The organism is Streptomyces sp. NPDC088817 (genome assembly GCF_044750345.1).
In the GTDB taxonomy this organism is placed as follows: Bacteria; Actinomycetota; Actinomycetes; order Streptomycetales; family Streptomycetaceae; genus Streptomyces.
In genome coordinates this window covers 1-56,156 of the sequence record NZ_JBIVJN010000014.1, presented here as the reverse complement: position 1 = coordinate 56,156, position 56,156 = coordinate 1, and the positions used below count along the sequence as shown (strand labels likewise).

52 protein-coding genes (1 of these 52 running past the window's edge) are annotated in these 56,156 nt (G+C 72.2%); 31 read left to right on the top strand and 21 right to left on the bottom strand.

All coding sequences use genetic code 11. The features are described 5' to 3' along the window. The 6 genes in view from pcaB to ACIP4X_RS24575 are tightly spaced (at most 19 nt apart) and all read right to left on the bottom strand, a layout consistent with a single transcriptional unit that may run on beyond the window. Positions 1-1,019 carry the 5' portion of a 3-carboxy-cis,cis-muconate cycloisomerase gene (gene pcaB / locus ACIP4X_RS24600; protein ID WP_358731776.1) on the bottom strand. Its footprint begins 340 nt before the window's first position, so 1,019 of the gene's 1,359 nt are visible here — the first part of the coding sequence; it begins with the start codon at positions 1,017-1,019; its stop codon lies off the left edge, out of view. Beyond that, on the bottom strand, positions 1,016-1,621 hold the full coding sequence (gene pcaG, locus ACIP4X_RS24595) for a protocatechuate 3,4-dioxygenase subunit alpha (RefSeq protein WP_358731777.1): 606 nt from the start codon (positions 1,619-1,621) through the stop codon (positions 1,016-1,018). Before pcaG ends, pcaB begins: the two co-directional genes overlap by 4 nt. 6 nt (positions 1,622-1,627) lie before the next feature. Continuing rightward, positions 1,628-2,401 carry a protocatechuate 3,4-dioxygenase subunit beta gene (gene pcaH / locus ACIP4X_RS24590; protein WP_391458449.1) on the bottom strand — a complete coding sequence of 258 codons (774 nt, stop codon included), beginning with the start codon at positions 2,399-2,401 and terminating at the stop codon, positions 1,628-1,630. A gap of 19 nt (positions 2,402-2,420) precedes the next feature. Next, the gene (locus ACIP4X_RS24585) at positions 2,421-3,659 is read right to left on the bottom strand and encodes a thiolase family protein (RefSeq protein WP_401350611.1); all 1,239 of its coding nucleotides are present in this window, start codon (positions 3,657-3,659) and stop codon (positions 2,421-2,423) included. Next, positions 3,656-4,300, bottom strand: a complete 645-nt coding sequence (locus ACIP4X_RS24580; RefSeq protein WP_358731782.1) for a CoA transferase subunit B — start codon at positions 4,298-4,300, stop codon at positions 3,656-3,658. Before ACIP4X_RS24580 ends, ACIP4X_RS24585 begins: the two co-directional genes overlap by 4 nt. After that, the gene (locus tag ACIP4X_RS24575; protein WP_358731883.1) at positions 4,300-5,055 is read right to left on the bottom strand and encodes a CoA transferase subunit A; all 756 of its coding nucleotides are present in this window, start codon (positions 5,053-5,055) and stop codon (positions 4,300-4,302) included. Before ACIP4X_RS24575 ends, ACIP4X_RS24580 begins: the two co-directional genes overlap by 1 nt. Before the next feature lie 250 nt (positions 5,056-5,305). On the opposite strand from ACIP4X_RS24575, the gene ACIP4X_RS24570 reads away from it, so the two are divergent. Then, positions 5,306-5,770, top strand: coding sequence for a MarR family transcriptional regulator (locus tag ACIP4X_RS24570; protein ID WP_358731783.1), 465 nt, complete (start codon positions 5,306-5,308; stop codon positions 5,768-5,770). A 41-nt stretch (positions 5,771-5,811) separates the two neighbouring features. On the opposite strand, the gene ACIP4X_RS24565 is transcribed toward ACIP4X_RS24570, so the two are convergent. After that, positions 5,812-6,801: a DUF3048 domain-containing protein gene (locus ACIP4X_RS24565; protein ID WP_358731784.1), complete on the bottom strand. Its 990-nt coding sequence runs from the start codon at positions 6,799-6,801 to the stop codon at positions 5,812-5,814. Between the two features lie 235 nt (positions 6,802-7,036). Between ACIP4X_RS24565 and ACIP4X_RS24560 the strand changes: the two genes are divergently transcribed. Beyond that, positions 7,037-8,227, top strand: a complete 1,191-nt coding sequence (locus tag ACIP4X_RS24560; protein ID WP_401350607.1) for a zinc-dependent alcohol dehydrogenase — start codon at positions 7,037-7,039, stop codon at positions 8,225-8,227. A gap of 49 nt (positions 8,228-8,276) precedes the next feature. Here ACIP4X_RS24560 and ACIP4X_RS24555 read toward each other — a convergent pair whose 3' ends face one another. After that, a complete protein-coding gene (locus ACIP4X_RS24555; RefSeq protein WP_358731788.1) occupies positions 8,277-9,347 on the bottom strand; it encodes an ATP-dependent DNA ligase in 1,071 nt (356 codons plus the stop codon). 74 nt (positions 9,348-9,421) lie between these two features. Between ACIP4X_RS24555 and ligD the strand changes: the two genes are divergently transcribed. Next, complete coding sequence (ligD, locus tag ACIP4X_RS24550; protein WP_358731790.1) at positions 9,422-10,447, top strand: non-homologous end-joining DNA ligase; 1,026 nt, start codon at positions 9,422-9,424, stop codon at positions 10,445-10,447. 108 nt (positions 10,448-10,555) lie between these two features. Next, the gene (locus ACIP4X_RS24545) at positions 10,556-11,632 is read left to right on the top strand and encodes a LacI family DNA-binding transcriptional regulator (RefSeq protein ID WP_401350603.1); all 1,077 of its coding nucleotides are present in this window, start codon (positions 10,556-10,558) and stop codon (positions 11,630-11,632) included. Between the two features lie 28 nt (positions 11,633-11,660). Here ACIP4X_RS24545 and ACIP4X_RS24540 read toward each other — a convergent pair whose 3' ends face one another. Beyond that, complete coding sequence (locus ACIP4X_RS24540; protein ID WP_391458441.1) at positions 11,661-12,452, bottom strand: VOC family protein; 792 nt, start codon at positions 12,450-12,452, stop codon at positions 11,661-11,663. 213 nt (positions 12,453-12,665) lie between these two features. Between ACIP4X_RS24540 and ACIP4X_RS24535 the strand changes: the two genes are divergently transcribed. Continuing rightward, entirely contained in the window at positions 12,666-12,932 is a 267-nt protein-coding gene (locus tag ACIP4X_RS24535) for a WhiB family transcriptional regulator (protein WP_358731796.1), read from the top strand. Here the strand turns inward: ACIP4X_RS24535 and ACIP4X_RS24530 are convergent, their stop codons facing one another. From ACIP4X_RS24530 to ACIP4X_RS24520, 3 genes are all read right to left on the bottom strand, one after another. Next, on the bottom strand, positions 12,933-13,907 hold the full coding sequence (locus ACIP4X_RS24530) for an acyl-ACP desaturase (protein ID WP_358731798.1): 975 nt from the start codon (positions 13,905-13,907) through the stop codon (positions 12,933-12,935). Positions 13,908-14,146: 239 nt separating this feature from the next. After that, entirely contained in the window at positions 14,147-14,932 is a 786-nt protein-coding gene (ddaH, locus tag ACIP4X_RS24525; protein WP_358731799.1) for a dimethylargininase, read from the bottom strand. A 105-nt stretch (positions 14,933-15,037) separates the two neighbouring features. Further along, complete coding sequence (locus tag ACIP4X_RS24520; RefSeq protein ID WP_401350598.1) at positions 15,038-16,663, bottom strand: ABC-F family ATP-binding cassette domain-containing protein; 1,626 nt, start codon at positions 16,661-16,663, stop codon at positions 15,038-15,040. A gap of 311 nt (positions 16,664-16,974) precedes the next feature. Here ACIP4X_RS24520 and ACIP4X_RS24515 point away from each other — a divergent pair, with 311 nt between their 5' ends. After that, positions 16,975-17,643 carry a GPP34 family phosphoprotein gene (locus ACIP4X_RS24515; RefSeq protein WP_358731803.1) on the top strand — a complete coding sequence of 223 codons (669 nt, stop codon included), beginning with the start codon at positions 16,975-16,977 and terminating at the stop codon, positions 17,641-17,643. Positions 17,644-17,660: 17 nt separating this feature from the next. Here ACIP4X_RS24515 and ACIP4X_RS24510 read toward each other — a convergent pair whose 3' ends face one another. Continuing rightward, positions 17,661-18,077, bottom strand: coding sequence for an SsgA family sporulation/cell division regulator (locus ACIP4X_RS24510; protein ID WP_358731805.1), 417 nt, complete (start codon positions 18,075-18,077; stop codon positions 17,661-17,663). Between the two features lie 241 nt (positions 18,078-18,318). On the opposite strand from ACIP4X_RS24510, the gene ACIP4X_RS24505 reads away from it, so the two are divergent. Both ACIP4X_RS24505 and ACIP4X_RS24500 read left to right on the top strand, forming a co-directional pair. Continuing rightward, positions 18,319-18,645: a plasmid stabilization protein gene (locus tag ACIP4X_RS24505; protein ID WP_358731807.1), complete on the top strand. Its 327-nt coding sequence runs from the start codon at positions 18,319-18,321 to the stop codon at positions 18,643-18,645. A gap of 91 nt (positions 18,646-18,736) precedes the next feature. Next, positions 18,737-19,462: an endonuclease V gene (locus tag ACIP4X_RS24500; RefSeq protein WP_358731808.1), complete on the top strand. Its 726-nt coding sequence runs from the start codon at positions 18,737-18,739 to the stop codon at positions 19,460-19,462. On the opposite strand, the gene ACIP4X_RS24495 is transcribed toward ACIP4X_RS24500, so the two are convergent. Further along, entirely contained in the window at positions 19,434-20,612 is a 1,179-nt protein-coding gene (locus ACIP4X_RS24495) for a saccharopine dehydrogenase NADP-binding domain-containing protein (RefSeq protein WP_358731810.1), read from the bottom strand. The genes ACIP4X_RS24500 and ACIP4X_RS24495 overlap by 29 nt on opposite strands. Before the next feature lie 199 nt (positions 20,613-20,811). Here ACIP4X_RS24495 and ACIP4X_RS24490 point away from each other — a divergent pair, with 199 nt between their 5' ends. From ACIP4X_RS24490 to ACIP4X_RS24480, 3 genes are all read left to right on the top strand, one after another. Beyond that, entirely contained in the window at positions 20,812-21,984 is a 1,173-nt protein-coding gene (locus ACIP4X_RS24490; RefSeq protein WP_391458434.1) for a CoA transferase, read from the top strand. A gap of 77 nt (positions 21,985-22,061) precedes the next feature. Next, a complete protein-coding gene (locus tag ACIP4X_RS24485; protein ID WP_358731813.1) occupies positions 22,062-23,276 on the top strand; it encodes an acetyl-CoA C-acetyltransferase in 1,215 nt (404 codons plus the stop codon). Positions 23,277-23,326: 50 nt separating this feature from the next. Continuing rightward, positions 23,327-25,504 carry a 3-hydroxyacyl-CoA dehydrogenase NAD-binding domain-containing protein gene (locus tag ACIP4X_RS24480; RefSeq protein ID WP_401350591.1) on the top strand — a complete coding sequence of 726 codons (2,178 nt, stop codon included), beginning with the start codon at positions 23,327-23,329 and terminating at the stop codon, positions 25,502-25,504. Positions 25,505-25,512: 8 nt separating this feature from the next. Here the strand turns inward: ACIP4X_RS24480 and ACIP4X_RS24475 are convergent, their stop codons facing one another. After that, entirely contained in the window at positions 25,513-26,265 is a 753-nt protein-coding gene (locus tag ACIP4X_RS24475) for a MerR family transcriptional regulator (RefSeq protein WP_358731817.1), read from the bottom strand. A 241-nt stretch (positions 26,266-26,506) separates the two neighbouring features. Here ACIP4X_RS24475 and ACIP4X_RS24470 point away from each other — a divergent pair, with 241 nt between their 5' ends. Beyond that, a complete protein-coding gene (locus tag ACIP4X_RS24470) occupies positions 26,507-27,973 on the top strand; it encodes an amino acid permease (protein ID WP_358731818.1) in 1,467 nt (488 codons plus the stop codon). A gap of 75 nt (positions 27,974-28,048) precedes the next feature. Here ACIP4X_RS24470 and ACIP4X_RS24465 read toward each other — a convergent pair whose 3' ends face one another. After that, positions 28,049-29,542 carry a M1 family metallopeptidase gene (locus ACIP4X_RS24465; RefSeq protein WP_358731820.1) on the bottom strand — a complete coding sequence of 498 codons (1,494 nt, stop codon included), beginning with the start codon at positions 29,540-29,542 and terminating at the stop codon, positions 28,049-28,051. Between the two features lie 190 nt (positions 29,543-29,732). Beyond that, the gene (locus ACIP4X_RS24460; RefSeq protein WP_358731822.1) at positions 29,733-30,692 is read right to left on the bottom strand and encodes an FAD-dependent oxidoreductase; all 960 of its coding nucleotides are present in this window, start codon (positions 30,690-30,692) and stop codon (positions 29,733-29,735) included. A 396-nt stretch (positions 30,693-31,088) separates the two neighbouring features. On the opposite strand from ACIP4X_RS24460, the gene ACIP4X_RS24455 reads away from it, so the two are divergent. Then, complete coding sequence (locus ACIP4X_RS24455) at positions 31,089-32,729, top strand: ATP-binding cassette domain-containing protein (RefSeq protein WP_391458428.1); 1,641 nt, start codon at positions 31,089-31,091, stop codon at positions 32,727-32,729. Between the two features lie 420 nt (positions 32,730-33,149). Here the strand turns inward: ACIP4X_RS24455 and ACIP4X_RS24450 are convergent, their stop codons facing one another. Together ACIP4X_RS24450 and ACIP4X_RS24445 are read right to left on the bottom strand one after the other, a co-directional pair. Beyond that, positions 33,150-35,522 (bottom strand): Tex family protein, encoded by a 2,373-nt coding sequence (locus ACIP4X_RS24450; RefSeq protein WP_401350586.1) that lies wholly within the window; start codon positions 35,520-35,522, stop codon positions 33,150-33,152. Positions 35,523-35,644: 122 nt separating this feature from the next. After that, positions 35,645-36,391 (bottom strand): enoyl-CoA hydratase/isomerase family protein, encoded by a 747-nt coding sequence (locus ACIP4X_RS24445; RefSeq protein WP_401350584.1) that lies wholly within the window; start codon positions 36,389-36,391, stop codon positions 35,645-35,647. A 122-nt stretch (positions 36,392-36,513) separates the two neighbouring features. On the opposite strand from ACIP4X_RS24445, the gene ACIP4X_RS24440 reads away from it, so the two are divergent. Both ACIP4X_RS24440 and ACIP4X_RS24435 read left to right on the top strand, forming a co-directional pair. Then, positions 36,514-37,092, top strand: coding sequence for an HdeD family acid-resistance protein (locus ACIP4X_RS24440; protein WP_401350581.1), 579 nt, complete (start codon positions 36,514-36,516; stop codon positions 37,090-37,092). Between the two features lie 232 nt (positions 37,093-37,324). Further along, the gene (locus ACIP4X_RS24435; RefSeq protein ID WP_401350738.1) at positions 37,325-37,834 is read left to right on the top strand and encodes an ATP-binding protein; all 510 of its coding nucleotides are present in this window, start codon (positions 37,325-37,327) and stop codon (positions 37,832-37,834) included. A 15-nt stretch (positions 37,835-37,849) separates the two neighbouring features. Here the strand turns inward: ACIP4X_RS24435 and idi are convergent, their stop codons facing one another. Together idi and ACIP4X_RS24425 are read right to left on the bottom strand one after the other, a co-directional pair. After that, positions 37,850-38,440 carry an isopentenyl-diphosphate Delta-isomerase gene (gene idi, locus ACIP4X_RS24430; protein WP_358731831.1) on the bottom strand — a complete coding sequence of 197 codons (591 nt, stop codon included), beginning with the start codon at positions 38,438-38,440 and terminating at the stop codon, positions 37,850-37,852. A 277-nt stretch (positions 38,441-38,717) separates the two neighbouring features. Further along, positions 38,718-39,644: a cation diffusion facilitator family transporter gene (locus tag ACIP4X_RS24425; RefSeq protein WP_358731833.1), complete on the bottom strand. Its 927-nt coding sequence runs from the start codon at positions 39,642-39,644 to the stop codon at positions 38,718-38,720. Between the two features lie 459 nt (positions 39,645-40,103). Between ACIP4X_RS24425 and ACIP4X_RS24420 the strand changes: the two genes are divergently transcribed. From ACIP4X_RS24420 to ACIP4X_RS24345, 16 genes are all read left to right on the top strand, one after another. Continuing rightward, positions 40,104-41,921 (top strand): DUF5941 domain-containing protein, encoded by a 1,818-nt coding sequence (locus tag ACIP4X_RS24420; protein WP_358731835.1) that lies wholly within the window; start codon positions 40,104-40,106, stop codon positions 41,919-41,921. Then, complete coding sequence (locus ACIP4X_RS24415; protein WP_358731837.1) at positions 41,918-42,667, top strand: phosphocholine cytidylyltransferase family protein; 750 nt, start codon at positions 41,918-41,920, stop codon at positions 42,665-42,667. Before ACIP4X_RS24420 ends, ACIP4X_RS24415 begins: the two co-directional genes overlap by 4 nt. Continuing rightward, positions 42,655-43,716, top strand: a complete 1,062-nt coding sequence (locus ACIP4X_RS24410; protein ID WP_358731839.1) for an iron-containing alcohol dehydrogenase family protein — start codon at positions 42,655-42,657, stop codon at positions 43,714-43,716. Before ACIP4X_RS24415 ends, ACIP4X_RS24410 begins: the two co-directional genes overlap by 13 nt. Then, positions 43,694-44,473 carry a CDP-alcohol phosphatidyltransferase family protein gene (locus ACIP4X_RS24405; RefSeq protein WP_358731841.1) on the top strand — a complete coding sequence of 260 codons (780 nt, stop codon included), beginning with the start codon at positions 43,694-43,696 and terminating at the stop codon, positions 44,471-44,473. The genes ACIP4X_RS24410 and ACIP4X_RS24405 overlap by 23 nt, the downstream gene beginning before the upstream one ends. A gap of 53 nt (positions 44,474-44,526) precedes the next feature. Then, positions 44,527-45,372, top strand: a complete 846-nt coding sequence (locus tag ACIP4X_RS24400) for a glycosyltransferase (protein WP_391458613.1) — start codon at positions 44,527-44,529, stop codon at positions 45,370-45,372. Between the two features lie 102 nt (positions 45,373-45,474). Further along, a complete protein-coding gene (locus ACIP4X_RS24395) occupies positions 45,475-46,404 on the top strand; it encodes an ABC transporter permease (protein WP_358731844.1) in 930 nt (309 codons plus the stop codon). Positions 46,405-46,423: 19 nt separating this feature from the next. Further along, the gene (locus ACIP4X_RS24390) at positions 46,424-47,206 is read left to right on the top strand and encodes an ABC transporter ATP-binding protein (RefSeq protein WP_358731887.1); all 783 of its coding nucleotides are present in this window, start codon (positions 46,424-46,426) and stop codon (positions 47,204-47,206) included. A 374-nt stretch (positions 47,207-47,580) separates the two neighbouring features. Further along, on the top strand, positions 47,581-48,477 hold the full coding sequence (gene hpnC, locus ACIP4X_RS24385; RefSeq protein ID WP_401350576.1) for a squalene synthase HpnC: 897 nt from the start codon (positions 47,581-47,583) through the stop codon (positions 48,475-48,477). Continuing rightward, positions 48,474-49,421: a presqualene diphosphate synthase HpnD gene (gene hpnD, locus ACIP4X_RS24380; protein ID WP_401350573.1), complete on the top strand. Its 948-nt coding sequence runs from the start codon at positions 48,474-48,476 to the stop codon at positions 49,419-49,421. The genes hpnC and hpnD overlap by 4 nt, the downstream gene beginning before the upstream one ends. Further along, on the top strand, positions 49,421-49,561 hold the full coding sequence (locus tag ACIP4X_RS24375; protein WP_358731850.1) for a DUF6380 family protein: 141 nt from the start codon (positions 49,421-49,423) through the stop codon (positions 49,559-49,561). The genes hpnD and ACIP4X_RS24375 overlap by 1 nt, the downstream gene beginning before the upstream one ends. Next, on the top strand, positions 49,558-50,988 hold the full coding sequence (gene hpnE / locus ACIP4X_RS24370; RefSeq protein ID WP_401350571.1) for a hydroxysqualene dehydroxylase HpnE: 1,431 nt from the start codon (positions 49,558-49,560) through the stop codon (positions 50,986-50,988). The genes ACIP4X_RS24375 and hpnE overlap by 4 nt, the downstream gene beginning before the upstream one ends. A 71-nt stretch (positions 50,989-51,059) precedes the next feature. Continuing rightward, complete coding sequence (locus ACIP4X_RS24365; RefSeq protein WP_358731889.1) at positions 51,060-52,124, top strand: polyprenyl synthetase family protein; 1,065 nt, start codon at positions 51,060-51,062, stop codon at positions 52,122-52,124. 119 nt (positions 52,125-52,243) lie between these two features. After that, on the top strand, positions 52,244-54,283 hold the full coding sequence (shc, locus tag ACIP4X_RS24360; RefSeq protein ID WP_358731854.1) for a squalene--hopene cyclase: 2,040 nt from the start codon (positions 52,244-52,246) through the stop codon (positions 54,281-54,283). After that, positions 54,283-54,924, top strand: a complete 642-nt coding sequence (locus tag ACIP4X_RS24355; RefSeq protein WP_358731856.1) for a 1-hydroxy-2-methyl-2-butenyl 4-diphosphate reductase — start codon at positions 54,283-54,285, stop codon at positions 54,922-54,924. The genes shc and ACIP4X_RS24355 overlap by 1 nt, the downstream gene beginning before the upstream one ends. Before the next feature lie 5 nt (positions 54,925-54,929). Continuing rightward, positions 54,930-55,952 carry an adenosyl-hopene transferase HpnH gene (gene hpnH, locus ACIP4X_RS24350; RefSeq protein ID WP_358731858.1) on the top strand — a complete coding sequence of 341 codons (1,023 nt, stop codon included), beginning with the start codon at positions 54,930-54,932 and terminating at the stop codon, positions 55,950-55,952. Between the two features lie 4 nt (positions 55,953-55,956). Continuing rightward, positions 55,957-56,156, top strand: a 200-nt coding sequence (locus ACIP4X_RS24345; protein ID WP_358731860.1) for a flavodoxin-dependent (E)-4-hydroxy-3-methylbut-2-enyl-diphosphate synthase, incomplete at its 3' end; no start/stop codon positions are given.

Sequence of the window (56,156 nt, the reverse complement as noted above, 5' to 3'; positions counted from 1 at the left end):
AGCAGCTCCCGCAGCGGCTCCCACTCCGCGTGCCAGGCGCCGGGCGGCCGTTCGTCCGGCGCCACCAGCGAACCGTGGAGGCCGGCCGCGAGGTGCGGCGCGCGCTGGGCGGCGGCCGCGATCAGCGTGGACCGCACGGGGTTCGCCTTGTGCGGCATGGCGGAGGAACCGCCGCCGCTGCCCTCGGCGAGTTCCGCGGTCTCCGTACGGGTCAGCAGCAGCACGTCCGCGGCGATCTTGCCCAGCGCCCCGGCGGCGAAGGCGAGGCATCCGGCGAGGTCGGCGACCGGGGTGCGCAGCGTGTGCCAGGGCAACAGTGGCTCGCACAGGCCCAGTTCACGGGCGTACGCGGCGACGAGCGCGGTCGGGTCCCCGGCGCCGTAGGCGGAGAAGGCCGCCAATGTCCCCGCCGCGCCGCCGAGTTGGACGGGCAGGGAGTCCCGCACCCGGATGATCCGGTCCCGGGCGTCCAGCACCAGCGACCGCCAGCCCGCCGCCTTCAGGCCGAACGTCGTCGGCACGGCGTGCTGGGTCAGCGTCCGGCCCGGCATCGCCGTGTCGCGGTGCGCGGCGGCCGTCCGGGCCAGCGCCCGCTCGGTGCGGGCCAGATCGGCGAGGACCAGGTCCAGCGTGCGCACGGCGACCAGCATCGACGCCGTGTCCATGATGTCCTGGCTGGTCGCGCCCCGGTGCACGTAGGAGCTGTACTCCTCGCCCACGGCCTCGGTGAGGTCGGCGACCAGCGGGATGACCGGGTTGCCGCCGCCGCGGGCGCGCTCGGCGAGCGAGCGCAGGTCGAAGCGGCCCGGCTCGGCCGCCCGGGTCACCGCCTCGGCCGCCCCGGCCGGGGCGAGGCCGAGCGCGGACTGGGCGCGGGTGAGCGCCGCCTCCGCGTCGAGCAGGGCCCCCAGCCAGGCCGAGTCGCTCGTCGCGGACGCGGCGGGGGAGCCGGCCCAGCCCGGACCGAGCAGGCCGACGTCGATGCTCACGGCGGCGGGACGGGCGGCGGACGGAGTCACCGGAACTCCAGGAAGACCGTCTCGCCCTCGCCCTGAAGGCGGATGTCGAAACGGTGGGCCCCGCTGTCCTCCCGCGCGGCGATCAGCGTGGCGCGCCGCTCCTCGTCCAGCCGGGCGAGCAGCGGGTCGGCGGCCAGCGCGGCCTCGTCACCGGGGAGGTAGATCCGGGTGAACAGGTGTACGAGCAGCCCGCGCGCGAACACGCACACGCTGAGGTAGGGGGCGTTGTGCCCGCGCGCGCCGGGCCGCAGCGTCCGCGCGTACCAGTGGCCGTCGGCGTCGGTCTGGATGCGGCCGAAGCCGGTGAACTCCACGCCGTTGCGGCCGAGGTGGTCGCCGGAGGCGGGATCGCGCCGCATCGAGCCGTCGACGGCGGGCAGATTGCCGTCGGGGTCGGGCCCCCACACCTCCACCAGGGCGTCCGGCAGGGGCCGCCCCTCGCCGTCGTACACGTAGCCGTGCACGGTGACGGTGTCCGGGTGTCCCAGGGGCGCGATGTCCTCGCCGCCCCGGAAGGGGAGCGCGTACCCGTAGAAGGGGCCCACCGTGTGCGACGGAGTGGGCAGCACGTTCTCGGGGCTGCTCGTGTCGATCTTCGTCATGGCAGGTCAGCGCCCTTCTTCGAGCCAGGTGGCGTGCGGGCCGTCCAGCACGATGTCCCACTGGTAGCCGAGCGAGAACTCCGGCACCGACAGGCTGTGGTCGTAGGTGGCGACCAGCCGCTGCCGGGCCGCGTCGTCCGTCACGGACTGGAGGATCGGGTCGTACGGGAACAGCGGGTCGTTCGGGAAGTACATCTGCGTCACCAGCCGCTGCGTGAACGCCGTGCCGAAGACCGAGAAGTGGATGTGCGCCGGACGCCAGGCGTTGACGTGGTTGCGCCACGGGTACGGGCCCGGCTGGATCGTGGTGAACCGGTAGAAGCCGTCCGCGTCGGTCAGCGTACGGCCGACGCCGGTGAAGTTGGGGTCGAGCGGCGCGTCGTGCTGCTCGCGCTGGTGGGCGTAGCGGCCCGCGGAGTTGGCCTGCCAGATCTCGACGAGCTGGCCGCGCACGGGCCGCCCGTCGCGGTCGAGCAGCCGCCCGGAGACGGTGATCCGCTCACCGACCGGCTCACCCGTGTGCTGCCGGGTGAGGTCGTTGTCGATCATGGTGAGGTCACGCTCGCCGAACGCGGGCGAGGCCAGCTCGACCAGTTCCGGGTCCTTGCTGACGTCGATGGCGACCAGCGGCTGCCGGGGGTGGCGCAGCACCGAGGAGCGGTACGGCGCGTAGTCGCGGCGTGGATGGTGCTCGACCGGGGCGCCTTCGGCGACACGCTTCTCGTACGCGGCGTGCTCGGCCGCGATCTCCTGGTCGATGTCGTGCTGGGTGAGAGCCATGGGGTTTCCTAACCCTTCCTTAGCGTTCGAGGACGAGGGCGAGGCCCTGGCCGACGCCGATGCAGAGGGCGGCGACGCCGACTCCTCCGCCCTTGCGGGCGAGTTGGTGGGCGACGGTGCCGGCGAGCCGGGCGCCGGAGGCGCCGAGCGGGTGACCGAGGGCGATGGCACCGCCCTGGGGGTTGAGGACGGCGGGGTCGAACTCGGGCCACTCCGCGACGCATCCGAGGACCTGGGCGGCGAACGCCTCGTTGAGTTCCAGGGTGTCGAGGTCGGCGAAGGTCCTGCCGGCCTTCGCCAGCGCCCGGTTGACGGCTTCGACGGGGGCCAGACCGAACCAGTGCGGGTCCACGGCGGCCAGCCCGCTGGCGGAGATCCGGGCCAACGGCTCGCGGCCGGTGGCCTTCAGGCCCTCCTCGTCGGTGAGGAGCAGAGCGGCGGCGCCGTCGTTCAGCGGGGAGGCGTTCCCGGCGGTCACCGTGCCTCCCCCAGCCTCCGGCCGGGACCCCCATCTCGCTTCGCTCGCGCTGCGGAACGACGGCTTGAGCTTGGCCATGGCTTCCAGGGACGTGTCCGGGCGTACGGACTCGTCGGCGGCGAACAGTACCGGGTCGCCCTTGCGCCGCGGCACGGCGACCGGCGCCAACTCGGCGTCGAACAGGCCCGCTTCCTGAGCGGCCGCGGCCTTCCGGTGGGAGGCGAGCGCGAACTCGTCCTGCTGCTCGCGGCTGATCCCGTGCTTCTCGGCGATCAACTCCGCGCTCTCGCCCAGCGGGACGGTCCACTGCGGGTCCATCCCCGGGTTGACCATGCGCCAACCGAGGGTGGTCGAGTACAGCTCGGTGTGCCCGGCCGGGAAGGGCCGGTCGCTCTTGGGCAGCACGTAGGGGGCGCGGGTCATGGACTCCACACCGCCGGCGAGGGCGATGGACGCGTCGCCGACGGCGATGGCGCGGGCGGCCTGGATCACCGCCTCCAGGCCCGAGGCGCACAGCCGGTTCACCGTCACGCCCGGCACCGAGGTCGGCAGGCCCGCCAGCAGCGCGGCCATGCGGGCGACGTTGCGGTTCTCCTCCCCGGCGCCGTTGGCGTTGCCGAAGTGGACGTCCTCGATCCGGGCCGGGTCCAGGCCGGGGGTGCGGGCGAGGAGTTCGCGGATCGCGTGGGCGGCGAGGTCGTCCGGGCGGACGCTCGCCAGGGCGCCGTTGTAGCGGCCGATCGGGGTGCGGACCGCGTCGACGAGGTAGACGGTCTTCACAGCAGGTCCTTTGCGACGGTCAGCTCGGCGTGGGTCTTGGCGGTGATCTCCTCGACGCCGACGCCGGGCGCGGTCTCCACGAGGACGAGTCCGTCACCGGTGACGTCGAGGACGCCGAGGTCGGTGATGATCCGGTCCACGCACGCCCTGCCGGTCAGCGGCAGCACGCACTCTTCGACGATCTTGGGGCTGCCGTCCTTGGCGGTGTGGGTCATCACCACGATCACCGTGCGGGCGCCGTGGACCAGGTCCATCGCCCCGCCGATCCCCGTGACCATCCTGCCCGGGACCGCCCAGTTCGCCAGGTCACCGCCCGCGGACACCTGCATCGCGCCGAGCACGGCGACGTCGATGTGCCCGCCGCGGATCATCGAGAACGACAGTGCCGAGTCGAAGAAGGAGGCACCGGGCAGGACCGTCACCGTCTCCTTGCCCGCGTTGATCAGGTCCGGGTCGACGGCGTCCTCGGTGGGGTAGGGACCGGTGCCCAGGATGCCGTTCTCGGACTCCAGGACCACCTCCACGCCCTCCGGCAGATGGTTCGGAATCAGGGTGGGCAGACCGATGCCCAGGTTGACGTACTGGCCGTCCCGGAGTTCCCGCGCGGCACGGGCGGCCATCTCCTCACGTGTCCAGGCCATCAGCTGCTCACCGTCCGCTGCTCGATCTTCTTGTCCGCCGCCTGCTCCGGGGTGAGGGCCACCACGCGCTGGACGAAGATGCCCGGCAGGTGCACCGCGTCCGGGTCGATCTCTCCCGGCTCGACCAGTTCCTCCACCTCCGCGACGGTGACCTTGCCGGCCATCGCGGCGAGCGGGTTGAAGTTGCGGGTGGACTTGTTGAAGACCAGGTTGCCGTGCCGGTCGCCCTTCGCCGCGCGCACCAGCGCGAAATCGGTCCGGATCCCGCGTTCCAGCACGTATTCGGTGCCGTCGAACTCCCGCACCTCCTTCGGCGGGGACGCCAGCGCCACTCCGCCCTGCCCGTCGTACCGCCACGGCAGCCCGCCCTCGGCCACCTGCGTACCCACACCCGCAGGCGTGTAGAAGGCGGGAATCCCCGCCCCGCCCGCGCGCAGCCGCTCAGCCAGCGTGCCCTGCGGAATCAGCTCGACCTCCAGCTCACCGGCCAGGTACTGCCGCGCGAACTCCTTGTTGGCCCCGATGTAGGAGCCCGTCACCCGCCCGATCCGGCCCGCGGCCAGCAGCACCGCCAGACCCGACTCCATCGCACCGCAGTTGTTGGAGACGACCGACAGCCCGCCCACCCCGCGGTCGTACAACGCGCCGATCAGCACGTTCGGCACCCCGCTCAGCCCGAAGCCACCGACCGCGAGCGACGCGCCGTCCGGCACATCGGCCACGGCCGCGGCGGCTGTGGCGACCACCTTGTCCATCGAATCAAGCCTCATCTCTGACGAGCGTCCAGCAACCGCAGATAGTCAGCGCACTGACTATTTTGGCGGTTCCCTCACGCTGCCACTTGGCGCGCGCCCCGTCAATACCCCACTTGACCAGGACGAGCAGGGCTTTCGCAGGGCCGGGGAATCCATGGTGGAGAGATGACTCATCGGCGGTATCGTTCAGTGCACCTACAAAAGTCACGACTGATACGACTGATACGACGGATCGACGCGAGGAGCGCACATGGGCGCGGTGGACCTCTCGACCCACCCCGGGCATCTGGCCCGGCGGTTGCAGCAGGCGCACTACCTGCTCTGGAACACGATGGTCTCCGAGGAGATCACCTCGCCGCAGTTCGCGGTCCTGAACGTGCTCGTCGCCGAGCCGGGCCTCGACCAGCGCACGGTGGGGGAGCGGGTGGGCCTCGACCGGTCCACCATCGCCGAGGTGATCAGCCGCCTCGGCCGTCGCGGACTGCTCGACAAGGTGCGCGACCCGCAGGACGGCCGCCGCTTCCTGCTGCGGCTGACCGGCGAGGGGGAGCGCACCCACCGGAAGCTCACCGTGCGCACGGCCCGGATGAACCAGGTCTTCCTGGGGCCGCTCAGCGCCGACGAGCAGGCCCTCTTCTTCGATCTCATCCGGCGGGTCGCGGACGCGGCCGAGGGGCTGCGCCATCCGGCCGAACCCCTCGCGGCGCAGCCCTGATCGCGCCCGTCACCGTCATCGTCCTCGGTCACGTCCGCGGATCACGGTTCCGGGGTGAGGACCACCCATACCTGGCCCCGGGCGAAGTTCACGTCCGTGCCGTCGGCGGCCGTGAACCGTGTGCCGTCCGCCGCGCTCGGGCGCTTCCATACGGCGTCGTACACCCGTCCGCCGCGTAGCACCTCCGCCTTCCCGGAACCGACGGTCTCGGTGTACGGGGTGTAGTTGCCGAGCACGTCATGCAGGTCCGATTTGCGCACCTTCACGTGCTGCACCACCACCGTCGCGGGCACGACCCTGCGGCCGTCGGTCGTGACGGTCTGCTGTCCGTCCATCGCCACCTGCCAGCCGTGCCGCCGCGCCGACCAGGTGAAGGTGAACCGGGCCGCCGGGTAGTCGACCGTGCGCGAGGTCTCGGCGCGGCCGCCCGCGGGCGCAGGACCGTAGCGGAAGCCGGTGGTCAGCGCGTTCGCTCCCGGGGCCGAGCCGAGGAGCTTGCCGGGGCGCAGGTACAGGTTGTGCGGTGACGGCTTGGCGGTGCCCCGGAAGTACGCGTCGGGCTTGTCGTCGGGTGTCCTGGGGGTCAGCGGCGCGGCGTTGATCAGCGGCAGCAGTTTGTGCTGGGCGCCGGAGAAGGCGAGCGTGGGGTGGTCGAACTGGCGCAGTAGTTCGAGGTCGGACTCGCGTGCGCTGCGCACCGGCCCGACGACCGGGGGCAGACGGGTGGCGTAGACCGCCATCAGCCGGCTCAGCCCGCCCTCGACCGGTTCCGCGTACACGATGTCGGCGGCGTCGACGCCGGTCTGCGGGCGTGCCGCCCGCACGTTGTCGATCTTGACGGCGAGGACGGGTCCGGCGTGCTCCGGACTCGGTGCCGGGGTCCGCGGCAGTTCCCGCACGGGCGCGGGAGTGCCCCCCTTTCCGTCCTGTTGGTCCCCGGCGGTGCCGTGCCGCGCCGTGCAGCCCGTCGTCACAGCGGCCAGCAGTGCCACCGCCGAGGCGGCGCACCGCATGCGCGTACTTCCTCCCATGCCCACAGTTCAACCCCCGTCTCCGCGCCTTGTCCCTTGACTGTCTGTTTATCCGTTCATCGGTGGCCATACCCGCTCGTTTCTGATCGAGCGTGACCCGTCGGGGCGACCGGCCCATCGAGCGCGGCCCGGTGGGCCGAACGGCCCAATGAGGCGACCGGCGATTCGGCGGGTCGGGCCCCGGGTACCCGGGCGCGGCACGGGAGGCGCAGCACGACGGAGGGAGCGCGCCGCGATGAAGGCAGTGACGTGGCAGGGCAAACGCGACGTTCGGGTGGACGAGGTCCCCGACCCGAAGATCCAGAAGCCGACGGACGCCGTCATCCGGATCACCTCGACCGGCCTGTGCGGCTCCGACCTGCACCTCTACGAGGTGCTCACGCCGTTCATGACACCGGGCGACATCCTCGGCCACGAGCCCATGGGCATCGTGGAGGAGGTCGGCGCCGAGGTGACGCACCTCAGGCCCGGCGACCGGGTGGTCGTACCCTTCCAGATCTCCTGCGGGCACTGCTTCATGTGCCACGCGGGTCTGACGACTCAGTGCGAGACCACCCAGGTCACCAGCGAGGGCATGGGCGCCGCCCTGTTCGGCTACACCCGCCTGTACGGCGCCGTGCCGGGTGCCCAGGCCGAGTACCTGCGTGTCCCGCAGGCGCAGTTCGGCCAGATCAAGCTTCCCGAGGGCCCGCCCGACGACCGGTTCCTCTACCTCTCGGACGTGCTGCCGACCGCCTGGCAGGCGGTCGCCTACGCCGATGTGCCGCGCGGCGGCAGCGTGGCCGTGCTCGGCCTCGGCCCCATCGGCGACATGGCGTGCCGGATCGCCAAGGCGCGCGGCGCCGAGCGGGTGTTCGGCGTGGACCTGGTCCCCGAGCGGCTGGCCCGGGCGCGCAGGCGGGGCGTGGAGACGTACGACCTGCGGGGCTTCGACAACGAGAAGGAACTGGTCGCGGCGATCCGCGACGAGACACAGGGACGCGGGCCCGACGCCGTGATCGACGCGGTCGGCACCGAGGCGCACGGCAGCGCGGCCGCCCGGCTCGTCCAGCAGGCCGCGTCGGCGCTGCCGCACGCGCTGAGCGCACCGCTCGCCGAACGCTTCAGCGTGGACCGGCTCGCCGCCCTGCACACCGCCATCGAACTGGTGCGCCGCGGCGGCACGCTCTCCCTCAGCGGCGTCTACGGCGGCACGGCCGACCCCATGCCGATGCTCACGATGTTCGACAAGCAGATCCAGATGCGCATGGGCCAGGCCAACGTCCGCCGCTGGACCGACGAGATCATGCCCTACCTCAAGGATGAGGACCCGCTGGGCGTCGACGACTTCGCCACGCACCGGCTGCCGCTGTCCGACGCCCCCCACGCGTACGAGATGTTCCAGCGCAAGCAGGAGGGCGCCGTCAAGGTCGTCATGCGGCCGTGAGGCCCGCGAGCCGCGCCCCGACCGCCGCCGCCCCCGTACGCGCACCGGCTCAGGTGCGGGAGCCGAGGACCTCCGCCAGGTCGTAGCGGACCGGCTCCTCCAACTGGGCGTAGGTGCAGCTCTCCGGCGTGCGGTCCGGGCGCCAGCGGCGGAAGCGGGCCGTGTGCCGGAACCGGGCCCCGTTCTCCATGTGGTCGTAGGCCACCTCGGCCACCCGCTCCGGGCGCAGCGGCACCCAGGACAGGTCCTTCTTCCCCGACCAGCGGCTGGGCGCGCCCGGCAGCCGGGCCGCCTCGTGGGCAGCCTCGTCCGACCAGGCCGCCCACGGGTGCCCGGCCACGTCGTCCATCCGCAGCGGCTCCAGCTCCTCGATCAGCTCGGCGCGCCGCTTCATCGGGAACGCGGCGCACACGCCCACGTGCTGGAGGGTGCCCCGGTCGTCGTAGAGGCCGAGCAGCAGCGAGCCGACGACCGGGCCGCTCTTGTGGTGACGGAACCCGGCGACCACCACGTCCGCCGTGCGCTCGTGCTTGACCTTGAACATGGCCCGCTGGTCCTGGAGATAGCGCAGCCCCAGCGGCTTGGCGACGACACCGTCCAGGCCCGCGCCCTCGTACTGCTCGAACCAGCGCCGGGCCACCTCGACGTCGGTCGTCGCGGGTGCCACGTGCACCGGGGCGGTCACCTCCGCCAGCGCCCGGACCAGCAGCGCACGCCGGTCGGACAGCGGCACGTCCAGCAGGGACTCGCCGTCCAGGGCCAGCAGGTCGAAGGCCACGAAGGAGGACGGGGTCCGTTCCGCCAGCATGCGTACCCGGGAGTCCGCCGGGTGGATCCGTTCGGTCAGCGCGTCGAAGTCCAGCCGGCCCTCCCGCGCGATCACGATCTCCCCGTCCAGCACGCACCGCTCGGGCAGCCGCTCCCTGAGCGCCTCGACCAGCTCGGGAAAGTACCTGGTCAGCGGCTTTCCGGTGCGGCTGCCGAGCTCGACCTCGGCGCCGTCGCGGAACACGATCGCCCGGAACCCGTCCCACTTCGCCTCGTACTGCATGTCCGGCGGGATCCTCGCCACCGACTTGGCGAGCATCGGCTTCACGGGCGGCATCACCGGCAGGTCCATGCCTAGATTCTGCGCGCCCGCGCGCGGGCCCGCCCGGTGTGCGAGGCGCGCGCGCTGCCCCTACCGTGGCTCGCATGGGCGATGCGGTGGAACTGGAGGTCGGCGGCCGGACCGTACGGCTGTCCAGCCCGGACAAGGTGTTCTTTCCCGAGCCCGGATTCACCAAGCTGGACGTCGCCCGGTACTACCAGTCCGTCGCCCCCGGCATCCTGCGCGCCCTGCGCGACCGCCCCACCACCCTGGAGCGCTACCCGGACGGCATCACCGGCGAGTGGTTCTTCCAGAAGCGGGCGCCCAAGGGGATGCCCTCATGGATTCCCACCGCCCACATCACCTTCCCCAGCGGACGCAGCGCCGACGAGATGTGCCCCACGGAGGAGGCCGCCGTGGTGTGGGCCGCCCAGTACGGCACGCTCACCTTCCACCCCTGGCCGGTGCGCCGCGACGACGTCGACCACCCCGACGAACTGCGCATCGACCTCGACCCGCAGCCCGGCACCGACTTCACCGACGCCGTGCGCGCCGCCCACGAACTGCGGTCCCTGCTGGAGGAGTTCGGGGGACTGCGCGGCTGGCCCAAGACCTCCGGCGGGCGCGGTCTGCACGTGTTCGTGCCGATCCAGCCGCGCTGGACCTTCACCCAGGTACGGCGCGCCGCGATCGCCGTGGGCCGGGAGATGGAGCGCCGGATGCCCGAGCAGGTGACGATCAAGTGGTGGAAGGAGGAGCGCGGCGCCCGGATCTTCCTGGACTACAACCAGACGGCCCGCGACCGCACCATCGCCTCCGCCTACTCCGTGCGCCCCCGCCCCCACGCCCCCGTCTCGGCGCCCCTGCGCTGGGAGGAGGTCGGCGCTGCCCGGCCCGAGGACTTCGACGTTGCCACCATGCCGGCCCGGTTCGCCGAAGTCGGCGACGTGCACGCCGACATGGACGACCACGCCTACTCCCTGGAGGCCCTGCTGGAGCTGGCCGCCCAGGACGAACGCGACCACGGCCTCGGCGATCTGCCCTACCCGCCCGAGTATCCGAAGATGCCCGGCGAGCCGAAACGGGTCCAGCCGAGCCGGGCGAGGAAGCAGGGCCCGGACGCCGGCTGAGTCCGCCCGGCACCCTCGGTGGAAGGCGCGTTGCGGGACGAGAGCGCTCTCACGACGGGGCCCGTGCGCGGTTATCCTGATCCACAACCGCCGGTGAGGAGCCCAGAAGTGACCGAGACAGCGTCGCGTCCCACGTTGGAGGCCGTGGCCGCGCGTGCGGGGGTGTCGCGGGCCACCGTGTCCCGGGTCGTGAACGGCGGGGACGGGGTGCGGGAGCCGCTGGCCGAGCGGGTGCGCCGGGCCGTGGAGGAACTCGGGTACGTGCCGAACCAGGCCGCCCGCAGCCTGGTGACCAAGCGGCACGACGCCGTCGCCGTCGTCATCGCCGAACCGGAGACCCGGGTCTTCGCCGACCCCTTCTTCGCCCTGCAACTGAGGGGCATCAGCAAGGAGCTGACGGCCCACGACTCGCAGCTCGTGCTGCTGCTGACGGAGGGGCGCGACGACCACGCCAGGGTCGGGCGCTATCTCGCCGGCGGCCATGTGGACGGCGCGCTCGTGTTCTCGCTGCACCTGGACGACCCGCTGCCGGGGCTGATCCGGCGCGCCGGGGTGCCGACCGTGTTCGGCGGGCGGCCCGGCTGGAGCGACGACTCCGCCCCCGGCGCCGCGGACTCCGCGCGGACGGCCGGGAGCTCCGCGGTCGTCTACGTCGACTGCGACAACCGGGGCGGGGCGCGGGAGGCCGTACGGCATCTGGTCGGCCTCGGCCGGACCAGGATCGGGCACATCACCGGTGCCCTCGACCAGACCTCGGCGGCGGACCGGCTCGACGGCTTCCGGGACGTGATGGTCGACGCCGACCCGCGGCTGATCGTGGAGAGCGACTTCACCCCGGCCGGCGGCGAACGCGCCATGCGCGAACTCCTCGACCGCTGCCCGGACCTGGACGCGGTGTTCGCCGCCAACGACCTCACCGCCTCCGGAGCCCTGCGCGTGCTGCGCGAGCGCGGACTGCGGGTCCCCGAAGACGTCGCCGTGGTCGGCTTCGACGACATGCTGCCCGTGGCCGAGCAGACCGAGCCGCCGCTGACGACCGTGCGTCAGGACATAGAGGGGATGGGCCGGCTGATGGCGCGCCTCCTGCTGCGCGGCCTCGACGGGCACGGCGCCGAGGCCGGGGTGGGCGGCGCGCCGCGCGGTGTCGTCCTGCCGACCACACTCGTACGGCGCGCCTCCGCGTAAAGCCCCTCTGCGGGGCGCCGGGGTGGCCTCACGCCGCCGACGGGGTGCTCCTGATCACCGCGAAGCGGGCGCCGTAGGGGTCGGCGAGCCGGGCGATGCGGCCGACTCCCGTGACGTCGGTGGCCGGCACCCGGATCGTGCCGCCCAGTTCCTCGGCCCTGGCCACCGTCGCGTCCGTGTCCCGGACCTCGAAGTACGGCAGCCAGTACGCGCCCGTCTTCGCCTCGGTCGGGTCGTCGGAGAGGGCCACGATGCCGCCGAACATGGCGTCCTCGCCGCCCTCGGCGGGATTCACGCACGTGTAGGTGCCGCCCGGGAAGGGCACGCCGGAGGTCTCCAGGCCCAGCACCTTGTGGTAGAACGCGGCCGCTGCGGCGATGTCCGCCGTGTACAGCTCGACCCAGCACAGCGAGCCCGCCTCGCCGGCCACGTCCACGCCCTTGATCCGCCCCGGCTGCCAGAGGCCGAACGGCACGCCCGCCTTGTCGGCGAGGACCGCCATGTGGCCCTCGCCCATGACGTCCATGGGCTGGACCAGCACGGTGCCGTGCGCCTCCTCGGCGGCCTTGGCGGTGGCCGCCGCGTCGGCGCTCTGGAAGTACACGGTCCAGGAGGGCGGCCCCTGCTCCGGCGAGGTCTGCATCCCGCCGGCCACCGTCCTGCCGCCGAGCTGGAAGAAGCCGTACCCACCGGCCTGCGGGCCGGCCGACTGGAACTCCCAGCCGAAGAGAGCGCCGTAGAAGGAGCGGGCGCCGTCGATGTCGGGGGTGCCGACATCGATCCAGTTCGGAGCGCCGTTGACGAAACGGGTGGTGAGCATCCTTGCCCTCCTTCGAGGTGCCCGAATCCATGCACTGCCGAGTCTGTCACCCCCCACTGACAACCGCCGCCGCAACACGACCGGGGCGTCCCCGCGCGCCGTCGTGCGTCCGCGGTGGGTCTGCGGCCATCATCGGGGCGGTGCGCGGGCACGGGTGTCCGCGTTGATCCGGCGTTGAGCGGATGTTTCGCGGCGGTCGGCACGATGGCGTGCATGCACTTCGAGACCACCGCCCCGGACGACATCGCCTGGCAGGAACGGGCCCTGTGCGCGCAGACCGGGGCCGACTTCTTCTTTCCCGAGCCGGGCAGTTCCGTGCGTGAGGCCAAGCGCATCTGCGGGATGTGCGAGATGCGCCCGGCCTGCCTGGAGTACGCCCTCGCCAACGACGAGCGCTTCGGCGTCTGGGGCGGGCTGTCCGAGAAGGAACGCCAGGCCCTCGGGCGGACCGGACGGTCCGCCTCGTGCGCCGGTGGCTGATCAGGCGCCGGCGCGCGCCGCCATCCGGGCCCGCCGCGCGGCGAGCCGCTCGTCGAACTTCGCCGCCTCCGCGTCCAGGCCGCCCATGAACAGGCCCAGCTCCTCCTGCGCCTGAAGACCCTCGGGGCCGAGCCCGTCGATCTCCAGGACCTTCAGGAAGCGCAGCACCGGCTGGAGTACGTCATCGTGGTGGATGCGCAGGTTGTAGACGCCGCCGATGGCCATCTGCGCCGCCGCCCGCTCGAAGCCGGGGATGCCGTGGCCGGGCATGCGGAAGTCGACGACCACGTCCCGCACCGCCTGCATGGTCAGGTCGGGCGCGAGTTCGAACGCCGACTTGAGCAGGTTGCGGTAGAAGACCATGTGCAGGTTCTCGTCCGTCGCGATGCGCGACAGCATGCGGTCGCAGACCGGATCGCCGGACTGGTGACCGGTGTTGCGGTGCGAGATGCGGGTGGCGAGCTCCTGGAAGGCGACGTACGCGACCGAGTGCAGCATCGAGTGCCGGTTGTCGGACTCGAAGCCCTCGCTCATGTGCGCCATCCGGAACTGCTCCAGCTTGTCCGGGTCCACCGCGCGCGAGGCGAGCAGGTAGTCGCGCATCACGATGCCGTGCCGGCCCTCCTCGGCCGTCCAGCGGTGCACCCAGGTGCCCCAGGCGCCGTCCCGGCCGAACAGGGTGGCGATCTCGTGGTGGTAGCTGGGGAGGTTGTCCTCGGTGAGCAGGTTGACCACCAGGGCGATCCGGCCGACCTCCGTGACCTTGGACTGCTCCTTGTCCCAGGCCTCGCCGTCCTCGAAGAGCCCGGGGAAGTTGCGGCCGTCGCTCCAGGGCACGTACTCGTGCGGCATCCAGTCCTTGGTGACCTTCAGATGCCGGTTCAGCTCCTGCTCGACCACTTCCTCCAGCGCGTACAGCAGTCGCGCGTCGGTCCATGCGGACGGGCTGCCGAGGTGAGGAGAGGTAAGGGTCACGGAAACTCCAGGGGGACGCGTGAAGAAGCGGGAGCGGGCAAGGGCGGAACGCAACGGGCCCGGCGAGCGGTGCACGGGAACCTACGGGATCGTAGGCTACGAATCCGTAGGTTACGAATCCGTAGGTTAAGTTCGCTGTAAAGGTGGCTGATCAGATGGGTGCGCGCCGGAGTTGACGGGTCCCCAGAACCAGCCCAGCATCGCAGGTCCGGGGGCCGGCACAGGCACCGCCCAGCTCGTCAGGCGTGCAACTCCCGCAGCCGCACCGAGAGGCACGTCACACAGCCTTCGAGTTTCTCGAACTCGCCGATGTCCACCACGACCGGCTCGAAGCCGAGACCGCCGAAGAGTTCCGCCGTCCGCGGCGCGCTCGCCGCCATCAGCAGCCGGTCGCCGCCGAGCAGCACCACATGCCCGCCGGACTTCTCCGGCACCGGCAGGAAACGCGGGAAGAACGAGAAAAGCGACGGCGTGTCCACCTTCGGGACGTACCCCACGACCGTCCCGTCGGGCAGCGCCGTCACCGCCGACTTCAGGTGCAGCACCTTGCTCACCGGTACGGTCACGACCCGCGCCCCCAGCGGCTCGAACACCGCCCGCAACTGCCGCACACCGGCCGCGTTGGTGCGCCCGCCACGGCCGGCGTAGACCGTGTCGCCGACCTTCAGCACGTCCCCGCCGTCCAGAGTGCCCGGCTCCCGGACCCGGTTCACCGAGCAGCCCAGACGCGCCACGGCCTGCTCCACCGCGGCGGTCTCGGCGCGCCGGGTCCCGGCGCCCGGACGGGTGATCAGGGCGACGTTCCGGTACGTGACCACGGTGTCCTCCACGAACACCGCGTCGGGGCAGTCGTCGGCCGGCTCGACCTCGACCGTCTCCCAGCCGTGGTCGCGCAGCGCCTCGACGTACGCCTCCCACTGCCGCACCGCCAGCCCCACGTCGACCGCCTCCCGTTCGACATGGGTCACCAGACCTTCGGCGAGACGCGGGCCGGGACGGCGGACGAGGGCCTTCTTGCTGGGCACGAGGCGCCTTTCGTAGCTGCGCGTGATGGCGGCCCGGTGCGGCCGGGACCGCACCGGGCCGCCATCATGCGCCAAGCGCCCGCCCGGACAAAAGCCCGCTGGACGCTAATCGGGATCCGTGGCGGACTCCCGGGTGGTTTCCCGCAGTTCTCCCTCCTCCAGCAGCAGCCAGCGGGTGATGCCGATCGAGTCCAGGAACGGCAGGTCGTGACTGGCCACGACCAGGGCGCCCTCGTAGGACTCCAGGGCGGTCGTCAGCCGGCGCACGCTCGCCATGTCCAGGTTGTTGGTCGGCTCGTCCAGCAGGAGCAACTGCGGCGCGGGCTCCGCCAGCAGCAGCGCCGCCAGCGCGGCCCGGAAGCGTTCGCCGCCGGACAGCGTCGCCGCCTCCTGGTCGGCGCGGGCGCCCCGGAACAGGAAGCGGGCGAGCTGGGCCCGGATCCGGTTGTTGGTGGCGCCCGGCGCGAGACGGGCCACGTTCCCGGCGACGCTCAGCCCGTCGTCGAGGAGGTCCAGCCGCTGCGGCAGGAACCGCACCGGCACGTGCGCGGCCACCTCGCCCGACACCGGCGGCAACTCCCCGGCGACGGTACGCAGCAGCGTCGTCTTGCCCGCCCCGTTGCGCCCGATCAGCGCGACCCGCTCCGGACCGCGCAGGTCGATGCCCCCGTCCACGCGTGCGCCGTACGCCAGTTCCAGATCGCGCAGGGTGAGCACGGTCCGGCCCGGCGGTACGGCCGTGTACGGCAGGTCGACGCGGATCTCGTCCTCGTCCCGTACCGCCTCCACCGCCTCGTCCAGCCGCTCCCTGGCCTCGGCGAGCCGCTCCTCGTGCATGATGCGGTGCTTGCCCGCGGACTCCTGTGCCGCGCGCTTGCGGCCCCCCATGACGATCTTCGGCTCGCGCTTCTGGGCCCACATCTTCTGGCCGTACCGCTTGCGCCGGGCCAGTTTGACCTGCGCGTCGGCCAGTTCGCGTCGCTGCCTGCGCACATCGGCCTCGGCGACGCGCACCATGCGCTCGGCCGCCTCCTGCTCCAGGGCGAGGGCCTCCTCGTACGCCGAGAAGTTCCCGCCGTACCAGGTGACCTGGCCGGAGCTGAGGTCGGCGATCTGGTCGACCAGCTCCAGGAGTTCGCGGTCGTGGCTGACCACGACCATCACGCCCGGCCAGGACTCGACGGCCGCGTACAGCCGGCGGCGCGCGTACAGGTCGAGGTTGTTGGTCGGTTCGTCGAGCAGCAGCACGTCAGGCCGGCGCAGCAGCAGCGCGGCCAGCCGCAGCAGCACCGACTCGCCGCCCGAGACCTCGCCGACGGTGCGGTCCAGGCCGATGCGGCCGAGCCCGAGCTCGCCGAGGGTGGCCAGGGCGCGTTCCTCCACGTCCCAGTCGTCGCCGACCGTCTCGAAGTGCTCCTCGGCGACGTCACCGGCCTCGATGGCGTGCAGCGCGGCCCGCTGCGCGGCGATGCCGAGCGCCTCGTCGACCCGGAGCGCGGTGTCGAGCGTGACGTTCTGCGGGAGGTGGCCGACCTCGCCGGTGACGCGGACGGAACCGCCGGTCGGCCCGAGTTCGCCGGCGATCAGTTTCAGCAATGTCGATTTTCCTGAGCCGTTGACCCCGACCAGGCCGGTCCGGCCGGGACCGAAGGCGAGGTCGAGGCCGGGGAGGACGGAGCTGCCGTCGGGCCAGGTGAAGGAAAGGGAGGTACAGGTGATGGATGCGGACATGGGCGCCTCGCGGTGGCTGGGTGCGGTCAGTGTCGGACGCGTGTGAGACACCGCGGGGCGAGGCCACCGTGTAGGAGGGGAGCCGAGGGGCAGGAGAAGAGCCCTGGGCCGGAATTCCTTCGGGACGGCTCGGACGCCGAGGTCGCACGCCACGCACACACCTGACCGGTGTGACGCGGTGCCTCAGGACCTCAGACGAGCAACGTCCCTCTCCAATCGACGGCAACAGGACCGCTGCAAACGGTAGGAGGAGCCGGGACACCTGTCAAAGAAATAATGGGCGGCCCGAGCCCCCTCGGAAGGAGGCACCCGTGTCCGACGGTTCGCTCTCGCTGCCCGCCCGGCTCTACCTGCTGGCCTGGGACACCGGGCGGATGAGGATCACCGGCACCGCTCAGCCGCACCATCCGGTCCGGGCCGGCGCCCTCACCGAGCTGGCCCAGCGCGGGCTGCTCGTCGACGACGACGGCATCGCCGTACCCGCCGGACTGGACGCGAGCACCGGTGACCCCGTGCTCGACGGACTGCTCGAACTCGTCCAGGAGTCCCGTCCCCGCCGCTGGAGGACCTGGGTGACGCTGCACGCACGGACCACCCTCGACGCCGTGCGGGAGCAGCTGGCCGCCGAGGGGTACCTGCGCGCCGAGCGGCGCCGGGTCCTCGGTGTCCTCCCGTCCGTGGACTACGCCCTGGAGCGCGTCGCCGCCGTGGACGCGCTGCGGGAGGAGGCGCGCCGGGTGCTGGAGGGCCCGCTGCCGGCCGCGGAGGTCCCCGAACGCGACGCGGCCGTCGTCGCCCTCGCGGCCGCTGCCGGGCTGCGCACCCTGCTGTCCGCCGAGGACCGCGGGCGCCGCATGGCACGCGTCGAGGAGCTGACCGACCGCGCCGGAGCCGCGGCTCCGGCGCTGCGCCGGGTGGTGCGCGAGGTGAACGCGGCGGTGATCGTCGCGGCCGCGGCGGCCGCCACGGCGGCCGACTGAACGCGACCGCCCGCCTGTCAGCAGGCGTCGCGCATCAGTTCCGCCAGGTCGTGGTCCAGGTCGAGCTGGAGGTGCTCCAGGCCCAGCGGCACCAGCTCGCTCGTGGACTCCAGGAAGCGCCGTATCTCACCGCTGCGGATGTGCACCACGGCCGTGCCCTCGGGGGCGTGGAACTCCAGGACCGTACGGTCGTAGCCGTACGGGCGCACCCGTACGTCGCCGTCGCCCTGGGGCTCCCGCAGACCGGCCGTCAGCAGCTCACGGGCGAAGATCCAGCAGACCTCCACGCCTTCGAGGGTGGCCGGGGCCGGGAAGGTCATACGGACGGCGAACGGGTCGCGCCGGTCGTAGTGCAGCGTGGCGGGAATGCTGTGCATCCGTGGCGTGGCGGAGACCAGGCGCGCCTCCACGAACTGCTCGATGTCGGTGGACAAGGCCTTGCTCCCTTGTGACGGCTGGACGAACCTCCGGTCGGATGAGGCCGGGCACTGGAAGAGACGACGGAAGCCGCCGATCCGTGCACACGAGGAGCGAGTGACCTCCGTCACCGCCTTCATGCACGCAAGTGACGCGACTCCCGTGTCGCTCGACTGGAGGACTGGAGATCGCCCGATATGGCGAATCGATCCAGAATTGCGGGTATCCGTTCCTTGCACCAGAGAGGAAGTGAACGGCATGCCACGCGGTTCCAGTTCCAAGCGCGAGCGCCAGTACGAGCACATCAAGGAGAGCGCGCAGGACCGGGGGGAGAGCACCGAACGCGCGAAGGAGATCGCCGCGCGCACGGTGAACAAGGAGCGTGCCCGCAGCGGCGAGTCGAAGACCGCGAGCCGCACCTCCACCCAGGACATGTCCTCCGGCAGGCGGGGCGGTCAGCGCTCGGGCCGTGGCTCCGAGGGGCCCACCTACGACCAGCTCTACGAGGAGGCCAAGCGGCGCAACATCCACGGCCGCTCGGACATGAACAAGCAGCAGTTGCGGCAGGCCCTCGACAAAGGCTGACCCCCCGCAACGAGCCCGGCGGGCCCGCCTCCGGTCAGGACGCGGGCCCGCCCGGCCGTGCGGTGCCCGCGTGGCCGTACGCTCGGCCGTCATGACGACGACCGTACGCATTCCGGCGGGCTGGCCCGCCACCGAGGAGCAGGCCCGCGCCGTCCAGGACGAGTTGCGCGGACGGGTGGTGCGCGACGAGCCGGGACCGCCGCCCGGGACGGGCCATGTCACGGGGGTCGACGTCGCCTACGACGACGAGCGGGACCTCGTCGCGGCGGCGGCCGTCGTCCTGGACGCGGCCACCCTGAGCGTCGTCGCCGAGGCGACTGCCGTCGGGCGCGTCTCCTTCCCGTACGTGCCCGGGCTGCTGGCGTTCCGCGAGATCCCCACCGTGCTCGCCGCGCTGGACGCCCTGCCCTGCCCGCCCGGCCTGGTCGTCTGCGACGGCTACGGCCTCGCCCACCCCCGGCGCTTCGGTCTGGCGAGCCACCTCGGCGTGCTGACCGGACTGCCGGCCATCGGCGTCGCCAAGAACCCGTTCACCTTCACCCACGAGGATCCGGACACCCCACGCGGCAGCGCCTCCCCGCTGCTCGCCGGCCCGGACGAGGTCGGCCGGGCCCTGCGCACCAGGGACGGCGTCAAACCGGTCTACGTCTCCGTCGGCCACCGGGTGGACCTGGACAACGCCTGCGCGCACACCCTCGCCCTCACCCCGCACTACCGTCTCCCGGAGACGACCCGCCGCGCCGACGCCCTGTGCCGCCGCGCCCTGCGCGAGGCCGGGGCGGCCGGGCTCAGCGGCTCGCCGCGATCCGGAAGGTGAGGCCCGCGCGGCGCAGTCGGTCGATGAGGGCGTCGCCCATGGCCGTCGCGGTGGTGACCTGGCCCGCCGTCGGCGGGAGGTCGTCCAGGGCCAGGGCGAGCGCCGACTCGGCGAACATCTTCGCCGTCTCGCCGTACCCCGGGTCGCCGCCCGCGACCTCGGTGTACACCTGCCGTCCGCCGCCCTCGCCCACGAATCGCAGCGAGAACCAGCTCCTGGCCCGCCGCTCCTCGCTCGGCCCGGCACCGGGCTGCAGCCGCCCGGACAACCAGCGCCGGGCGGGCGGCAGTTGCGCGGCGGCCATGACCGCGCCCAGGGCGGCGGCACCGCCCACGGCGACCGGCAGACGCCGTACGGCGGCGTAGTGGCGGTAGCGGAAGTCCGGGCCGTAACGTTCCAGCACGCGCGCCGAGCGCCGCACGATCTGCGGGTCGATGGTCGGCAGCGGCACCGCCCAGGCGCCCACCTCCCCGGCGAACCGCGGCGCGCCCGCCGGTGTGACCGCCCGCCGCCCCAGCAGCCGCGGCTCGTGCCGCGCCCGGTCCCGCGCGGCGGCCCGCACCCGCAGGGGACGCGCGAACTGGCTGAGCGCCGACGCGAGGGTCCCACCCGAGAAGGCGGCGTCCACCCGGACGAATCCGTCCACGGTCAGCGGTACGCCCTCCGGCAGCTGCCGGACGGTGAAGTACACCCCCAGGTCGGCCGGGACGGAGTCGAAGCCGCAGGCGTGCACCAGGCGCGCCCCGGTCTCGCGCGCGCGTGCGTCGTGCCGCACGTACACCAGGTCCACGAACTCGGGCTCGCCGCACAGGTCCAGGTAGTCCGTGCCGCTGTCGGCGCAGGCGGCGACGAGTTCCTCGCCCGCGGCCGTGTACGGGCCCACGGCGGTGGCCAGCACGCGCGCGTGCCGGGCGAGGTCGCGCAGGGAGTCCGGGTCGGCCACGTCCGCGCGCAGCACTCCGACGGACGCACCCGAGGGCAGCCGCTCGCGCAGCTCCTCCAGCCGTTCCCCGCTGCGCCCGGCGATCGCCCAGCGCAGCCCCTCGGGGGCGTGTGCGGCGAGGTACTCCGCGGTGAGCGTCCCCACGAAGCCGGTGGCCCCGAAGAGGACGACGTCGTACGGACGGTCGGAGTTCTTCAGCCTGCTCATGACACTCCTCGCTCTCGCAGCCCGCGCCGCTGTCGGTGGCCGAGGCTAGCGTGAGGAGTGCGGTGTACGGCGGCGAGGGCCCGCCGAGCACGTCTTCGGTACCTTGGCTAAGCGCTTGCTCGCCGAGGGCTTGTATCCACTGGAACCCGTTCCTAGCATCGTTGGTGTTACATCGGTTGTGTCACAGTGAGGGGACCTGATGGCAACGGCAGAGCCGACGGGGCGGCACGGCCCGCTGACCGGCGTGCGCGTGGTCGAGCTGGCCGGCATCGGCCCCGGCCCGTTCGCCGCGATGCTGCTGGCCGACCTCGGCGCCGACGTCGTACGGGTGGACCGCCCCGACGGCGCCGGACTCGGCATCGACCCCGCCCACGACCTCACCAACCGCAACAAGCGCTCGGTGGTCGTCGACCTGAAGTCGCCGGACGGCCCCGCCCGCGTCCTCGGTCTCGCCGCCCGCGCCGACGTCCTCGTCGAGGGCTACCGCCCCGGCGTCGCCGAGCGCCTGGGCGTCGGCCCCGAGGCCTGCCACGCCCGCAACCCGCGGCTGGTCTACGCCCGGATGACCGGCTGGGGCCAGGACGGACCGCTCGCCCCGCGCGCGGGACACGACATCGCCTACATCGCCGTGACCGGCACCCTCGGCATGATCGGCGAACCGGACACGCCCCCGGCCGTCCCCGCCAACCTCCTCGGCGACTACGCCGGCGGCTCCCTCTACCTCGTGGTCGGCGTCCTCGCCGCCCTGCACCACGCGCGCGCGACCGGCACCGGCCAGGTCGTGGACGCCGCGATCGTCGACGGCACCGCCCACCTCTCCGCGATGATCCACGGCATGCTCGCCGCCGGCGCCTGGCAGGACCGCCGCGGAGCCAACCTCCTGGACGGCGGCTGCCCGTACTACGGCACCTACGAGACCGCGGACGGCCGGTACATGGCGGTCGGAGCCCTGGAGCAGCGGTTCTACGACGAGTTCGCCGGACTGCTCGGCCTGGACGAGCCGGCCGGGGCCCGTACCGACCACACCCGCTGGGGGGAACTGCGCGAGGCGGTCGCCGCCCGCTTCAAGTCCCGCACCCGGCAGGAGTGGACCGAGGTCTTCGAGGGCTCCGACGCCTGCGTGGCCCCCGTGCTGTCGCTGCGCGAGGCCCCGCACCACCCGCACCTCGCCGCCCGCGGCACCTTCACGGAGCACGCCGGCGTCACCCAGCCCGCCCCCGCGCCCCGCTTCTCCGCCACCCCCACCGCCGTGCGCACCGCCCCCGCCCGGCCCGGCGACGGCGCGGCGGCCGTGGCCCGCGACTGGGACCTGCCCGCCCTCCTGGAGAACAGGAACGAGGGGGACAACGAAACCGTGGAGGCCGGCTCCTGACGGACCCACGACCGTGCCCCGCTCCCCGGCCCCTGCCACCCGCTCCCCGGACACCACCCTCGTCGAAAGGCTTGTCAGTGAGCACCGAAGCGTACGTGTACGACGCGATCCGCACCCCGCGCGGGCGCGGCAAGGCCAACGGCGCCCTGCACGGCACGAAGCCCATCGACCTGGTCGTCGGCCTCATCCACGAGATCCGCGACCGCTTCCCCGGCCTCGACCCTGCCGCCGTCGACGACATCGTGCTCGGCGTCGTCGGCCCGATCGGCGACCAGGGCTCCGACATCGCCCGGATCGCCGCCATCGCCGCGGGACTGCCGGACACGGTGGCCGGTGTGCAGGAGAACCGCTTCTGCGCCTCCGGCCTCGAAGCCGTCAACCTGGCCGCCGCCAAGGTGCGCTCCGGCTGGGAGGACCTGGTCCTCGCGGGCGGCGTCGAGTCGATGTCCCGGGTGCCGATGGCCTCCGACGGGGGCGCCTGGTTCAACGACCCGATGACCAACCTCGCCGTCAACTTCGTGCCCCAGGGCATCGGCGCCGACCTGATCGCCACCATCGAGGGCTTCTCCCGGCGGGACGTCGACGAGTACGCCGCCCTGTCCCAGGAGCGCGCGGTCACCGCCTGGAAGGAGGGCCGCTTCGACCGCTCCGTCGTCCCGGTGAAGGACCGCAACGGGCTCGTCGTCCTCGACCACGACGAGCACCCGCGCCCCGGCACCACCGCCGACTCGCTGGCGGCGCTCAAGCCGTCCTTCGCGGACATCGGCGACCTGGGCGGCTTCGACGCCGTCGCCCTGCAGAAGTACCACTGGGTGGAGAAGATCGACCACGTCCACCACGCGGGCAACTCCTCGGGCATCGTCGACGGGGCCTCACTCGTCGCCATCGGCTCCCGCGAGACCGGCGAGCGGTACGGACTCACCCCCCGCGCCCGGATCGTCTCCGCCGCCGTCTCCGGCTCCGAGCCCACCATCATGCTCACCGGGCCCGCTCCCGCCACCCGCAAGGCGCTCGCCAGGGCCGGCCTGACCATCGACGACATCGACCTCGTCGAGATCAACGAGGCGTTCGCGGCGGTCGTGCTGCGCTTCGTGAAGGACATGGGCCTGTCCCTGGACAAGGTCAACGTCAACGGCGGCGCCATCGCGCTGGGCCACCCGCTCGGCGCCACCGGCGCGATGATCCTCGGCACCCTCGTGGACGAACTGGAGCGCCAGGACAAGCGCTACGGCCTCGCGACCCTCTGCGTCGGCGGCGGCATGGGCGTCGCCACCATCGTCGAGCGCGTCTGACCCGCCCCCGGCGGCGCCCCCAGAACCCGGACCTCAACGGAGACCACGACATGACCGAGAGCACCACCATCCGCTGGGAGCAGGACGACACCGGCGTCGTCACCCTCGTGCTCGACGACCCGAACCAGTCGGCGAACACCATGAACCAGGCGTTCCGCGACTCCCTCGCCGCCGTCGCCGACCGGCTGGAGGCGGAGCGGGACTCCGTCCGCGGCGTCATCCTCACCTCCGCGAAGAAGACCTTCTTCGCGGGCGGCGACCTGCGCGACCTGATCCGGGTCACCCCGGACACCGCACAGGACCTCTTCGACGGCGGCCTCGCGCTCAAGCGGAACCTGCGCCGCATCGAGACCCTGGGCAAGCCGGTCGTCGCCGCCATCAACGGCGCTGCCCTGGGCGGCGGCTACGAACTCGCCCTGGCCTGCCACCACCGGATCGCGCTCGACACCCCCGGCATGAAGATCGGTTGCCCCGAGGTGACCCTCGGCCTGCTCCCCGGCGGCGGCGGAGTCGTCCGCAGCGTACGGATGCTGGGCATCACCGACGCCCTGCTCAAGGTGCTGCTCCAGGGCACCCAGTACAACGCGCGGCGCGCCCAGGAGAACGGGCTCGTCGACGAAGTGGCCACCTCCCAGGAGGAGTTGCTCGTCAAGGCGCGGGCCTTCATCGACGCCAACCCCGAGTCCGCGCAGCCCTGGGACAAGCCCGGCCACCGCATCCCGGGCGGCACCCCGGCGAACCCCAAGTTCGCCGCCAACCTGCCCGCCTTCCCGGCCAGTCTGCGCAAGCAGACGAACGGCGCCCCCTACCCGGCCCCGTGCAACATCCTGGCCGCCGCCGTCGAGGGCGCCCAGGTCGACTTCGAGACCGCCCAGGTCATCGAGGCACGTTACTTCGTGGAACTGGCCGCGGGGCAGACCTCGAAGAACATGATCCAGGCGTTCTTCTTCGACCTCCAGGCCGTCAACTCCGGTGCCAGCCGCCCCCGGGGCGTCGAACCCCGCCAGGTGCGCAAGGTGGCCGTCCTCGGCGCCGGGATGATGGGCGCGGGCATCGCCTACGCCTGCGCCCGCGCCGGTATCGAGGTCGTCCTGAAGGACGTGTCCGCGGAGGCCGCCGCCAAGGGCAGGGGCTACTCCGAGAAGCTGTGCGCCAAGGCCGTCGCCAAGGGCCGTACCAGCCAGGAGAAGGCGGACGCGGTGCTCGCCCGGATCACGCCCACCGCGGAGGCGGCCGACCTCGCGGGCTGCGACGCGGTGATCGAGGCCGTCTTCGAGGACCCGGCGCTCAAGCACAAGGTGTTCCAGGAGATCGAGCAGGTCGTCGCGCCGGACGCGCTGCTGTGCTCCAACACCTCCACCCTGCCGATCACCCTGCTCGCCGAGGGCGTCGAGCGCCAGGCCGACTTCATCGGGCTGCACTTCTTCTCACCCGTGGACAAGATGCCCCTGGTCGAGATCATCAAGGGCGAGCGCACCGGCGACGAGGCCCTGGCCCGCGCCTTCGACCTGGTCCGGCAGATCAACAAGACCCCGATCGTCGTCAACGACTCGCGCGGCTTCTTCACCTCCCGGGTCATCGGCCAGTTCATCAACGAGGGCGTGGCCATGGTCGGCGAGGGCATCGACCCCGCGTCGGTCGAACAGGCGGCGGCCCAGGCGGGCTACCCGGCCAAGGTGCTGTCCCTGATGGACGAGCTGACCCTCACCCTGCCCCGGAAGATCCGGGCCGAGTCGCGGCGGGCGGTGGAGGAGGCGGGCGGCACCTGGACCCCGCACCCCGCGGACGCGGTCGTCGACCGCATGGTCGACGAGTTCGGCCGCACGGGCCGCAGCGGCGGCGCCGGCTTCTACGACTACGGCGAGGACGGCTCCCGCACCGGCATCTGGCCCGGCCTGCGCGAACACTTCACGAAGCCCGGACACGAGATCCCGTTCCGGGACATGCAGGAGCGCATGCTCTTCGCCGAGGCGCTCGACACGGTCAGGCTCCTGGAGGAGGGCGTCCTGACCTCCGTCGCCGACGCCAACATCGGCTCGGTCCTCGGCATCGGCTTCCCGGGCTGGACCGGCGGGGTGCTGCAGTACATCAACGGCTACGACGGCGGTGTGCCCGGCTTCGTGGAACGCGCGCGGGAACTCGCCGGGCGCTACGGCGAGCGGTTCGCCCCGCCGGCGCTGCTGGTGGCGAAGGCGGAGAAGGGGGAGACCTTCACCGACGCGCGCTGAGAATCCGTTCAGCCGGACGACGGCTCCTGCGGCCCCCGGGCATCCGCTCCCCGGGGGCCCTCCCGCCCGGCCGTGTCCAGCCACTCCCGCAGCTCCTCCTTCAGCGAGCGCTGGAAGGTGGTGAGCAGGGCCTGCACCACCAGGGGGTGCATCAGGGCCGACAGGGACCTCACGTCCCGGGTGTCGCGTTCGGCGACGGCGTCGCGCAGCAGCTCCGACAGCTCGTGGGCGGCCGTACGCGCGTGCTCGGTCAGCACCGTGCGGGCGGCGAGGATCGTCTCCTGGGACAGCGGTACGCCGAGGAGCTCCACGCCGAGCCGCAGCAGACCGGAGTCGACGCGGAAGGAGTCCCCGTCGGCCTCGACGACGTTCATCGCGGCCAGCCGCCGCAGGTCCTCCTCGCCGAGCGGCCGGCCGGCCCGGCGCTCCAGCTCCCGCCGGGACAGCGACTCCACGGTGTCCGGAGCCCAGGACGCGACCACGGCGCGGTGGATGGCGAGGTCGTGCGGGGTGAGGTCCGGCGGAAGCTGCCGCAGATGACGCTCGATCGCGGCGAGCGTCATGCCCCGCCGCTGCATCTCCTCGATCAGCGCCAGCCGCGCCAGGTGCTCCTCGCCGTAGCGGCCCACCCGGCGCGGGCCGAGCACCGGCGGCGGGAGCAGGCCCCGGCCGCTGTAGAAACGGACCGTGCGCACCGTGACGCCGGCCCGCGCGGCCAGCTCGTCGATCGTGAGGGTCGGCTCGTCGGAGTCGGTCGTCATCGCAGCAGTATCGCTGTCCCACCAGTACTGTGAAACCCCTGACCTGCCGGTGTGCGGACGGTGACCGATAAGCGAAGGTCGTGTGAGAAGTCCCGCTCTGTGACGTCGGCCATCGCTCGGCGGTCCACCTGCCTGGGAAGCTGCTGTTCTGGTCTGTACCGCGATCATGGGTGGTGCGGGCCGCAACACGTACGGACACCCGGGCGCGTGCCGCCCGGGGCACCAGAGAGTGGAACCACCCGTGAGCAAGGAATCCGCGCACACGGCCGAGGTCGCCCCCCACACCCAGGCGACCGGGACGCCCGCAGACGCGGGCGACGCCGGATACAGCAAGGACCTCAAGCACCGCCACGTCAATATGATCGCCATCGGCGGGGCGATCGGCACCGGACTCTTTCTAGGAGCGGGCGGTCGCCTGCACAACGCGGGCCCCGCCCTGGCGCTGGCCTACCTCGTGTGCGGCGTCTTCGCGTTCTTCGTCGTCCGGGCCCTCGGCGAGCTGGTCCTGTACCGGCCCTCGTCCGGCTCCTTCGTGTCGTACGCGCGCGAGTTCCTCGGTGAGAAGGGCGCCTACGTCGCCGGCTGGATGTACTTCCTGAACTGGTCGACGACCGGTATCGCCGACATCACGGCGATAGCGCTCTACACGCACTACTGGAGCATGTTCACGCCCGTACCGCAGTGGGTGCTCGCGCTGATCGCCCTCGCCGTGGTCCTCACCGTCAACCTGATCTCGGTGAAGATCTTCGGCGAGATGGAGTTCTGGTTCGCGATCGTCAAGGTCGCCACCCTGGTCGGCTTCATGCTGATCGGCATCTTCCTGCTGGCCACCCAGCACCCCGTCGGCGGGCACACCCCCGGCCTGAACATGATCACCGACCACGGCGGCCTGCTCCCGCACGGAGCCATGCCGGTCGTCCTGGTGATGCAGGGCGTGATCTTCGCCTACGCCGCCCTGGAACTGGTCGGCGTCGCCGCGGGCGAGACCGCCGAACCGGAGAAGGTCGTCCCGCGCGCGGTGAACTCCATCATGTGGCGTGTGGGCCTCTTCTACGTCGGATCGGTGGTCCTGCTGGCCCTGCTGCTGCCCGGCTCGGTCTACGCGGCCGGGGAGAGCCCGTTCGTCACGGTCCTGTCGAAGATCGGCGTACCGGCGGCCGGCGACATCATGAACCTCGTGGTCCTCACGGCCGCCATGTCGTCCCTGAACTCCGGCCTGTACTCCACCGGCCGCATCCTGCGCTCCATGGCCATGGCGGGCTCCGCGCCCCGCTTCACCCGCGTGATGAGCCGCAGCCAGGTCCCCTACGGCGGCATCCTGCTGACCTGCGCGGTCTGCGTGCTCGGCGTCGGCCTGAACTACCTCGTGCCCAGCCAGGCCTTCGAGATCGTGCTGAACGTCGCCTCCCTGGGCATCGTCAGCACCTGGGTGATCATCATGATCTGCCACCTGGTCTTCGTCCGCCGCGCCCGGGAGGGCCGGGTCACCCGCCCGCACTTCCGCCTCCCCGGCAGCCCGGTCACCGAGATCGCCACGATCGCCTTCCTGCTGGCCTGCCTGGGCCTCATGTGGAACGACCCGGACGTGGGCCGCAAGACTCTCCTGCTGATCCCGCTGATCGCGATCCTGCTGGTCGCCGGCTGGTTCGCCGTCCGCCGCCGTGTCGGCCGCACCGCCGATCAGGAACTCTCCGACCTCACGAACTGACACTCCACGCCTCTGCCGGTGAGACCCCGGCCGAGGGGTGGGGCCGGGCGGCCGACTCGGCCGCCCGGCTCGGGGTCACCTGGTGTGCACGTCGTTCGTCGCTTCGATCTTCTTCCACGACCTCGGCCGAGCGGTCGGACCCTGCGTCTTCGTCAGGGACGCCGCGCGTGCCGCCGGGGCGGCCGGCTTGGCCGGCTGGAACAGCCAGGTGTCGAAGAGGACCGCGAGCGGCTTGCCGGAGACCTGTTCGGCGTACTTCTGGAAGTCGGCCACGGAGGCGTTGCCGTAGGCGTGCTTCTGCGGCCAGCCCTTCAGCAGGGCGAAGAACGCCTTGTCGCCGATCTCGTTGCGCAGCGCCTGCACCGCGAGCGCGCCCCGGTCGTAGACCGCGATGTCGAACTGGTCGTCCGGACCCGGATCGCCCGGCGCGACCGTCCAGAAGGGGTCGCCGGCGGGGTGCGAGGCGTACACCCAGTCCGCCAGCTCCTGCGTGGTGCCCTCGCCCTCGTGCTCGGACCACAGCCACTGGGCGTAGCGCGCGAAGCCCTCGTTGATCCAGATGTCCTTCCAGCCCTTCAGCGACACGCTGTCGCCGTACCACTGGTGGGCCAGTTCGTGCACCACGACGGACGTGTTGGAGCCGTTGGCGAACTGCTTCGGGCTGTAGTACACCCGGGTCTGCGTCTCCAGCGCGTATCCGGTCGTCGTGTTCGGCACGTAGCCGCCCGCCGAGGCGAACGGATACGGCCCGAAATAGCCGCTCAGCCAGTCGACGATCTCACCGGTGCGCTCCACGCTCGCCCGGGCCGCCCCGGCGTTGTCGCCGAGGTCCCTGCTGTAGGCGTTGAGGACGGGGACGCCGTCCTCCGAGGTGCCCTTCGTGATGTCGAACTTCCCGATCGCGAGCGTCGCCAGATACGTGGCCTGCGGCTTGTTCTGGCGCCAGTTGTACCGGGTCCAGCCGAGCTGCGAGCTGGTCGACTGCAGGGCGCCGTTGGAGATTGCCTGCGTGCCGTCCGGCACGGAGACCGACACGTCGTAGGTGGCCTTGTCGCTCGGGTGGTCGTTGCTCGGGAACCACCACCAGGCCGCCTCCGGCTCGTCCGCCGCGATCCCGCCGTCCGGGGTGCGGTGCCAGGTGGTGAAGCCGTACGCGCTCTTCGTGGACGGCACACCGCTGTAGCGGACCACCACCGTGATCGGCGTGTCCTTGTCCAGCGGCTTCTTCGGGGTGATCACCAGCTCGTGCTGACCGGAGAACGCGTGGGCGGCGGTGGCGCCGTTGACCCGCACCTCGCTGACGTCCAGCAGGAAGTCCAGGTCGAAGCTGGACAGGTCCTGCGTGGTCCGTGCCTCGATCGTCGCCGTGCCCTCCAGCTCGTCCGTGGCCGGCTGGTACTTCAGCCGGAGGTCGTAGTGGGAGACGTCGTATCCGCCGTTGCCGTAGTACGGGTAGTAGGGGTCGCCGATGCCCGGTGCGCCGGGGGAGTGGCTCGCGGCCGATGCCGGGATCGCCAGCAGCAGGGTGGCCGCCGCCAGTGCGCCCGGCGCGATCATTCTGCGGTGCACGTCAGCTCCAAGTCGTAGGGGCACGAGGTTGGTTCGGAGCCTATTGAGTCCCGGTGGCCACAGACGTGTCCATGCCCACTCCCGTCACACGATCGCCATTCGGCCGTCATGAGCGAAACACGCTCAGGGACCTTTCGAGCCACGCCCATGGACGCGCGTGGACTGAGCGGACCGACCGGAGCGCACCCGCTCAGGCGGCCGGGGACGCCAGTCGGGCCGCCCGGTGCGCACAGCCCCAGGCCACGGTGACCCCGGCCCCTCCGTGCCCGTAGTTGTGCACCAGTGCCCGCCCGCCCGGCAGCTCCTCGCGTTCCAGCCGCACCGCGTGCCGGACCGGCCGCAGCCCCACCCGGTGCCCCAGCACCCGCGCCCCGGCGATCTCCGGCCTGAGGACCGCGCACCGTTCGACGATCAGCTCGGCCATCGCCGGATCGGGCGTCTGCGACCAGTCGTCCTCCTCGGCCGTGCCGCCGAGGACGAGCCCGCCCGGCTGCGGGAAGACGTAGGTGGAGGACTCCGAGACGGGGTCGACCGCCGTCAGCCACGTCGTGATCCCCGGGTTCTCCACGACGACGAGCTGACCGCGCACGGGACGCACCGCGGGATCGGGGACGAGCTCACGGGCGCCGAGGCCGGTGCAGTTCACGACGACCGGCGCGTCGACCGCCGCCAGATCCGTCACCGCCCGCTCCTCCACGACCCCGCCCGCTTCGACCAACCGCTCGCGCAGCCACGGCAGATGAGCCGACATGTCGATCAGCGGAAGCCGCGCCCACAGCGCCGTTCCCGCCGCCCACTCCCCGGCGCGCGCCGGGCGCAGGGAGGGCACCCGCGCCGCCCACGGCCCCAGCGATTCCAGCCGCGTCCCGGCGTGCACCCCCTCGACCAGGCGTACGCCTGTCTCGTCGGGACGCGCCGCCAACTCCTCGTACACGGCCAGGGATTCGAGCGACCACTCACCGACGAGCGACTCCGGCTCGATCCGGTACGGCCACCACAGCGCTCCGGCGACCGCCGACGTCGTGCGTTCGGCGGGCTCCCGCGTCCACACCCGCACCCGCAGGCCGCGCTCGGCCAGCACGACGGCCGTTGTCAGCCCGATGACGCCGCCGCCGACCACCACCACCTCGGCACCCGGCTCACTCTCCACGCAGCGCACGGTAGCGGAAGGCACACACCGCGCCCAGCTCGACCCCGGGCCCGTAATGGGCACGGCACGCCTGCCGAGCGCATGGTCCACATCCATGCCGGCGAGCCGCGCCAGTACGCCGCCGTCCTCTTCGGCCCGGGGGCGGCCCGGCCGAACGCGTCGTCGTCCGGGGCGCCTTCGCGCGCGCCGACGTGGCCCGCGTCGACGGAGCGCCTCCGGTCGTGCCGCTCCTGGCCGCCCGGACCGGACAGGCCCTGGGCCCCGCCCCCCGTCGAGCGGCGCCGGCCGGCCCGGCTGCCGGCCGGCGGCGGCTCGGCGGACGGCCGGGGGCCCTGCTGGTGGTGGCGGTGGTGCACGGAGAGGCGTCGGGGTGCCGCCGTTAGGATCGGTCCTCTGATGACTGCCACACTCGTTGCCAAGAACCTCGCCGCCGGGCACGGCGACCGCGCGCTGTTCGCCGGACTGGACCTCGTCGTCGCGCCCGGGGACGTGATCGGGCTGGTCGGCGCCAACGGCGCGGGCAAGTCCACCCTGCTCAGGATGCTCGCCGGGCTGAGCACCCCGGAAGAGGGCGAGGTCACCCTGTCCCCGCCGTCGGCGAGCGTCGGGCACCTGCCGCAGGAGCCGGAGCGACGGGCCGGGGAGACCGTACGGGAGTTCCTCGCCCGGCGCACCGGGGTGGCCGCGGCCCAGCGGGCCATGGACGAGGCCACGCAGGCCCTCGTCGACGGGGCACCGGGCGCGGACGACGCGTACGCGAGCAGCCTGGAGCGGTGGCTCGGCCTCGGCGGCGCCGACCTCGACGAACGCGCCGACGAGGTCGCCGACTCGCTCGGCCTGGCCGTCGGTCTCGACCAGCCCATGACGTCCCTCTCCGGCGGCCAGGCGGCCCGCGCCGGACTCGCCTCGCTGCTGCTGTCCCGCTACGACGTCTTCCTGCTCGACGAGCCGACCAACGACCTCGACCTGGCCGGCCTGGAGCGCCTGGAGCGGTTCGTGACCGGCCTGCGCGCCGGGACGGTCGTCGTCAGCCACGACCGCGAGTTCCTCACCCGCACCGTCACCAAGGTCCTCGAACTCGACCTCGCCCAGGGGCGGATCAACCTCTACGGCGGCGGATACGCGGCCTATCTGGAGGAGCGGGACGTCGCCCGCCGGCACGCCCGCGAGGACTACGAGGAGTACGCCGACAAGAGGGGCGCCCTCCAGGACCGGGCCCAGATGCAGCGGGCCTGGATGGACAAGGGCGTGAAGAACGCCCGGCGCAGGGCGGGCGGCGACAACGACAAGATCGGCCGCAAGTTCCGCAGCGAGGCCAGTGAGAAGCAGGCCGCGAAGGCCCGCCAGACCCAGCGCATGATCGAACGGCTCGAGGTCGTCGAGGAGCCCCGCAAGGAGTGGGAGCTGCGCATGGAGATCGCGTCGGCCCCGCGGTCGGGCGCGGTCGTCGCCACGCTCCGGGAGGCGGAGGTGCGGCGGGGCGGCTTCGTGCTGGGCCCGGTGGACCTCCAGATCGACTGGGCGGACCGGGTGGCGGTCACGGGGGCCAACGGCGCGGGCAAGTCGACGCTGCTGGCCGCGCTGCTGGGGCGGATCCCGGTGGACGCCGGGCACGCCGCGCTCGGCTCCGGCGTGCTGATCGGCGAGGTCGACCAGGCCCGCCGCGTCTTCCACGGCGCCGAGGCCCTGCTGGACGCCTTCTGCGCGGCGGTGCCGGACACCGAGCCGGTGGAGGCGCGGACGCTGCTCGCCAAGTTCGGTCTCAAGGCGGACCATGTGACGCGTCCCGCCGCGACGCTCTCCCCGGGCGAGCGGACGCGGGCCGCGCTCGCCCTCCTCCAGGGCAGGGGCGTGAACCTCCTGGTCCTGGACGAGCCCACCAACCACCTGGATCTGCCGGCCATCGAGCAACTGGAGTCGGCGCTGGACTCCTACCAGGGCACCCTGCTGCTGGTCACCCACGACCGCCGCATGCTCGACGCGGTCCGCGTCACCCGCCGACTGGAGGTCGCCGAGGGCAAGGTGACGGAGCGCTAGACGTTTTCCTGCCTTGCGGGGACCCGCGGCGAACCGTCCGGCACGGGGTCTTACACTCGGTCACCGTTGCCCAGCGGAACGAAACCGCAGATCGGAAGGCATGGTCACCCATGTTCCAAGACGCCCCCATTTATCACCAACTCGTAGCCGAGCGAGGCGACGTGCCCGCGCGCGTGCGTGACGCGGCCACGACCATACAAAGGCAGCTCGAGGACGTGATGCGAACGGGGCACCCCAACGCCGCCTTCACTCCTGGGCCGCCGCCCCCGGGCATGACCCCACGCCCCCACGCCGAACTCCCCCCGGGCCAGCACCCGCCGCGATGATCCCGCCCCAACGGGTCCGCGCGGACGGCCCGTTGAGAGAAACGGCCCGGACCCGCCCGAAGGCGGGTCCGGGCCGCGCCGTCGGCGGCGGGCGTTACTTCCGGTCGAGGAGGCCGGCGCGGCGGAGCGCGTCCGCCATCGCGCTGTTGGCGGGCGGAGGCGCCTGGCGGGAACCGCCGCCGCCACCGCCGCCACCGCGGCCCTGACGCTGCTGCGGAGGCCGGCCACCGCGGCGGCGCCGGTCGCCGCCGTCACCCTGGCCCTGGCCCTGGCGGTCCTGCGGCGCCGCCTCGTCGTCCAGACGCAGCGTCAGCGAGATCCGCTTGCGCGGGATGTCGACGTCCAGCACCTTCACCTTGACGATGTCACCGGGCTTCACGACATCGCGGGGATCCTTCACGAACTGCTTCGACATCGCCGAGACGTGCACCAGACCGTCCTGGTGGACACCGACGTCGATGAACGCGCCGAAGGCCGCCACGTTCGTCACCACGCCCTCCAGGACCATCCCGGACGACAGGTCGGAGATCTTCTCGACGCCCTCCTTGAAGGTGGCCGTCTTGAACGCGGGCCGCGGGTCGCGCCCCGGCTTCTCCAGCTCCCGCAGGATGTCGCTCACCGTCGGCAGACCGAACGTGTCGTCCACGAAGTCGGCCGCCCTGAGCGAGCGCAGCACCCCGGTGTTGCCGACGAGCGAGGCCACCTCCTGGCCCGTGGTCTTCACCATCCGGCGGACCACGGGATAGGACTCGGGGTGCACGCTTGAGGAGTCCAGCGGGTCGTCGCCGCCGCGGATCCGCAGGAAGCCCGCGCACTGCTCGTAGGCCTTCGGACCCAGCCGCGACACGTTCTTGAGCTGCGCCCGCGAGGTGAACGGCCCATTGGCGTCCCGGTGCGCCACGATGTTCTCCGCGAGGGACGAGGTGACACCGGAGACCCGCGCCAGCAGCGGCACGGACGCGGTGTTCACGTCCACGCCGACGCCGTTCACACAGTCCTCGACCACCGCGTCCAGCGAGCGGGACAGCTTCACCTCGGACAGGTCGTGCTGGTACTGGCCGACCCCGATCGACTTGGGGTCGATCTTGACCAGTTCGGCCAGCGGGTCCTGGAGGCGGCGGGCGATGGAGACCGCGCCGCGCAGGGAGACGTCCATGTCGGGCAGTTCCCGCGAGGCGTACGCCGACGCCGAGTACACCGAAGCGCCCGCCTCCGACACCATCACCTTGGTGAGCTTCAGCTCCGGGTGCCGGGTGATGACGTCGGCGGCCAGCTTGTCGGTCTCCCGGGACGCGGTGCCGTTGCCGATGGCGATCAGCTCGACCGCGTGCTCCTTGGCCAGCCGGGCCAGCTTGGCGACGGCCTCGTCCCACCTGTTGGCCGGAACGTGCGGGTGGACGACGTCGGTGGCGACGACCTTGCCGGTCGCGTCGACCACGGCGACCTTGACGCCCGTGCGGAACCCGGGGTCGAGACCGAGGGTCGAGCGCGTGCCGGCCGGCGCGGCGAGCAGCAGGTCGCGCAGGTTGGCCGCGAACACGTTCACCGCCTCGTCCTCCGCGGCCGTGCGCAGCCGCAGCCGCAGGTCGATGCCCAGGTGGACGAGGAGCCGGGTGCGCCAGGCCCAGCGGACCGTGTCCTGGAGCCACTTGTCGGCGGGCCGGCCGCGGTCGGTGATCCCGAAGCGGTGGGCCACGATCCCCTCGTACGACGACGGGCCGTCCACCTGCTCCTCCGGCTCCAGGACGAGGTCCAGGGCCTCCTCCTTCTCCCCGCGCAGCATCGCGAGGATCCGGTGCGAGGGCAGCTCGGTGAACGGCTCGGCGAAGTCGAAGTAGTCGGCGAACTTGGCGCCCGCCTCCTCCTTGCCCTCCCGCACCTTGGCGGCCAGCCGCCCGCGCACCCACATGCGCTCACGCAGCTCGCCGATCAGGTCGGCGTCCTCCGAGAACCGCTCGGTGAGGATCGCCCGCGCGCCGTCCAGGGCCGCCTGCGGATCGGCGACGCCCTTCTCCGCGTCGACGAAGGCGGCCGCCGCCGCGAGCGGCTCCACGGACGGATCGCCGAGCAGGCCCTCGGCCAGCGGCTCCAGACCCGCCTCCCGGGCGATCTGCGCCTTGGTCCGCCGCTTCGGCTTGTACGGCAGGTAGACGTCCTCAAGACGCGCCTTGGTCTCGGCGCCGCGGATCCGCGCCTCCAGTTCGTCGGTGAGCTTGCCCTGCTCGCGCACCGACTCCAGGATCGCCGCCCGCCGCTCCTCCAGTTCCCGCAGATAGCGCAGCCGCTCCTCGAGGGTGCGCAGTTGCGCGTCGTCGAGCATCTCCGTCGCTTCCTTGCGGTAGCGGGCGATGAAGGGCACCGTCGAACCGCCGTCCAGCAGCTCCACGGCGGCCTTGACCTGCCGCTCCCGTACGCCGAGCTCCTCGGCGATCCTGCCCTCGATGGACGCTGTGAGGGGTGTCGTCACGATCCCGTACCGCCTTCTCCGCTTCGGTGTGCGCCGCAATTGTGGCAGGCCCCACCGGCGAGCGGGCCGCAGGGCGCCGCCCGGCGAGGCGCGTTCCCGTCACCCCGCGCCCCCGCGGGGACCTACCGCACGCTCCAGGTGAACCGGGCGGCCCGGTGTTCCAGGAAGGCGCTGACGCCCTCCTCGGCCTCGCCGCTCGCGGCCGCCTGCCCGGCCCAGTGGGCGTCGCGGTCCGTGCGGCCGTCCGCGAACTCCTTCGCCGCGGCCTGCGTCAGCTGCGAGCGAGCCGCGAGGATTTCGGTGAACTCCATGACCCGCTTGGCGAGTTCGCCCTCCGGCAGCACCTCGTCGATGAGGCCGGTGCGCAGCGCGCGCTCCGTGTCGATCAACTCGCCCGAGAAGAGCAGGTACTTGGCGGTCGCCGGGCCCACCAGGGAGACCAGCCGGCGGGTGGCGGAGGAGGGGTAGACGATGCCCAGCCTGGCCGGCGTCACTCCGAACAGCGCGCCGGCCTCGGCGAACCGCAGGTCGCAGGCCGCCGCGAGCTGGGCGCCGCCGCCCACGCAGTGTCCGCGCACCGCCGCCAGCGTCGGCTTGGGGAACGCGGCGAGCGCCTCCTCGGCCTCCCCCGCGAGTCGCTGTGCCTCCCGCGGTGAGCCGCGCAGGGTGGAGATGTCGGCGCCGGCGCAGAACGTTCCGCCCGACCCCGTGAGCACCAGCGCCCGCACGCCCGGATCGGCCGCGAGGCGGTCCAGGAGCGGCGGCAGCGCCCGCCACATCGCGGCGGTCATCGCGTTGCGCTTGGCCGGGTGGTGGACCACGACGGTGGCCACCGCGCCGGTGACGTCGTGCAGCAACTGCGGCTCCATGCGCCGGATGCTATCCGCCCGGCCGAGCGTTTGATCAAGAAGGGTCGGGGGACAGTTACGACACGACGGCAAACGGAACAAAAGGTGGAAACGGGGGGCCGCGCGGCATCGAGGAGGCGCCGATGGCCAGGTTCACCAAGCCCCGCAGTGAGACGGCGAGGATGCGCCGAGGTTTCGGCTGGCTCGCCGGACTCGGGGTGCTCCTGGTGGTGGCCGGTCTTGTCGGGCTCGTCTATACGGCCGCCGTCACACTGACCTCCATGCTCCTGTTCGGCTGGCTGCTGCTGATCGGCGGCCTCGTCGGGCTGCTGCACGCGGTCCAGGCGCGCGGTACGAGCTTCTTCTGGCTCGGTGTCATCGTGGCGGCCCTCAACATCGCGGCGGGCGTGGTGGTCATCGGCCATCCGCACGCGACCGCCGCCGCGCTCACCATGTTCGCGGCCCTGCTGTTCCTGACCGGCGGCCTGTTCCGGGTGGTCGGCAGTGTCGTGGTGCGCGGCCCCCAGTTCGGCTGGACGCTGCTGCTGGGCGTCTTCTACCTGCTGCTGGGCGTCCTGGTGCTGGGATCCTGGCCGAGCAGCAGCCAGTACGTCATCGGCGCCTTCCTCTCCCTCGCCCTGCTCTTCGACGGCCTCGGCCTGATCGCGAGCGGCTTCGGCGGCCGCCGCATCGTCAGCATGGTCTCCGACTCCACCGCCTAGGGGTTCGAGCCCGGCCGGACCGGGCGAGGGGACACATGGACCGTACAACCCGAAAAGTTCGCGATGTCGGCGTGGACGGGACAGGACCGGTCGCGTCCCTGACCGATTCGTGCGGCAACGCTCACAAGGCGCTTGAAACACGCTGACTTGTGTTCAGTCCTTGGGCTGAGAGCGGTGCGTTACCAACACTCGACGTGTGGTGACAATCGAGCGCGAGGGTGGCGACCGGACGATGGACAACCACGGGCGCGGGTACGGCTCACGCCCGGAGGGCGGCGCGGGGGCACCCCTCCACGACGTACCGCCGGATCCGCTGCCGTACGAGGGAGTCTGGCGGTTCACCGCGCCCGCCGCCGACGCCTCCGTCCCGCAGGCCCGGCACGCGGTCCGGGACCTGCTGCTGCGCCAGGGCGTCCCGGTCTCGGACGACCTGGTCCACGGGCTGCTGCTGATCGTGTCCGAGCTGGTGACGAACGCCGTACGGCACGCGGCGCTGCTCTCGCCGATGCTCGCCGTGGAGGTCGCGGTCGGCGCGGAGTGGGTGCGGGTGTCCGTGGAGGACAACCACCCCTACCGCCCGACCGCCCTGGAGACCGACCACGGGCGCACCGGCGGGCGCGGGCTGCTGCTGGTCCGCGAGATCGCGCGGGAGGCCGGCGGTGTCTGCGACGTCGAGCACACCGCGAGCGGCGGCAAGGTGATCTGGGCCGCCCTGCCGCTCAAGCCCGCGCACCAGGTCTGACAGTGCCCCCGGAGCTCACCAGCCGGCGGGACCCGTCAGCTCCCTGACCGCGGGGCGGGCCGCGTCCAGCACGGTCGGGAACCAGACGGAGAAGGTGTCCCGCGCCTGCCGCTCCGCCAGCTCGGCGGGCGTCACGAACGCCGTGGCGGCGATCTCCTCCGGATCCGGCCGCGGCGGGGACTGCACCAGGCCGACGAAGAGGTGGTTGTACTCCTGCTCCACCAGGCCCGAGTCCGGGTCAGGGTGGTGGTAGCGGACCGTGCCCGCCTCGGCGAGCAGCGACGGGGAGACCCCCAGCTCCTCGTACGTGCGCCGGGCCGCCGCGGCCATGGGCGCCTCACCGGGGTAGGGGTGGCCGCAGCAGCTGTTGGACCACACGCCGGGGGAGTGGTACTTGCCCAGGGCCCGCTGCTGCAGCAGCAGCCGGCCGCGGTTGTCGAACAGGAACACGGAGAAGGCGCGGTGCAGCCGTCCCGGTGGCTGGTGGGCGGACAGCTTCTCCGCGGTGCCGATCGTCACGCCGTCCTCGTCGACCAGTTCCAGCAAGATCGCTTCCGCGGCGCCGTTCGACGAGCTGTGCTTCGCGGTGGCAGGTGTGGTCGGCATACCCATCCTTCACTTCGGTCCTCGAGTCCCAAGTCTGCCGTACGAAACCGGCACTCCCGGCACTTCCCGGCACTCCGCATGTCCTGCGGGGCGCCGTGGCCCGCGGCTCGACAGCCGCCGGGCACCGTGGGGGATCGTGCCCGGCCGGTCACACCCGGAACCGTCCGGGCGCCCCCTGCGGGGAGGGCGCGGGCGCACACCTGGCCGTGCGATCCGGCCCGGGCGCCGTGCGCGCCCCGTGCACCTCCGTCCGGTCAGGGCCGCGGGGAGGGGCCCGTCAGTGGCACAGCCGCGCCTCGTGCTCCGCGTGCCCGCTCGGCTCCAGCTGGAAGGTGCAGTGCTCCACGTCGAAGTGGTACCCGAGGCAGCCCTGGAGCTCGTGCAGCAGCTTCTCGTGGCCGATGGCGCTGAGCGCGTCGGAGCGGACGACCACGTGCGCGGAGAGCACCGGCAGGCCCGAGGTGATCGTCCAGGCGTGCAGGTCGTGCACGTCCTCCACGCCCTCGAGCGCCAGGATGTGCGCCCGCACCTCGTTCATGTCGACGTTCTTCGGTGCCGCCTCCAGCAGCACGTCGAGGGTCTCGCGCAGCAGCCGCAGGGTGCGCGGCACGATCAGCAGGCCGATGGCGAGGGAGGCGACGGGGTCGGCGGCCTGCCAGCCGGTGAGCAGGATCACCGCAGCCGAGATCATGACGGCCACCGAGCCGAGCGCGTCCGCGGCCACCTCGAGGAAGGCGCCGCGCACGTTCAGGCTCTCCTTCTGGCCGCGCATCAGCAGCATCAGGGAGACCGAGTTCGCCACCAGGCCGATCGCGCCGAACACCAGCATCAGCCCGCCGTGGGTGGGGGCCGGGGTGAGGAACCGCTCGATCGCCTCGTAGAGCACATAGCTGCCGACGCCGAGCAGCAGCAGGCAGTTGGCGAGCGCGGCGAGGATCTCCGCGCGGGCGTAGCCGAAGGTGCGGTTCCCGCTCGGCGGCCGGTTGGCGAAGTGGATGGCCAGCAGCGCCATGCCCAGGCCGAGGGCGTCGGTGGCCATGTGGGCGGCGTCCGCGATCAGCGCCAGCGAGTCGGCGAGCACGCCGCCGACGATCTCCACCACCATCACGGTGAGCGTGATCGACAGCGCGATGCGCAGCGTGCCGCGGTGCGCCGCGCCCGCCGTGCCGCCGTGCGCGTGCCCGTGGTCGTGACCGGCCCCCATGGGATGACCGCCCTTTCCGTATTGCGTCCGGGATCACAGTCAACTACGGGCGGGGGGTATGGGGCAACGCGGCACTGAACACCGTTGTCATGTCCCCTGACCTGCGCAAACGAACCGCAGGTCAGCGTGCGCGGAGGCCCTGCGGCCCACCGCGGAGGAGCTGGCCCGGCGGGCCCGGCGCGGGGTGCCCGCGGAGGTCTCCTCGGCGCGGCGCGGGGCCGGATGTGCCGAATGCCCGATCTGGTGCGGAGTTTGTGGCCCGGCGGCCGGATCACCCATGATGATCGCGGCGCGGGCTGCCACGTACCGGGTCGGTCGGGCCGGTGAACGGGCGGTGAACGAGGGCTTCCCGCCATCCGATAGCCTCTGCCGACATGCCGCCCGGGCGCCACAGGCAGGCGGCGCACCCATCAGCACACGACCGGCGCGCGGACGCCGGCACCCAGGGAGTGAGTTCGGTTGTCGACCGCCATCCTGACCGGCCAACCGGTCCCCGGATCGTCGATCGAGGGCGATCTGCGGTCCCTCGGATTCGAGGTGCGGGTCGCCTCGGACGGCACCGACGCCGAGACACTGCTCGCCCAGGTGCCCGGTGACCAGCGGGTCGCCATCGTCGACGCCCGGTTCGTCGGCCATCCGCACGCGCTGCGCCTGGGCCTGACCGATCCCCGCTTCCCGCTCGCCGCCGTCCCCGGTGCGGTGACCGCCCGCCCGGCCGGCCGCCAGGCGCTGACCCGCGCGATGGCCCGCGAGAACTCCGTCGGCGGCCACACCGCGGTCGCCGTCGCCGGCCTCGCCGACCGGATCTCCACCGCACTGGACGCCGACGGCTGCGACGTGCACCGCCCCGTGCTCGGCAGTCTCGTCGCCGCCGTGCCCGAAGACCCCCAGAGCCGCAACGAGGTACGGCAGGCCGTCGCCGGCGTCGACGACGAGGCCGTCCGTCTGAAGTCGGCGGTCAAGGCCCGCGACGGCTTCTTCACCACCTTCTTCATCAGCCCGTACTCCCGCTATGTCGCCCGCTGGTGCGCCCGCCGCGGCCTGACCCCCAACCAGGTCACCACGGCCTCCCTGCTCACCGCGCTCATAGCCGCGAGCTGCGCCGCCACCGGCACCCGCGCCGGCTTCGTCGCCGCGGGCGTGCTGCTGATCGCCTCGTTCGTGCTGGACTGCGCGGACGGCCAGCTGGCCCGCTACTCGCTCCAGTACTCCACCCTCGGCGCCTGGCTGGACGCCACCTTCGACCGGGCCAAGGAGTACGCCTACTACGCCGGCCTCGCGCTGGGCGCCGCCCGCGGCGGCGACGACGTCTGGGCCCTGGCCCTGGCCGCCATGGTGCTCCAGACCTGCCGGCACGTGGTCGACTTCTCCTTCAACGAGGCGAACACCGGGGACACGGACGCCGCCGTCAACACCAGCCCCACCGCCGCACTCTCCGACAGGCTCGACAGCGTCGGCTGGACCGTCTGGCTGCGCCGGATGATCGTCCTGCCCATCGGCGAGCGCTGGGCGATGATCGCGGTTCTGACGGCGGTCACGACCCCGCGGATCACTTTCTACGTCCTGCTCGCCGGCTGCGCCCTGGCGGCGACGTACACCACGGCGGGCCGTGTCCTGCGGTCGGTGACGCGCAAGGCACGCCGTACCGACCGGGCGGCGCGGGCGCTGGCGGACCTCGCGGACAACGGGCCGATCGCGGACTTCGTGGCCAAGCTGCGTGATCCCAACGCGCGCTGGTACCTCGACCACCCGCTGCTGCGCGCCCTGGCCGGTGCCGCGTTCCTCGCCGGGAGCCTGTACTCCGGCGACCGCTGGATGCCCTTCGTGGGCGCCTGCTCCTACGTCGTCTTCTCGGGACTGGCCCTCTCCCAGCCCCTCAGGGGCCCCCTCGACTGGCTCGTCCCCCCGCTGTTCCGCGCCGCCGAGTACGGCACCGTGCTGGTGCTGGCGGCCCGAGCGGACGTGAACGGAGCACTTCCCGCGGCTTTCGGCCTGGTGGCGGCCGTCGCCTACCATCACTACGACACGGTGTACCGCATCCGCGGAAACGCCGGAGCGCCGCCGGCCTGGCTGGTGCGCGCACTCGGGGGGCAGGAGGGGCGGACGCTCCTCGTCACCGTGTTCGCCGCGCTGCTCACCGCCGCGCAGTTCAAGGTCGCGCTCACGGTTCTCGCCGTGGCCGTCGCCCTGCTGGTGCTCGTCGAGAGCATCCGCTTCTGGGTGGCCTCTCACCTGAGGGGCGAGCCCGCCGTACACGACGAAGGAGAACCCGCATGATCGGCCTCGTGCTGGCGGCAGGCGCCGGACGGCGCCTGCGTCCCTACACCGACACCCTGCCCAAGGCGCTGGTGCCGGTGGGGCCCGACGGCGCGGAGGACGGCCCCACGGTCCTGGACCTCACCCTCGGCAACTTCGCCGAGGTCGGCCTGACCGAGGCCGCGATCATCGTCGGCTACCGCAAGGAGGCCGTGTACGAGCGCAAGGCGGCCCTGGAGCGGAAGTACGGCCTGAAGCTCACCCTGATCGACAACGACAAGGCCGAGGAGTGGAACAACGCCTACTCCCTGTGGTGCGGCCGTGACGCCCTCAAGGACGGCGTGATCCTCGCCAACGGCGACACCGTGCACCCGGTCTCCGTCGAGAAGACCCTGCTCGCCGCCCGTGGCGACGGCAAGAAGATCATCCTCGCCCTGGACACGGTGAAGTCGCTGGCCGACGAGGAGATGAAGGTCGTCGCCGACGAGCGGGGCGTGCGCAGGATCACCAAGCTCATGGACCCGGCCGAGGCCACCGGCGAGTACATCGGTGTCACCCTCATCGAGGGCGACGCCGCCCCCGAGCTGGCCGACGCGCTGAAGACCACCTTCGAGCGGGACCCGCAGCTGTACTACGAGGACGGCTACCAGGAGCTCGTCAACCGCGGCTTCACGATCGACGTGGCGCCGATCGGCGACGTCAAGTGGGTCGAGATCGACAACCACGACGACCTCGCCAAGGGCCGGGGGATCGCGTGCCTGTACTGAGCCGGCTCATCCCGTCGCCGGTGGTGGTGGAAATCCGCCGCGGCGCCCTCGACGACCTGGCGAGTGTGCTCGCCGACGAGCGCATCTCGCACTCCGGCAGGCTCGCCGTCGCCGTCAGCAACGGCTCCGGCGCCCTGCTGCGGGAGCGGATCGCCCCCTCGCTGCCCGGCGCCACCTGGTACGAGGTCGGCGGCGGCACCCTCGACGACGCGATCCGGCTGGCCGGCGAGATGAAGGCCGGCCGCTACGACGCGGTCGTGGGCCTCGGCGGCGGCAAGATCATCGACTGTGCCAAGTTCGCCGCGGCGCGCGTCGGACTGCCCCTGGTCGCCGTGCCCACGAACCTCTCGCACGACGGCCTGTGCTCCCCGGTCGCCACCCTCGACAACGACGCGGGGCGCGGCTCGTACGGTGTGCCGAACCCGATCGCCGTCCTCATCGACCTGGACGTGATCCGCGACGCCCCGTCGCGCTTCGTGCGCTCCGGCATCGGTGACGCGGTCTCCAACATCTCCGCCGTCGCGGACTGGGAGCTGTCCCACCGCGTCACCGGCGAGAAGATCGACGGCCTGGCCGCGGCGATGGCCCGCCAGGCGGGCGAGGCGGTGCTGCGGCACCCGGGCGGCATCGGCGACAACGGCTTCCTCCAGGTGCTTGCCGAGGCCCTGGTCCTCACCGGGGTCGCCATGTCGATCTCGGGCGACTCGCGGCCCGCCTCCGGCGCCTGCCACGAGATCAACCACGGCTTCGACCTGCTGTTCCCGAAGCGGGCCGCGAGCCACGGTGAGCAGTGCGGGCTGGGCGCGGCCTTCGCGATGTACCTGCGCGGGGCCCACGCGGAGTCGGCCGGCATGGCCGAGGTGCTGCGGCGGCACGGGCTGCCGGTACTGCCGAAGGACATCGGCTTCACGGTGGACGAGTTCGTGCAGGTCGTCGAGTTCGCCCCGGAGACCCGGCCCGGCCGCTACACGATCCTCGAACACCTCGACCTCAAGACCGACCAGATCAAGGACGTCTACGCCGACTATGTCAAGGCCATCGGTAGCTGAACTGAGACCGGTCGTCCATCCGGCAGGGGTGAAGGACCGGCGCAGCGGAGAGCACTGGGCGGGACGCCTCTACATGCGCGAGGTGTCCCTGCGGGTGGACCGCTACCTGGTGGGCACCAGGGTCACGCCCAACCAGCTCACGTACCTGATGACCGTCTTCGGCGTCCTCGCCGCCCCGGCCCTGCTGGTGCCGGGGATCGCGGGCGCCGTGCTCGGTGTGCTGATGGTCCAGCTGTACCTGCTGCTGGACTGCGTCGACGGCGAGATCGCCCGCTGGAAGCAGCAGTACTCGCTGGGCGGGGTCTACCTGGACCGGGTCGGGGCCTACCTCACCGACGCCGCCGTCCTGGTCGGGCTCGGGCTGCGCGCCGCCGACCTGTGGGGTCCCGGGCGGATCGACTGGCTGTGGGCCTTCCTCGGGACCCTGGCCGCCCTCGGCGCCATCCTGATCAAGGCCGAGACCGACCTCGTCGGCGTGGCCCGCCACCAGGGGGGGCTGCCGCCGGTCCAGGAGAGCGCGGCCGAACCGCGCTCGTCGGGCATGGCGCTGGCCCGCCGGGCCGCCGCGGCCCTCAAGTTCCACCGGCTGATCCTCGGGATCGAGGCGTCCCTGCTGATCCTGGTCCTCGCGATCGCCGACACGATCAGGGGCGACCTGTTCTTCACCCGGCTCGGCACGGCGGTGCTCGCCGGTATCGCGCTGCTGCAGACCCTGCTGCACCTGGTGTCCATCCTCGTCTCCAGCAGGCTGAGGTGAGCGGCGTGACCTCTTCGAACGCTCCGCTCAAGGTCGGCGCCGTCGTCATCACCATGGGTAACCGGCCCGAGGAACTGCGGGCCCTGCTCGACTCGGTCGCCAAGCAGGACGGCGACCGTGTCGAGGTGGTCGTCGTCGGCAACGGCTCGCCCGTCCCGGACCTCCCCGAGGGCGTCCGGACCATCGAGCTGGAGGAGAACCTCGGCATCCCCGGCGGCCGCAACGTCGGCATCGAGGCCTTCGGGCCGGCCGGCGGGGACGTCGACATCCTGCTCTTCCTCGACGACGACGGCCTGCTCGCCCGGAACGACACCGCCGAGCTGTGCCGCCGGGCCTTCGCCGACGACGACCGGCTCGGCATCGTCAGCTTCCGCATCGCCGACCCGGAGACCGGCGTCACCCAGCGCCGCCACGTGCCGCGGTTGCGCGCCTCCGACCCGATGCGCTCCTCCCGGGTGACCACCTTCCTCGGCGGCGCCAACGCCGTACGCACCCGGGTCTTCGCGGAAGTCGGCGGCCTGCCGGACGAGTTCTTCTACGCCCACGAGGAAACCGACCTGGCATGGCGGGCCCTCGACGCGGGCTGGATGATCGACTACCGGTCCGACATGGTGCTGTACCACCCGACGACCGCGCCGTCGCGGCACGCGGTGTACCACCGCATGGTCGCCCGCAACCGGGTGTGGCTGGCCCGCCGCAACCTCCCCGTGCTGCTCGTCCCGGTCTACCTGGGGGTGTGGCTGCTGCTCACCCTCGCCCGACGCCCCTCGCGTCCGGCCCTGAAGGCCTGGTTCGGCGGCTTCCGCGAGGGCTGGGCCACACCCTGCGGACCGCGACGGCCCATGAAGTGGCGTACGGTGTGGCGACTCACCCGACTGGGCCGTCCGCCGGTCATCTGACAAGCTCGTTCCCCGCGGGTAACCGGCCCCACCCGGCCGCTGCTTCAGCCACGCCCGTACATCCGCACTGGCAGCGCATTTCGAAGACGAAAGTTTCCACTTGTGAGTGAGACAACGCATGACGGCGGCGTCGCCCTGGGCGCGGCTCCGTCGCCCGACGAGGGCCTCACCCCGGCCCGGCTTGCCGACAAGTACGGGCTGTCCGTCAGCGGCGCCCGGCCCTCGCTGAGGGAGTACATCAGGCAGCTCTGGGGGCGGCGCCACTTCATCCTGGCCTTCTCCCAGGCGAAGCTGACCTCCCAGTACAGCCAGGCCAAGCTCGGCCAGCTCTGGCAGGTGGCGACACCGCTGCTGAACGCAGCCGTGTACTACTTCATCTTCGGCGTCATCCTCAAGACCAGCCGGGGCATGACCCGCGACACGTTCATCCCGTTCCTGGTGACAGGCGTGTTCGTGTTCACCTTCACCCAGACCTCGGTCATGAGCGGTGTGCGCGCCATCTCCGGCAACCTCGGACTGGTGCGCGCGCTGCACTTCCCGCGCGCCTCCCTGCCGATCTCGTTCGCGCTGCAACAGCTCCAGCAACTGCTGGCCTCGATGATCGTGCTGTTCCTCGTGGCTGTCGGCTTCGGCAACTACCCGGGCCTGTCCTGGCTGCTGATCGTGCCGACGCTGGTGCTGCAGTTCCTCTTCAACACCGGTCTGGCGCTGATCGTGGCCCGGATGGGCGCCAAGACGCCCGACCTGGCCCAGCTGATGCCGTTCGTCATGCGGACCTGGATGTACGCGTCGGGCGTGATGTTCTCCATCGACAGGATGCTCGCCGGCCGACCGGAGTGGGTCATCCGGCTGCTGCAGTACAACCCCGCCGCCATCTACATGGACCTGATGCGTTTCGCACTGGTCGACGACTACGGCTCCTCGCACCTGCCGCCGCACGTATGGGTCGCCGCCCTGGGCTGGGCCGTGCTCGTCTTCGTCGGCGGCTTCGTCTACTTCTGGAAGGCTGAGGAGAGGTACGGCCGTGGCTGACCAGGACCACCACCAGGACATGCGCGAGAGCGCGCCGCAGGTGCCCACCGTGATCGCGGACGAGCTGCACATCGTCTACCGCGTCAACGGCACCAGGGCAGGCAAGGGCAGCGCCACCGCCGCACTCAGCCGCATCCTCAGACGGGGCTCCGACGACGAGGCGCGGGGCGTGCGCAAGGTGCACGCCGTCAGGGGGGTCTCCTTCGTCGCCCACCGCGGCGAGGCGATCGGCCTGATCGGCTCCAACGGTTCCGGCAAGTCCACGCTGCTGCGTGCCATCGCCGGCCTGCTGCCCGCCGAGAAGGGCCGGGTCTACACCGACGGCCAGCCCTCGCTGCTCGGTGTGAACGCGGCGCTGATGAACGACCTCACGGGCGAGCGCAACGTCATCCTGGGCGGACTCGCCATGGGCATGTCGCGCGAGCAGATCAAGGAGCGCTACGAGGGGATCGTCGACTTCTCCGGCATCAACGAGAAGGGCGACTTCATCACGCTCCCGATGCGCACGTACTCCTCCGGCATGGCCGCCCGGCTGCGCTTCTCCATCGCCGCCGCCAAGGACCACGACGTCCTCATGATCGACGAGGCCCTGGCCACCGGCGACCGCAAGTTCCAGAAGCGCTCCGAGGCGCGCATCCGGGAACTGCGCAAGGAGGCCGGCACCGTGTTCCTGGTCAGCCACAACAACAAGTCGATCCGCGACACCTGCGACCGGGTGCTGTGGCTGGAGCGCGGGGAACTGCGCATGGACGGCCCCACCGGCGAGGTGCTCAAGGAGTACGAGAAGTTCACGGGCAAGTAGCCCGCAGACGTCAGGGCCCCGCCGGAACGCGTCCGGCGGGGCCCCTCGTCCGCCGAGGATGTCCGCAAAGGATGTGTCAACTCGCGCCGTCCTGAGGAATCTTGACGGCAATCGGTGTGTTGTTGTGATGTGCGGGACACCCCCCGCGCGGCTCGCTGCGTTGTACAACGTAAGCTGTACCGGTCCCGGAAAGCGGCAAGTGGGGAGATAATGCGCGACACCCTCCACCGACGCCGCCCCACGGGCGGCCGGGCGGCGTGTCCGAAATAGTGTGTGTTGGGTCAGCAGTGTAGAACGGGAGATGTGACGGCAATGGCTACGGAAACTCCCCAGCTCAACGCAGCAGGTGCCGTCACCGTGCCGGGCAGTGGACGATGACGCGGACACCGACGGCGCGCGACCCCGAGCGCGCCACTCTCGACAAGGCCGCGGGTGAGAACTTCCCCGTGGCACCGTTCTTCCTGCCCAGAGCCTGGCGTGTCGACCTGATGGCCGTCTACGGCTTCGCCCGCCTCGTCGACGACATCGGCGACGGCGACCTGGCCCCCGGCGGCGAGGACGCCCGGCTGCTCGGCGTGTCGCCCGACGAGGCCGAGGACCGCCTGGTCCTCCTCGACGCCTTCGAGGCCGATCTGCGCCGGGTCTTCGAGGGCATCCCGCGCCATCCCCTGCTGCGCCGGCTCCAGCCGACCGTCCGCAGCCGCTCGCTGACTCCCGAGCCGTTCCTCGGCCTGATCGCCGCCAACCGCCAGGACCAGCTCGTCACCCGGTACGAGACCTACGACGACCTCCTCGCCTACTGCGAGCTGTCCGCCAACCCCGTGGGCCGTCTCGTCCTCGCCGTCACCGGCACCTCGACCCCCGAGCGGATCCGCCGCTCCGACGCCGTCTGCACCGCCCTGCAGATCGTCGAGCACCTCCAGGACGTCCGGGAGGACCTCGGACGGGACCGCATCTATCTGCCCGCCGCCGACATGAAACGTTTCCACGTGCAGGAGCCCGACCTCGCCGCGGCCACCGCGGGCGCCTCGGTGCGCGCGCTGGTCGCCTACGAAGCGGAACGCGCCCGCGGTCTGCTGAATGAAGGCGCCCCCCTGGTGGGTAGCGTCCACGGCAGGTTGAAGCTGCTGCTCGCGGGGTTCGTTGCGGGGGGAAGGGCGGCGATCCAGGCGATCGCCGCCGCCGAATACGACGTACTTCCCGGCCCGCCCAAGCCCGGGAGGACCCGGTTGCTGCGCGAGGTGGGCCTGACTCTGCGAGGAGAGGGGTGATCCGGGCCGTGGAGTCGGAACACGTGTCCGCGCCGGTGCTCGCCGCCTACAGCTACTGCGAGGCGGTCACAGGGCAGCAGGCCCGCAACTTCGCCTACGGCATCAGACTGCTGCCGTCGGCCAAGCGGCGGGCGATGTCGGCGCTGTACGCGTTCTCCCGGCGCGTCGACGACATCGGCGACGGAGCGCTGCCCGACGACGTGAAGATCACCCGTCTGGAGGACACACGGGCCCTGCTCGGCCGGGTCCGCGACGGGGCCGTCGAGGACGACGACACCGACCCCGTGGCCGTCGCCCTCGCCCACGCCGCCCGGGTCTTCCCGATCCCGCTCAACGGCCTGGACGAACTCATCGACGGCGTCCTGAAGGACGTCCGCGGCGAGAGCTACGAGACCTGGGAGGACCTGAAGGTCTACTGCCGCTGCGTGGCCGGGGCCATCGGACGGCTCTCCCTCGGCGTGTTCGGCACCGAACCGGGCGCGCGCGGCGCCGAACGCGCCTCCGAGTACGCCGACACGCTGGGGCTCGCGCTGCAACTGACCAACATCCTCAGAGACGTCCGCGAGGACGCCGAGGGCGGCCGCACCTACCTGCCCGCCGACGACCTCGCCAAGTTCGGCTGCTCGGCCGGGTTCCACGGCCCGACGCCACCGGAGGGCTCCGACTTCGCGGGCCTGGTGCACTTCGAGGTGCGGCGGGCCCGCGCCCTCTTCGCCGAGGGCTACCAGCTGCTGCCCCTGCTGGACCGGCGCAGCGGCGCCTGCGTCGCCGCCATGGCCGGCATCTACCGGCGCCTGCTCGACCGCATCGAGCGCGAGCCGGAGGCCGTGCTGCGCGGCCGGGTCTCGCTGCCCGGACACGAGAAGGCGTACGTCGCCGTGCGCGGCCTGTCCGGCCTCGACGCCCGGTACGTGTCCCGGCAGACCGTCAGGAGGCGTGCCTGATGGCGAAGTCACCGCTCGGTGGGGACACCGGCGAGCAGAAGCGGGCAACCCTCGGGTGCCGGGCGGCGTCCCTGACGGCGACGGTCGCCCACGAGGCCCCCGCCCACCGCGGCGGACGCACAGGGGAGGGCGCACGATGACCGACGGCACACGGCGCGACGGACCGCTCGACGACGTCTCGGGACCGGCCGGACGGCACGCCGTCGTGGTCGGCGGCGGACTGGCCGGCCTCACCTCCGCGCTCGCGCTGGCCGACGCCGGAATGCGCGTCACGCTCCTCGATGGCCGGCCCCGCCTGGGCGGGCTCGCCTTCTCCTTCCGGCGCGGCGACCTCACCATCGACAACGGACAGCACGTGTACCTGCGCTGCTGCACCGCCTACCGCTGGTTCCTCGACCGGATCGGCGGCGCCGACCTCGCCCCGCTGCAGGACCGCCTCGAGGTGCCCGTCGTCGACGTGGCGAGACCCGAGGGCCGGCGGCTCGGCACACTGCGGCGCGACGCGCTGCCCGTGCCCCTGCACCTGGGGCGCAGCCTCGCCACCTACCCGCACCTCTCGCTCGCCGAGCGGGCCCGGGTGGGCCGCGCCGCGCTCGCACTCAAGGGGCTCGACCTCTCCGACCCCACCCTGGACGCGCAGAACTTCGGCACCTGGCTGGCCCAGCACGGCCAGTCGGCGCGCGCCGTCGAGGCCCTGTGGGACCTGGTCGGGGTCGCCACCCTCAACGCGGTCGCCGGCGACGCCTCGCTGGGACTCGCCGCGATGGTGTTCAAGACCGGACTGCTGTCCGACCCGGGAGCGGCCGACATCGGCTGGGCCCACGTGCCGCTGGGCGAACTGCACGACCGGCTGGCCCGCAGGGCGCTCGACTCCGCGGGCGTGCGTACCGAGGTCCGGACACGCGTCACCTCCGTCTCCCTCGACGGAAACGGGAGCTGGAACGTTCAGGTTCCCGGCGAGAACCTGCTCGCCGACGCGGTCGTCCTCGCCGTACCGCAGCGCGAGGCCCACGGCCTGCTGCCGCCCGGCGCCCTGGACGCGCCGGACCGGCTGCTCAGGATCGGCACCGCGCCGATCCTCAACGCCCACGTCGTCTACGACCGCACGGTGCTCAACGCGCCCTTCCTCGCGGCCATCGGGACCCCCCTGCAGTGGGTCTTCGACCGCACCGAGGCGGCCGGCCTGAAGCACGGTCAGTACCTCGCGGTGTCCCAGTCGGTGGCGCAGGACGAGATCGACGCGCCGGTCGCCGTACTGCGCGAGCGCTATCTGCCCGAATTGAGGCGGCTGCTGCCCCGCGCCCGCCGGGCCGAGGTGAAGGACTTCTTCGTGACCCGGGAGCGCACGGCGACGTTCGCCCCGGCCCCCGGCGTCGGACGGCTGCGGCCCGGCGCCCGCACCAAGGCCCCCGGCCTGTACCTGGCCGGAGCGTGGACCGCCACAGGGTGGCCCGCGACCATGGAGAGTGCGGTCCGCAGCGGCGTGAAGGCGGCCGAAGCCGCGCTGAGCGCCCTCGGCCGGCCCCGCCCGAGCCGTCTCTTCGCCATCGAGGAGGCGGCTGCATGACGTTCGATCAGCAGCCCGTGGCAGGCTCCCGCACCTCCGGCACCGCAACAAGAGGAGAGACTGTGCCCACTGTGCCCCCGGCCTCGACGGCCGCTCGGAGGTCCGCGGTGGACGTGACCGCGCTGTTGGAGCGCGGCCGGACCCTGGCCACGCCGGTACTGCGGGCGGCCGTCGACCGCCTGGCGCCCCCCATGGACACCGTCGCCGCCTACCACTTCGGCTGGATCGACGCCCAGGGCAACCCGGCGGACGGCGACGGCGGCAAGGCCGTGCGCCCGGCGCTGGCCGTGCTCTCCGCCGAGGTCGCCGGGGCCGCGCCCGAGGCCGGTGTGCCCGGCGCGGTCGCCGTGGAGCTCGTCCACAACTTCTCCCTGCTGCACGACGACCTGATGGACGGCGACGAGCAGCGCCGCCACCGCGACACGGTCTGGAAGGTGCACGGCCCCGCCCAGGCCATCCTCGTCGGCGACGCCCTGTTCGCGCTGGCCAACGAGGTGCTCCTGGAAGCGGGCACCGTCGAGGCCGGGCGCGCCGCCCGTCGCCTGACCAGCGCCACCCGCGCCCTGATCGACGGTCAGGCGCAGGACATCTCCTACGAGCACCGCGACCGGGTCAGCGTCGCCGAGTGCCTGGAGATGGAGGGCAACAAGACCGGCGCCCTGCTCGCCTGCGCCTCCTCCGTCGGCGCGGTCCTCGGCGGCGCGGACGACCGCACCGCCGACACCCTGGAGAAGTACGGGTACCACCTCGGCCTGGCCTTCCAGGCCGTCGACGATCTCCTCGGCATCTGGGGCGACCCGGAGGCCACCGGCAAGCAGACCTGGAGCGACCTGCGTCAGCGCAAGAAGTCCCTGCCGGTCGTCGCCGCGCTCGCGGCGGGCGGCCCGGCCTCCGAGCGGCTCGGCGAGATCCTCGCCGCCGACGCCAAGAGCAGCGACTTCGCGAACTTCTCCGAGGAGGAGTTCGCGGCCCGCGCCGCCCTCATCGAGGAGGCGGGCGGCCGGGAGTGGACGGCCGAGGAGGCGCGCCGTCAGCACACCATCGCCATCGAAGCCCTCGACGCCGTCGAGATGCCCGAGCGGGTACGGGCCGCGTTCACGGCGCTCGCCGACTTCGTCGTCGTACGAAAGAGATGATCACTATCGGTCGAACCAGCCTCGCGTAGTCGCCGGCCGGTGCTGCAAGGTGGTTTCAGGCACCGGCCGACGGCGGACCCACAGCAGCACGACTTGCACGACTGCACGAAGGGGAAGCCATGACAGCGACGACCGACGGAAGCACCGGGGCGACACTGCCGACCCGCGCTGCCGCGGCCAGTGAAACCGTACTCAGCACCCCCGAGGCGGCCGGGGTACAAGAAGCCGCCGCGGCCGCCGTCAGGCGGGCCACCGACTTCCTGCTCGCCCAGCAGGACGCCGAGGGCTGGTGGAAGGGCGACCTCGAGACGAACGTCACCATGGACGCCGAGGACCTGCTGCTGCGCCAGTTCCTGGGCATCCTGGAGGAGGACACCACCCGGGCCGCCGCGCTGTTCATCCGCGGAGAGCAGCGCGAGGACGGCACCTGGGCCACCTTCTACGGCGGCCCGGGCGAGCTCTCCACCACCATCGAGGCCTACGTCGCCCTCCGGCTGGCCGGTGACGCGCCGGACGAACCCCATATGGCCCGGGCCTCCGCCTGGGTGCGCGAGCAGGGCGGCATCGCGGCCTCCCGCGTCTTCACCCGGATCTGGCTCGCCCTGTTCGGCTGGTGGAAGTGGGAGGACCTGCCGGAGCTGCCGCCCGAGCTGATCTGGTTCCCCAAGTGGTTCCCGCTCAACATCTACAACTTCGGATGCTGGGCGCGGCAGACGATCGTGCCCCTGACCGTCGTCTCGGCCAAACGCCCGGTGCGTCCGGCTCCGTTCCCGCTCGACGAGCTGCACACCGACCCCGGCAACACCTGTCCGCCGCGGCCGCTCGCCCCGGCGCGCACCTGGGACGGACTGTTCCAGCGGCTCGACATGGTCGTGCGCGGCTACCGCGGCGTCGCCGTGCGCAAGGTGCGCGAGGCCGCCATGAACTCGGCCGCCCGCTGGATCATCGAGCGGCAGGAGAACGACGGCTGCTGGGGCGGCATCCAGCCGCCGGCCGTGTACTCGGTCATCGCCCTGTACCTGCTCGGCTACGACCTCGAACATCCGGTGATGCGGGCGGGCCTGCAGTCGCTGGACCGCTACGCCGTGTGGCGCGAGGACGGCGCCCGCATGATCGAGGCGTGCCAGTCGCCGGTATGGGACACCTGCCTGGCCACCATCGCCCTCGCCGACGCCGGACTGCCCGCCGACCACCCGCAGTTGGTCAAGGCCGCCGACTGGATGCTGGGCGAGGAGATCGTCCGCCCCGGCGACTGGGCGGTGCGCCGCCCCGGACTGCCGCCGGGCGGCTGGGCGTTCGAGTTCCACAACGACAACTACCCCGACATCGACGACACCGCCGAGGTCGTTCTCGCCCTGCGCCGGGTCAGGCACCACGACCCGGAGCGCCTCGACAAGGCCATCGGGCGCGGGGTCCGCTGGAACCTCGGGATGCAGTCGAAGGACGGCGCCTGGGCAGCCTTCGACGCCGACAACACCAGCCCGTTCCCCAACCGGCTGCCGTTCTGCGACTTCGGCGAGGTGATCGACCCGCCCTCGGCGGACGTCACCGCGCACGTCGTGGAGATGCTCGCCGCCGAGGGACTGACCCACGATCCGCGCACCCGGCGCGGCATCGAATGGCTGCTGGCCGAACAGGAGCCGGACGGCTCGTGGTTCGGCCGCTGGGGCGTCAACTACCTCTACGGCACCGGGTCGGTCGTGCCCGCCCTGACCGCCGCGGGCCTGCCCGGCTCCCATCCGGCCGTCCGCCGCGCGGTGAGCTGGCTGGAGAGCGTGCAGAACGACGACGGCGGCTGGGGCGAGGACCTGCGCTCCTACCAGGACGCCGGGGAGTGGAGAGGCAGGGGCGCCTCCACCGCCTCGCAGACGGCCTGGGCCCTGATGGCCCTGCTGGCCGCGGGGGAGCAGGACTCCAAGGCCGTCGAGCGCGGAGTCGAGTGGCTCGCGGCCACCCAGCGGGAGGACGGCTCCTGGGACGAGCCGTACTTCACCGGCACCGGCTTCCCCTGGGACTTCTCCATCAACTACCACCTGTACCGGCAGGTCTTCCCGCTCACCGCGCTCGGCCGGTACGTGCACGGCGAACCCCTCACCGGCCGGCGGCCCCGCGCCGGTGCCCTCGCCGACCGGCCCGGCGCCGAGGCCAAGGGGAGCTGATGCGCACACAGCCCGGACCGGCCCCGCTGCTGATCGCCTGCGCGCTCGGCATCGAGCGTCTCGCCCTGCGCGCCGGCGACCGCGGCGGAGCCGGCGGGCCGGTCACCGTCCTGCGGACGGGCATGGGGCCCAAGGCGGCGGAACGCTCCGTCACCCGGGTCCTCGCCGGGCCGCCGCTGGACCGGGCCGCGGTGCTCGCCACCGGCTTCTGCGCCGGACTCGCCCCGGGCATGCACCCCGGCGACCTCGTCGTCGCCGAGGAGACCCGGGACCCGCACGGCACCATCCCCTGCGTGGGCACCGAACTGCTCGTCAAGGAACTCACCCGTACCCTGCCCGGGCGCACCGTGCACACCGGGCCGCTCACCGGCTCCGACCACGTCGTACGCGGACCCGAGCGGTCCGATCTGCTGGCCACCGGCGCGATCGCCGTCGACATGGAATCGGCGGCCACGCTCCTGAGCGCCGTGCGCACGGGCGTGCGCCCCGTTGCGGCCGTGCGGGTGGTCGTGGACGCTCCAGAACATGAACTCGTCCGTATCGGTACGGTGCGCGGTGGAATATCAGCCTTCCGTGTTCTTCGTTCCGTCCTGCCGACTTTTTTCGAATGGCACCGTAATGTGCTGCTCCCCCGGAGGTGAGCCAGATGGCCATGCCGCTGCGCCAGTCCATCAAAGTCGCCACATACCTGGCCGAACAGAAGCTGCGCAAGCGGGACAAGTTCCCGCTGATCGTCGAACTCGAACCACTCTTCGCCTGCAACCTCAAGTGCGAGGGCTGCGGCAAGATCCAGCACCCGGCCGGAGTGCTCAAGCAGCGCATGCCCGTCGCCCAGGCGGTGGGAGCGGTACTGGAGTCCGGTGCGCCGATGGTGTCCATCGCGGGCGGTGAGCCCCTGATGCACCCGCAGATCGACGAGATCGTCCGCCAGCTCGTCGCCAAGCGCAAGTACGTCTTCCTGTGCACCAACGCGCTGCTGATGCGCAAGAAGATGGACAAGTTCAAGCCGTCCCCCTACTTCGCCTTCGCGGTGCACATCGACGGGCTGCGCGAGCGGCACGACGAGTCGGTGGCGAAGGAGGGCGTGTTCGACGAGGCGGTGGAGGCCATCAAGGAGGCCAAGCGGCGCGGCTTCCGGGTGACCACCAACTCCACGTTCTTCAACACCGACACCCCGCAGACCGTCGTCGAGGTGCTCAACTTCCTCAACGACGACCTCAAGGTCGACGAGATGATGATCTCGCCTGCCTACGCCTACGAGAAGGCGCCCGACCAGGAGCACTTCCTGGGCGTGGAGCAGACCCGCGAGCTGTTCAGGAAGGCCTTCGCGGGCGGCAACAGGGGCCGCTGGCGGCTGAACCACTCCCCGCTGTTCCTCGACTTCCTCGAGGGCAGGGTCGACTTCCCGTGCACCGCGTGGGCGATCCCGAACTACTCCCTGTTCGGCTGGCAGCGCCCCTGCTACCTGATGAGCGACGGGTACGTGCCGACGTACCGGGAACTCATCGAGGACACCGACTGGGACAAGTACGGCCGGGGCAAGGACCCGCGCTGCGCCAACTGCATGGCGCACTGCGGCTACGAGCCCACCGCCGTGCTGGCCACCATGGGATCGCTGAAGGAGTCCCTGCGCGCCATGCGCGAGACGGTCTCCGGGAACCGGGACTGACGGCATGGCGGCCATTTCCCTGGGCGTCCCCGAGGTACCGGCCCGGCCGATCGCCGAGCGGCGCGTGTCGCGGCGGATCGACGTCGGGCCGGTGGCGGTCGGGGGCGGGGCTCCGGTGTCGGTGCAGTCGATGACGACGACGCGTACGTCGGACGTGGGTGCGACGTTGCAGCAGATCGCGGAGCTGACGGCGTCGGGTTGTCA

What these genes read in the sequence shown, in the direction of transcription:
- pcaG (WP_358731777.1), bottom strand. Translation starts at nt 1,621, where the DNA reads ATGACGAAGATCGACACGAGCAGCCCCGAGAACGTGCTGCCCACTCCG.
- pcaH (WP_391458449.1), bottom strand. Translation starts at nt 2,401, where the DNA reads ATGGCTCTCACCCAGCACGACATCGACCAGGAGATCGCGGCCGAGCAC.
- ACIP4X_RS24580 (WP_358731782.1), bottom strand. Translation starts at nt 4,300, where the DNA reads ATGGCCTGGACACGTGAGGAGATGGCCGCCCGTGCCGCGCGGGAACTC.
- ACIP4X_RS24575 (WP_358731883.1), bottom strand. Translation starts at nt 5,055, where the DNA reads ATGGACAAGGTGGTCGCCACAGCCGCCGCGGCCGTGGCCGATGTGCCG.
- ACIP4X_RS24570 (WP_358731783.1), top strand. Translation starts at nt 5,306, where the DNA reads ATGGGCGCGGTGGACCTCTCGACCCACCCCGGGCATCTGGCCCGGCGG.
- ACIP4X_RS24565 (WP_358731784.1), bottom strand. Translation starts at nt 6,801, where the DNA reads ATGGGAGGAAGTACGCGCATGCGGTGCGCCGCCTCGGCGGTGGCACTG.
- ACIP4X_RS24560 (WP_401350607.1), top strand. Translation starts at nt 7,037, where the DNA reads ATGAAGGCAGTGACGTGGCAGGGCAAACGCGACGTTCGGGTGGACGAG.
- ACIP4X_RS24555 (WP_358731788.1), bottom strand. Translation starts at nt 9,347, where the DNA reads ATGGACCTGCCGGTGATGCCGCCCGTGAAGCCGATGCTCGCCAAGTCG.
- ligD (WP_358731790.1), top strand. Translation starts at nt 9,422, where the DNA reads ATGGGCGATGCGGTGGAACTGGAGGTCGGCGGCCGGACCGTACGGCTG.
- ACIP4X_RS24540 (WP_391458441.1), bottom strand. Translation starts at nt 12,452, where the DNA reads ATGCTCACCACCCGTTTCGTCAACGGCGCTCCGAACTGGATCGATGTC.
- ACIP4X_RS24535 (WP_358731796.1), top strand. Translation starts at nt 12,666, where the DNA reads ATGCACTTCGAGACCACCGCCCCGGACGACATCGCCTGGCAGGAACGG.
- ACIP4X_RS24520 (WP_401350598.1), bottom strand. Translation starts at nt 16,663, where the DNA reads ATGTCCGCATCCATCACCTGTACCTCCCTTTCCTTCACCTGGCCCGAC.
- ACIP4X_RS24505 (WP_358731807.1), top strand. Translation starts at nt 18,319, where the DNA reads ATGCCACGCGGTTCCAGTTCCAAGCGCGAGCGCCAGTACGAGCACATC.
- ACIP4X_RS24500 (WP_358731808.1), top strand. Translation starts at nt 18,737, where the DNA reads ATGACGACGACCGTACGCATTCCGGCGGGCTGGCCCGCCACCGAGGAG.
- ACIP4X_RS24495 (WP_358731810.1), bottom strand. Translation starts at nt 20,612, where the DNA reads ATGAGCAGGCTGAAGAACTCCGACCGTCCGTACGACGTCGTCCTCTTC.
- ACIP4X_RS24490 (WP_391458434.1), top strand. Translation starts at nt 20,812, where the DNA reads ATGGCAACGGCAGAGCCGACGGGGCGGCACGGCCCGCTGACCGGCGTG.
- ACIP4X_RS24480 (WP_401350591.1), top strand. Translation starts at nt 23,327, where the DNA reads ATGACCGAGAGCACCACCATCCGCTGGGAGCAGGACGACACCGGCGTC.
- ACIP4X_RS24475 (WP_358731817.1), bottom strand. Translation starts at nt 26,265, where the DNA reads ATGACGACCGACTCCGACGAGCCGACCCTCACGATCGACGAGCTGGCC.
- ACIP4X_RS24455 (WP_391458428.1), top strand. Translation starts at nt 31,089, where the DNA reads ATGACTGCCACACTCGTTGCCAAGAACCTCGCCGCCGGGCACGGCGAC.
- ACIP4X_RS24445 (WP_401350584.1), bottom strand. Translation starts at nt 36,391, where the DNA reads ATGGAGCCGCAGTTGCTGCACGACGTCACCGGCGCGGTGGCCACCGTC.
- ACIP4X_RS24440 (WP_401350581.1), top strand. Translation starts at nt 36,514, where the DNA reads ATGGCCAGGTTCACCAAGCCCCGCAGTGAGACGGCGAGGATGCGCCGA.
- ACIP4X_RS24435 (WP_401350738.1), top strand. Translation starts at nt 37,325, where the DNA reads ATGGACAACCACGGGCGCGGGTACGGCTCACGCCCGGAGGGCGGCGCG.
- idi (WP_358731831.1), bottom strand. Translation starts at nt 38,440, where the DNA reads ATGCCGACCACACCTGCCACCGCGAAGCACAGCTCGTCGAACGGCGCC.
- ACIP4X_RS24425 (WP_358731833.1), bottom strand. Translation starts at nt 39,644, where the DNA reads ATGGGGGCCGGTCACGACCACGGGCACGCGCACGGCGGCACGGCGGGC.
- ACIP4X_RS24415 (WP_358731837.1), top strand. Translation starts at nt 41,918, where the DNA reads ATGATCGGCCTCGTGCTGGCGGCAGGCGCCGGACGGCGCCTGCGTCCC.
- ACIP4X_RS24405 (WP_358731841.1), top strand. Translation starts at nt 43,694, where the DNA reads ATGTCAAGGCCATCGGTAGCTGAACTGAGACCGGTCGTCCATCCGGCA.
- ACIP4X_RS24400 (WP_391458613.1), top strand. Translation starts at nt 44,527, where the DNA reads ATGGGTAACCGGCCCGAGGAACTGCGGGCCCTGCTCGACTCGGTCGCC.
- ACIP4X_RS24390 (WP_358731887.1), top strand. Translation starts at nt 46,424, where the DNA reads ATGCGCGAGAGCGCGCCGCAGGTGCCCACCGTGATCGCGGACGAGCTG.
- hpnC (WP_401350576.1), top strand. Translation starts at nt 47,581, where the DNA reads ATGACGCGGACACCGACGGCGCGCGACCCCGAGCGCGCCACTCTCGAC.
- ACIP4X_RS24375 (WP_358731850.1), top strand. Translation starts at nt 49,421, where the DNA reads ATGGCGAAGTCACCGCTCGGTGGGGACACCGGCGAGCAGAAGCGGGCA.
- hpnE (WP_401350571.1), top strand. Translation starts at nt 49,558, where the DNA reads ATGACCGACGGCACACGGCGCGACGGACCGCTCGACGACGTCTCGGGA.
- shc (WP_358731854.1), top strand. Translation starts at nt 52,244, where the DNA reads ATGACAGCGACGACCGACGGAAGCACCGGGGCGACACTGCCGACCCGC.
- ACIP4X_RS24355 (WP_358731856.1), top strand. Translation starts at nt 54,283, where the DNA reads ATGCGCACACAGCCCGGACCGGCCCCGCTGCTGATCGCCTGCGCGCTC.
- hpnH (WP_358731858.1), top strand. Translation starts at nt 54,930, where the DNA reads ATGGCCATGCCGCTGCGCCAGTCCATCAAAGTCGCCACATACCTGGCC.